54 protein-coding genes (1 of these 54 only partly in view) are annotated in these 56,292 nt (G+C 72.1%); 32 read left to right on the top strand and 22 right to left on the bottom strand.

All coding sequences use genetic code 11. From position 1 onward, the window contains the following. The 6 genes from pstA to LP52_RS07795 form a co-directional block, all read right to left on the bottom strand. Positions 1-811, bottom strand: the 5' portion of a protein-coding gene (gene pstA, locus LP52_RS07820) for a phosphate ABC transporter permease PstA (RefSeq protein WP_040272009.1). Its footprint begins 299 nt before the window's first position; only the first 811 of its 1,110 coding nucleotides appear in the window; its start codon is at positions 809-811; its stop codon lies off the left edge, out of view. After that, positions 808-1,779 carry a phosphate ABC transporter permease subunit PstC gene (gene pstC / locus LP52_RS07815; protein ID WP_040272007.1) on the bottom strand — a complete coding sequence of 324 codons (972 nt, stop codon included), beginning with the start codon at positions 1,777-1,779 and terminating at the stop codon, positions 808-810. Before pstC ends, pstA begins: the two co-directional genes overlap by 4 nt. A gap of 253 nt (positions 1,780-2,032) precedes the next feature. Continuing rightward, complete coding sequence (gene pstS / locus LP52_RS07810; protein WP_040272005.1) at positions 2,033-3,145, bottom strand: phosphate ABC transporter substrate-binding protein PstS; 1,113 nt, start codon at positions 3,143-3,145, stop codon at positions 2,033-2,035. 308 nt (positions 3,146-3,453) lie between these two features. After that, positions 3,454-4,428, bottom strand: a complete 975-nt coding sequence (gene mshD / locus LP52_RS07805; protein ID WP_040272003.1) for a mycothiol synthase — start codon at positions 4,426-4,428, stop codon at positions 3,454-3,456. A gap of 96 nt (positions 4,429-4,524) precedes the next feature. Continuing rightward, complete coding sequence (locus LP52_RS25710; RefSeq protein ID WP_157036257.1) at positions 4,525-5,775, bottom strand: hypothetical protein; 1,251 nt, start codon at positions 5,773-5,775, stop codon at positions 4,525-4,527. 276 nt (positions 5,776-6,051) lie between these two features. Further along, positions 6,052-6,822: a winged helix-turn-helix transcriptional regulator gene (locus LP52_RS07795; protein WP_040272001.1), complete on the bottom strand. Its 771-nt coding sequence runs from the start codon at positions 6,820-6,822 to the stop codon at positions 6,052-6,054. 106 nt (positions 6,823-6,928) lie between these two features. Between LP52_RS07795 and LP52_RS07790 the strand changes: the two genes are divergently transcribed. From LP52_RS07790 to LP52_RS07755, 8 genes are all read left to right on the top strand, one after another. Beyond that, positions 6,929-7,189, top strand: a complete 261-nt coding sequence (locus LP52_RS07790) for a MoaD/ThiS family protein (protein ID WP_040271999.1) — start codon at positions 6,929-6,931, stop codon at positions 7,187-7,189. Positions 7,190-7,265: 76 nt separating this feature from the next. Further along, positions 7,266-7,538, top strand: coding sequence for a glutaredoxin family protein (locus LP52_RS07785; protein WP_040271997.1), 273 nt, complete (start codon positions 7,266-7,268; stop codon positions 7,536-7,538). Between the two features lie 274 nt (positions 7,539-7,812). Further along, positions 7,813-8,505: a redox-sensing transcriptional repressor Rex gene (locus LP52_RS07780; protein ID WP_052809579.1), complete on the top strand. Its 693-nt coding sequence runs from the start codon at positions 7,813-7,815 to the stop codon at positions 8,503-8,505. A 106-nt stretch (positions 8,506-8,611) separates the two neighbouring features. Continuing rightward, entirely contained in the window at positions 8,612-10,090 is a 1,479-nt protein-coding gene (locus LP52_RS07775) for a glutamyl-tRNA reductase (protein WP_040271993.1), read from the top strand. A gap of 2 nt (positions 10,091-10,092) precedes the next feature. Next, a complete protein-coding gene (gene hemC / locus LP52_RS07770; protein ID WP_040271992.1) occupies positions 10,093-11,055 on the top strand; it encodes a hydroxymethylbilane synthase in 963 nt (320 codons plus the stop codon). 147 nt (positions 11,056-11,202) lie between these two features. Next, entirely contained in the window at positions 11,203-12,888 is a 1,686-nt protein-coding gene (locus LP52_RS07765) for a bifunctional uroporphyrinogen-III C-methyltransferase/uroporphyrinogen-III synthase (RefSeq protein WP_040271990.1), read from the top strand. Positions 12,889-12,902: 14 nt separating this feature from the next. Next, positions 12,903-13,886: a porphobilinogen synthase gene (gene hemB, locus LP52_RS07760; protein WP_040271989.1), complete on the top strand. Its 984-nt coding sequence runs from the start codon at positions 12,903-12,905 to the stop codon at positions 13,884-13,886. A 100-nt stretch (positions 13,887-13,986) separates the two neighbouring features. Next, entirely contained in the window at positions 13,987-14,640 is a 654-nt protein-coding gene (locus LP52_RS07755) for a bifunctional DNA primase/polymerase (protein WP_040271987.1), read from the top strand. Between the two features lie 305 nt (positions 14,641-14,945). Here the strand turns inward: LP52_RS07755 and LP52_RS07750 are convergent, their stop codons facing one another. The 3 genes from LP52_RS07750 to LP52_RS07740 form a co-directional block, all read right to left on the bottom strand. Continuing rightward, positions 14,946-15,503: a hypothetical protein gene (locus tag LP52_RS07750; protein ID WP_238580781.1), complete on the bottom strand. Its 558-nt coding sequence runs from the start codon at positions 15,501-15,503 to the stop codon at positions 14,946-14,948. A 44-nt stretch (positions 15,504-15,547) separates the two neighbouring features. After that, positions 15,548-16,042 (bottom strand): ribonuclease E activity regulator RraA, encoded by a 495-nt coding sequence (gene rraA / locus LP52_RS07745; protein ID WP_040271986.1) that lies wholly within the window; start codon positions 16,040-16,042, stop codon positions 15,548-15,550. Positions 16,043-16,501: 459 nt separating this feature from the next. Beyond that, the gene (locus LP52_RS07740; RefSeq protein ID WP_040271985.1) at positions 16,502-17,887 is read right to left on the bottom strand and encodes a glycoside hydrolase family 5 protein; all 1,386 of its coding nucleotides are present in this window, start codon (positions 17,885-17,887) and stop codon (positions 16,502-16,504) included. Positions 17,888-18,015: 128 nt separating this feature from the next. Here LP52_RS07740 and LP52_RS07735 point away from each other — a divergent pair, with 128 nt between their 5' ends. The 9 genes from LP52_RS07735 (at position 18,016) to LP52_RS07700 (ending at position 27,836) form a co-directional block, all read left to right on the top strand. Beyond that, on the top strand, positions 18,016-19,044 hold the full coding sequence (locus tag LP52_RS07735; protein ID WP_202966077.1) for a LacI family DNA-binding transcriptional regulator: 1,029 nt from the start codon (positions 18,016-18,018) through the stop codon (positions 19,042-19,044). A gap of 185 nt (positions 19,045-19,229) precedes the next feature. Then, on the top strand, positions 19,230-20,546 hold the full coding sequence (locus LP52_RS07730; protein ID WP_052809578.1) for an ABC transporter substrate-binding protein: 1,317 nt from the start codon (positions 19,230-19,232) through the stop codon (positions 20,544-20,546). A 139-nt stretch (positions 20,547-20,685) separates the two neighbouring features. Next, positions 20,686-22,092: a Gfo/Idh/MocA family protein gene (locus tag LP52_RS07725; protein WP_084723003.1), complete on the top strand. Its 1,407-nt coding sequence runs from the start codon at positions 20,686-20,688 to the stop codon at positions 22,090-22,092. Next, positions 22,076-23,017: a carbohydrate ABC transporter permease gene (locus LP52_RS07720; protein WP_040271982.1), complete on the top strand. Its 942-nt coding sequence runs from the start codon at positions 22,076-22,078 to the stop codon at positions 23,015-23,017. The genes LP52_RS07725 and LP52_RS07720 overlap by 17 nt, the downstream gene beginning before the upstream one ends. A 184-nt stretch (positions 23,018-23,201) precedes the next feature. Continuing rightward, complete coding sequence (locus LP52_RS07715) at positions 23,202-23,972, top strand: carbohydrate ABC transporter permease (protein ID WP_238580783.1); 771 nt, start codon at positions 23,202-23,204, stop codon at positions 23,970-23,972. 127 nt (positions 23,973-24,099) lie between these two features. Further along, a complete protein-coding gene (gene hemL, locus LP52_RS07710; RefSeq protein WP_084723002.1) occupies positions 24,100-25,389 on the top strand; it encodes a glutamate-1-semialdehyde 2,1-aminomutase in 1,290 nt (429 codons plus the stop codon). 260 nt (positions 25,390-25,649) lie between these two features. Beyond that, positions 25,650-26,288, top strand: a complete 639-nt coding sequence (locus LP52_RS07705) for a histidine phosphatase family protein (protein ID WP_040271977.1) — start codon at positions 25,650-25,652, stop codon at positions 26,286-26,288. 297 nt (positions 26,289-26,585) lie between these two features. Further along, a complete protein-coding gene (locus tag LP52_RS26355) occupies positions 26,586-26,684 on the top strand; it encodes a 30S ribosomal protein bS22 (protein ID WP_013155353.1) in 99 nt (32 codons plus the stop codon). 135 nt (positions 26,685-26,819) lie between these two features. Beyond that, the gene (locus tag LP52_RS07700) at positions 26,820-27,836 is read left to right on the top strand and encodes an NAD-dependent epimerase/dehydratase family protein (RefSeq protein ID WP_084723001.1); all 1,017 of its coding nucleotides are present in this window, start codon (positions 26,820-26,822) and stop codon (positions 27,834-27,836) included. A gap of 62 nt (positions 27,837-27,898) precedes the next feature. On the opposite strand, the gene LP52_RS07695 is transcribed toward LP52_RS07700, so the two are convergent. Continuing rightward, on the bottom strand, positions 27,899-28,813 hold the full coding sequence (locus LP52_RS07695; RefSeq protein WP_084723000.1) for an HAD family hydrolase: 915 nt from the start codon (positions 28,811-28,813) through the stop codon (positions 27,899-27,901). A 186-nt stretch (positions 28,814-28,999) separates the two neighbouring features. On the opposite strand from LP52_RS07695, the gene LP52_RS07690 reads away from it, so the two are divergent. The 9 genes from LP52_RS07690 to LP52_RS07650 all read left to right on the top strand — a co-directional run bounded on the left by LP52_RS07690 (position 29,000) and on the right by LP52_RS07650 (position 38,176). After that, positions 29,000-30,244 carry a putative quinol monooxygenase gene (locus LP52_RS07690; protein ID WP_040271975.1) on the top strand — a complete coding sequence of 415 codons (1,245 nt, stop codon included), beginning with the start codon at positions 29,000-29,002 and terminating at the stop codon, positions 30,242-30,244. Between the two features lie 250 nt (positions 30,245-30,494). Further along, positions 30,495-31,193 (top strand): LmeA family phospholipid-binding protein, encoded by a 699-nt coding sequence (locus LP52_RS07685; RefSeq protein WP_040271973.1) that lies wholly within the window; start codon positions 30,495-30,497, stop codon positions 31,191-31,193. Positions 31,194-31,386: 193 nt separating this feature from the next. After that, positions 31,387-31,746, top strand: a complete 360-nt coding sequence (locus tag LP52_RS07680) for a TlpA family protein disulfide reductase (protein WP_084723006.1) — start codon at positions 31,387-31,389, stop codon at positions 31,744-31,746. Between the two features lie 281 nt (positions 31,747-32,027). Then, the gene (locus LP52_RS07675; RefSeq protein ID WP_040271971.1) at positions 32,028-32,450 is read left to right on the top strand and encodes a DUF4395 domain-containing protein; all 423 of its coding nucleotides are present in this window, start codon (positions 32,028-32,030) and stop codon (positions 32,448-32,450) included. 72 nt (positions 32,451-32,522) lie between these two features. Further along, a complete protein-coding gene (locus LP52_RS07670; RefSeq protein ID WP_040271970.1) occupies positions 32,523-33,362 on the top strand; it encodes a sulfurtransferase in 840 nt (279 codons plus the stop codon). 60 nt (positions 33,363-33,422) lie between these two features. Then, positions 33,423-33,731, top strand: coding sequence for a DUF1416 domain-containing protein (locus LP52_RS07665; protein WP_040271968.1), 309 nt, complete (start codon positions 33,423-33,425; stop codon positions 33,729-33,731). A 261-nt stretch (positions 33,732-33,992) separates the two neighbouring features. After that, a complete protein-coding gene (locus tag LP52_RS07660; RefSeq protein WP_052809577.1) occupies positions 33,993-35,996 on the top strand; it encodes a hypothetical protein in 2,004 nt (667 codons plus the stop codon). 194 nt (positions 35,997-36,190) lie between these two features. Continuing rightward, entirely contained in the window at positions 36,191-37,447 is a 1,257-nt protein-coding gene (locus tag LP52_RS07655) for a MurT ligase domain-containing protein (RefSeq protein ID WP_040271965.1), read from the top strand. Positions 37,448-37,465: 18 nt separating this feature from the next. Then, positions 37,466-38,176 (top strand): type 1 glutamine amidotransferase, encoded by a 711-nt coding sequence (locus LP52_RS07650; RefSeq protein ID WP_040271963.1) that lies wholly within the window; start codon positions 37,466-37,468, stop codon positions 38,174-38,176. Positions 38,177-38,255: 79 nt separating this feature from the next. On the opposite strand, the gene LP52_RS07645 is transcribed toward LP52_RS07650, so the two are convergent. The 3 genes from LP52_RS07645 to LP52_RS07635 form a co-directional block, all read right to left on the bottom strand. Then, the gene (locus tag LP52_RS07645; RefSeq protein ID WP_169775353.1) at positions 38,256-39,023 is read right to left on the bottom strand and encodes a GIDE domain-containing protein; all 768 of its coding nucleotides are present in this window, start codon (positions 39,021-39,023) and stop codon (positions 38,256-38,258) included. A gap of 291 nt (positions 39,024-39,314) precedes the next feature. Continuing rightward, positions 39,315-40,343 carry a CAF17-like 4Fe-4S cluster assembly/insertion protein YgfZ gene (gene ygfZ, locus LP52_RS07640; protein ID WP_040271961.1) on the bottom strand — a complete coding sequence of 343 codons (1,029 nt, stop codon included), beginning with the start codon at positions 40,341-40,343 and terminating at the stop codon, positions 39,315-39,317. A gap of 445 nt (positions 40,344-40,788) precedes the next feature. Next, a complete protein-coding gene (locus LP52_RS07635; RefSeq protein ID WP_040271960.1) occupies positions 40,789-41,316 on the bottom strand; it encodes a nitrobindin family protein in 528 nt (175 codons plus the stop codon). Between the two features lie 279 nt (positions 41,317-41,595). On the opposite strand from LP52_RS07635, the gene LP52_RS07630 reads away from it, so the two are divergent. Together LP52_RS07630 and LP52_RS07625 are read left to right on the top strand one after the other, a co-directional pair. Then, positions 41,596-42,384 (top strand): GIDE domain-containing protein, encoded by a 789-nt coding sequence (locus LP52_RS07630; RefSeq protein WP_040271959.1) that lies wholly within the window; start codon positions 41,596-41,598, stop codon positions 42,382-42,384. A gap of 53 nt (positions 42,385-42,437) precedes the next feature. Continuing rightward, a complete protein-coding gene (locus LP52_RS07625) occupies positions 42,438-42,800 on the top strand; it encodes a DsrE family protein (RefSeq protein ID WP_040271958.1) in 363 nt (120 codons plus the stop codon). Positions 42,801-42,996: 196 nt separating this feature from the next. Here the strand turns inward: LP52_RS07625 and LP52_RS07620 are convergent, their stop codons facing one another. Continuing rightward, positions 42,997-43,608 (bottom strand): TetR family transcriptional regulator, encoded by a 612-nt coding sequence (locus LP52_RS07620; RefSeq protein ID WP_040271956.1) that lies wholly within the window; start codon positions 43,606-43,608, stop codon positions 42,997-42,999. Positions 43,609-43,708: 100 nt separating this feature from the next. Here LP52_RS07620 and LP52_RS07615 point away from each other — a divergent pair, with 100 nt between their 5' ends. Continuing rightward, complete coding sequence (locus LP52_RS07615) at positions 43,709-44,536, top strand: SDR family NAD(P)-dependent oxidoreductase (RefSeq protein WP_040271955.1); 828 nt, start codon at positions 43,709-43,711, stop codon at positions 44,534-44,536. Positions 44,537-44,711: 175 nt separating this feature from the next. Here LP52_RS07615 and LP52_RS07610 read toward each other — a convergent pair whose 3' ends face one another. The 5 genes from LP52_RS07610 to LP52_RS07590 form a co-directional block, all read right to left on the bottom strand. Then, positions 44,712-45,458 (bottom strand): phosphoglyceromutase, encoded by a 747-nt coding sequence (locus LP52_RS07610; protein WP_040271954.1) that lies wholly within the window; start codon positions 45,456-45,458, stop codon positions 44,712-44,714. A 93-nt stretch (positions 45,459-45,551) separates the two neighbouring features. Next, a complete protein-coding gene (locus tag LP52_RS07605; RefSeq protein ID WP_040271953.1) occupies positions 45,552-46,073 on the bottom strand; it encodes a YbjN domain-containing protein in 522 nt (173 codons plus the stop codon). A gap of 94 nt (positions 46,074-46,167) precedes the next feature. Continuing rightward, positions 46,168-47,451 carry a D-inositol-3-phosphate glycosyltransferase gene (gene mshA / locus LP52_RS07600; protein WP_040272026.1) on the bottom strand — a complete coding sequence of 428 codons (1,284 nt, stop codon included), beginning with the start codon at positions 47,449-47,451 and terminating at the stop codon, positions 46,168-46,170. Between the two features lie 384 nt (positions 47,452-47,835). Further along, positions 47,836-48,822 carry an alpha/beta hydrolase gene (locus tag LP52_RS07595; protein ID WP_040271951.1) on the bottom strand — a complete coding sequence of 329 codons (987 nt, stop codon included), beginning with the start codon at positions 48,820-48,822 and terminating at the stop codon, positions 47,836-47,838. A gap of 22 nt (positions 48,823-48,844) precedes the next feature. Continuing rightward, complete coding sequence (locus LP52_RS07590) at positions 48,845-49,372, bottom strand: O-acetyl-ADP-ribose deacetylase (protein WP_040271950.1); 528 nt, start codon at positions 49,370-49,372, stop codon at positions 48,845-48,847. Between the two features lie 339 nt (positions 49,373-49,711). Here LP52_RS07590 and LP52_RS07585 point away from each other — a divergent pair, with 339 nt between their 5' ends. From LP52_RS07585 to LP52_RS26350, 3 genes are all read left to right on the top strand, one after another. Next, entirely contained in the window at positions 49,712-50,074 is a 363-nt protein-coding gene (locus tag LP52_RS07585) for a BlaI/MecI/CopY family transcriptional regulator (protein ID WP_084722999.1), read from the top strand. A gap of 4 nt (positions 50,075-50,078) precedes the next feature. Next, positions 50,079-51,020 carry a M56 family metallopeptidase gene (locus tag LP52_RS07580; RefSeq protein ID WP_040271948.1) on the top strand — a complete coding sequence of 314 codons (942 nt, stop codon included), beginning with the start codon at positions 50,079-50,081 and terminating at the stop codon, positions 51,018-51,020. A gap of 292 nt (positions 51,021-51,312) precedes the next feature. Beyond that, positions 51,313-51,606 carry a DUF2516 family protein gene (locus tag LP52_RS26350; RefSeq protein WP_157036258.1) on the top strand — a complete coding sequence of 98 codons (294 nt, stop codon included), beginning with the start codon at positions 51,313-51,315 and terminating at the stop codon, positions 51,604-51,606. Here the strand turns inward: LP52_RS26350 and LP52_RS07575 are convergent. From LP52_RS07575 to LP52_RS07565, 3 genes are all read right to left on the bottom strand, one after another. After that, the gene (locus LP52_RS07575; protein ID WP_052809576.1) at positions 51,493-54,003 is read right to left on the bottom strand and encodes a hypothetical protein; all 2,511 of its coding nucleotides are present in this window, start codon (positions 54,001-54,003) and stop codon (positions 51,493-51,495) included. The genes LP52_RS26350 and LP52_RS07575 overlap by 114 nt on opposite strands. A gap of 120 nt (positions 54,004-54,123) precedes the next feature. After that, complete coding sequence (locus tag LP52_RS07570) at positions 54,124-55,077, bottom strand: neutral zinc metallopeptidase (RefSeq protein ID WP_052809575.1); 954 nt, start codon at positions 55,075-55,077, stop codon at positions 54,124-54,126. A 76-nt stretch (positions 55,078-55,153) separates the two neighbouring features. Beyond that, positions 55,154-56,143 (bottom strand): neutral zinc metallopeptidase, encoded by a 990-nt coding sequence (locus LP52_RS07565; RefSeq protein ID WP_052809582.1) that lies wholly within the window; start codon positions 56,141-56,143, stop codon positions 55,154-55,156. Positions 56,144-56,292: the final 149 nt, after the last annotated feature.

Below are 56,292 nucleotides of genomic sequence, written 5' to 3'. Positions count from 1 at the left end.
CCACGGCGGTGGGCAGCACCACCTTCACGATGGTCAGCCACTTGGGCACGCCCAGCGCGTAAGCGGCCTCGCGGAGCTCGTTGGGCACGAGCCGCAGCATCTCCTCGCTGGAGCGCACCACGACGGGGATCATCAGCACCGACAGCGCGATCGCCCCGGCCAGGCCGTTGGTCTGGCCGGGGCCGAAGACCATGATCCACAAGGCGACCACGAACAGGCCCGCGACGATCGAGGGGATGCCCGTCATGACGTCGACGAAGAAGGTGATGGCCTGCTTGAGGCGGCCGCGCCCGTACTCCACGACGTAGACGGCGGTCATCAGGCCGATGGGCACCGAGATCACCGTCGCCAGGCCGGTGATCACCAGGGTCCCCACGATGGCGTGGTAGACGCCGCCGGCGTCCATGCTCGGGATGACGCCGTTCATGGACACGCTCAGGAAGTACAGGTCGAACCGCTCGATGCCGAAGACCACCACTGTCGACAGCAGCGAGATCAGCGGCACGACGGCGATGGCGAAGCAGCAGTAGACGACGCCGGTGACCAGTCGGTCCTTGGCACGGCGGTTGTTCTCGACCACGGCCGAGGACGTCGTGACCGCCACCAGGTAGCCGATGGCGGTCACCGCCGCCACCGGTACCGGGTGGAAGGCGCCGAGCAGGAAGAAGGCGCCCGAGGCGACGGCCGCGCAGACCACAAGCAGCGCGGCCGGGAAGTATGTCGGAAGCTGGCGGGAGTAGAGCCCCGAGCTCTGGATGTCGGGCCCCTCGCCGGAGCTGCCCGTGGCGGTCGGCTGGGTTGCGGTGGTCATTCGGTGAACTCCTTGCGCCGCGAGACGACGAAGCGGGCGGCCATGTTCACGGCCAGGGTGATCCCGAACAGGACCAGGCCGGCGGCGATCAGGGCGGAGACGCCGGTGCCCGTCGCCTCCGGGTACTGCAGCGCGATGTGCGCGGCGATGGTCTGGTTTCCGCTCTGCAGCACGTTGGGGGAGATGACCAGCGAGGGGGAGAGGATCATCGCGACGGCCATCGTCTCGCCCAGCGCCCGGCCCATGCCGAGCATCGCGCCGCCGATGACGCCGGGCCGCCCGAACGGCAGCACCGCGGTGCGGATCATCTCCCAGCGGGTGGCGCCCAGCGCCAGCGCCGCCTCGCGGTGGGTCTGGGGCACCTGGGTGAACACGTCGCGCGCCATCGCGGTGATGATCGGCAGGATCATCACCGCGAGCACGATCCCGGCGCTGAGCATGGTCCTGCCGGTGGAGGAGACCGGGCCGGCGAACAGCGGAATCCATCCCAGGTACTCGGCCATGAACCGGTAGAGGGGCTGGAGCTGGTCGACGAGGTAGACCAGGCCCCACAGGCCGTAGACCACGCTGGGGATGGCGGCCAGCAGGTCCACGAGGTAACCGAGCAGCGCGGCGAGGCGCCGCGGGGCGTAGTAGACGATGAACAGCGCGATCCCGACGGCGACCGGGGTGGCCAGCACAAGGGCGATGGCGGCGCCGAGCACGGTTCCGAACGCAAGCGCGGCGACGCCGAACCGCACCTCCTCGCCCGGACCGGCCTCGGGGCTCCATTCACTGCTGGTGAAGAAGTTTCCCTCGTTGGCCGTCAGCGAGCTGAGGGACTGGACGATCAGGAAGAGGGCGACGCCCGCCAGGATCGCCAGGATCAGCAGGCCCGCTCCCCGAGCGGAGTTGGCGAAGACGAGATCGCCCAGCCGGCGTTTGCCCCTCGGGGCTACGGCCGTCTCAGACGAGTCCGTGGTTGTCATGTAAGGCTCCGGTCGAATTCGGTCGTGGATCGCCACCGGGCGGATGAAGCGGGCGGCGGGCGGCCGGCATGGGGTGCCGGCCGGTGCGCGCTGTCGGAAGACATTGTGCTGGTTGTCAGGTGGTGGTCCGGCACACGGTCGGGTGTACTCGGCCACCGGGCACGGTGCCTGGCGGACATGCCGAAACCGCCGACGGCGGGACCCGCACCGGGTGCGCGCCCCGCCTCGGCGGAGGAGGTCTGCGAAGGGGCGATCAGGCGCCCGCGGAGATCTGCTCGATGGTGTTCAGCAGCTTGTCCCGGGTCGCCTGGCTGATCGGAGCGGAGCCGGCCTCTTCAGCCGCGGCCTGCTGGCCCTCCTCACTGACCACGTAGTTCAGGAAGCTCTTGACCAGGTCGGCGTCCTGCTGGTCCTGGTACTGCATGCAGGCGATCTCGTAGGAGATCAGCACGATCGGGTAGACGCCGGCCTCGTCCGTCGTGTAGTTGAGGTCGATCGCGTGGTCGTTCTCGGTGTTGCTCTCGCGCGGGTCGGAGGCGTCGACGATCGCGGCGGCGGCCTCGGGGCTGTACTCCACGAATTCGTCGCCCCCGCCCACGGCGGCGGTGCCCAGTTCGCCCACGTGCGAGGCGTCGACGTAGGTGATCGTGCCCTGACCGCCCTCGACGGCCTGGACCACGCCGGAGGAGCCCTGCGCTGCCTCGACCGGCTCGATCGGCCAGTTGCCGCTGACCTCGTGCGGCCAGGCGTCGCCGGCGGCCTCGGAGAGGTAGGCGACGAAGTTCTCGGTCGTGCCGGACTCGTCGGCGCGGTTGACCGGAACGATCTCCTGGTCGGGCAGGTCGGCGTCGGGGTTGAGGTCGGCGATCGCCTCGTCGTTCCAGTTGGTGATCTCCTGGTTGAAGATCTGCCCGATGACCTCGGGGGTCAGGTCGAGGGAGTCGATGCCGTCGAGGTTGAAGGCCACCGCGATCGGGGAGATGTAGGCCGGCAGGTTGGCGACCTCCGAGCCGTTGCAGCGCTCGGTGGCGGACTCCGTCTCGGCCTCGCTGAGGGCGGCGTCGGAGCCGGCGAAGGCTACGCCGCCGCTGATGAACTGCTCGCGGCCGGCGCCGGAGCCGACCGAGTCGTACTGGACGACGGAACCCTCGCAGGCGCCTTCCCAGGAGGCCTTCCAGGCCGCCATGGCGTTCTCCTGCGAGCTGGCGCCGGCACCGTCGAGCGTGCCGCCGCCGTCGACGCAGTTCACGTCGCCGGCGGCCTGCTGGTTTTCGGGGTCGACCGCCTGGTCGCTGCCACAGGCGGTGAGGGCAAGAGTCCCGGCGAGGGCGATCCCCGCGAACTGGCTGTACTTAGAGAGCTTCACAGCCCCGACGTCCTTTCCCTGGACTTCGTCACCTTTGGGCGAGCCCGGTCGATGACCTCGCCGAATGCGAAGGTAGGCAGACGAAGTGACCAGATCTCCCAAGCAGGGTGAACGCAGGGTGAACCGGGGCGTGAAACTACGCGAAGACAGGTCGGCTCTTCGATGGATGTGCGGTTAACCACATCGAGGAGGCCCCCGTGTCACGCCGACACGCCGACCGCCACCAGGGGCCATGACCGCCGATGGGTGTCCGGTCACCGCGCGTGTGCGAACTCGCAGGTGGGCGCGGTGACGCGGCGGAAGGCGGACTACCGTGCGGCGTACATCACATCGGCGTCCCACACCGAGAATCCCAGCGACTCGTACAACCGCACCGCGGCCCGGTTCTCCTCGTCGACGTAGAGCAGCGCCCACGGGAGCCCGCGCTCGTGCAGATGACGCAGGCCCACCAGCGTGAGTGCGCGCCCCAACCCGGTGCGCCGCCACGCCGGGTCGACGCCGACCGCGTAGACCTCGCCCACCGGTTCGTCGGCCAGCCCCGCGCCGTCGGCGTGCACCTTGGTCCAGTGGAACCCGGCGATCGCGCCGGTCGCGGTGTCCTCGGCGACGAAGAAGCCGTCGGGGTCGAACCAGTCCTCGTTCTCGCGTTCGTGCAGGTCCTCAAGCGTCAGTCCGCCCTGCTCGGGGTGCTCGGCGAACGCGGCCGCGTTCGCCGCGACCCACGCCTGCTCGTCGGCGCCCGGGCGGAACGTGCGGATCACCGCCCGCTCGCCGGCGGCGTCGGACAGCACCGGTTCGGGCAGCGCGGCACCCGCGCCGGGCTGGTGCGCGTCGCCGCGCAGCCGCATCCGCATCTTCAGCAGCCCTCGCACCTGGGTCCAGCCCGCCGATCCGGCCAGCGCCACAGCGCCTTCGGTGCGGCCGTGCGCCCACACGCGCAGCCCGGCGCTCGGCGCGTCCTCGGTCAGCGAACGCAGCAGCGCGGCTCCGTGGCCCTTCCGGCGCCGACCGGGCGCGACCACGAGTTCGGCCGAGTCGGGCTCGTCGGGGGTACGCGCGGCGAAGGCGAAACCGACCAGTTCGCCGGAGTCCTCGCCGCCTGGTGGCTGCTCGGTGGCGAGATGGAAACGGGCGGCACCCGGGCGCACGCCGTGGCGGACGCGGAGCAGCGTCTGCTCCGACAGCGGTGGGAGGCCGTCATGGTCGCCGGCGGCCTCGGCCAGCGCGAGCACGGCCGCGGCCTCGTCGGATGTCAGGGTCTCGGTGGTGCGCACGTGGGTCATGGCACGAGCCTACGGCGCATGCGGCGAACCGGCCGATCGCTCGCCGCCCCGCGTGTGCCCGCCCACCCGGTGCGGGCGAGCGGGCGAGGAGCCGACTCAGTGCCTGCGGCGGCGGCCCTTGTAGGAGGTGGGGCCGATGCGCACCCGCCGCGAGGGGGCGAGCGGCATCGAGAACAGCAGCAGGAGCATCAGGAAGAGCACCAGCACGGCGGGCGTGACCATGGACGTGGGGGCGTCCTGGCGCGCCGCGACCTGGGTGGTGCGCGAGGCCTCGTCCTCGCCCGGCTCCACGGAGGGCAGATCGGCCAGCCCTCCGTCTTCGGAGGAGGGGGAGTCCGGTTCCAGCGCGTCCGGCTCGTCCCCTCCCGAGGGCAGGCCGGGGATGTCGGCGAGGCCGTCCGCCCCTAGGCCGGGGCCGTCGTCGGTGGTCACCGGGCTGTGCGGGGGCGCCGTGGCCCCGCGGGGACCGCCGCCGTCGCCCGATCCGCTTCCGTTGCCGGAGCCGCCTCCGGAGCCGCCTCCGGAGCCGCCGTCGGAACCGCCTCCGGAACCGCCGTCGCCACCGCCGCCGGACTTCTCGCCCCCGGATCCGCCGCCGTCGCCGGATCCGCCTTCAGAGCCGCCGCCGTCTCCGCCGTCGCCTTCGGACTCCTGGCCGCCCTCTTCGGGCGGACTCTTCGTGGCCGAGGGGTCGGTGCTCTGCGAGTCGGTGGGATCGGGCGTGGCGGTGGGCGAGGTGGTGGGGTCCGGGGAGGGATCAGGTGTCTCGCTGGGATCCGGAGACGGGGTGGGCGTCTCGCTCGGATCCGGGGAGGGGGTCGGGGTCTCGCTCGGATCCGGAGACGGGGTGGGCGTCTCGCTCGGATCCGGGGACGGCGACGGCTCGGGGTCGTGGACCTTCACCGTGAACGGGGTGGTGGTGCGGGCCGTGGTGAGTTCCTCGGTCGTCTCCGGGCACTCGTCCCCCTCGACCTCGGCGTAGGCGACCGAGGCGTGGATGTCGGCCGACACCTCCGGCTTCCAGCTGACCTCGACGGCCGTGGGCGGCGTGGCCCGGATCGCGCCCGGCTCGAACGGGCCGTCCACGCTCAGGTCGTACAGGCAGACCGTGCCCTCGGCCTGCCCCGAAGCGATGTTCAGTGTCGTCGTGACGGTCTCCCCCGGCTCGACCTCGCCGGCCGCCGGGGTGAAGGCGAGCACGGGCGCCGCCGGATCGGGCGAGGCCGCCGCCGGGGCGGGCAGGCCCACTAGGCCGGAGCCGGCGAAAAGGGTGCCAAGGGGGATCGCGGCGGCCAGACGCATCGGCAGGGGGAAGCGGGAGGGCGGGAGCCGCTTTCCACTGGACATGTACGTTGGCCTCCTTGTTCAGGGCGCCGCCGATCGGGCGGGCGCTACGGCGACCACGGGGAGCACGGGATCGGTCACAACACGCCGACTCGTCCTGCATCCTAAACAATCGAGCGCCTGCGGACGAGCCCCGGCATCGAGGCGTTTCCGTTCGCGTCCGCGGGCCTCCAGCGCAGCTTCGCGCACCCGCCGCGACGACGCCCCCTTCGCCGCGAGCGGTACCGCAGGCGGGGGCGGCCCCGTCCCGCGGACGGACGACGGCACGACCACCCGGGCTCAGCGCCGGTGCGACGCGGGCGCGGGGAGGTCCTCCTCGGCGTCCTGGGCGCGCGCGGCCGAGTCGCCGCCCGACTTGCTCGAGGTGTCGGGGACGAAGCGGTAGCCGACGTTGCGCACGGTGCCGATCATCGACTCGTGCTCGCTTCCGAGCTTGGCGCGCAGCCGTCGCACGTGCACGTCGATCGTGCGGGTGCCCCCGAAGTAGTCGTATCCCCACACCTCCTGGAGCAGTTGCGCGCGGGTGAAGACGCGGCCCGGATGCTGAGCGAGGAACTTCAGCAGCTCGAACTCCTTGAACGTGAGGTCGAGGATGCGGCCGCGCAGGCGGGCGATGTAGGTGGCCTCGTCGATGACCAGGTCGCCGCGGCGGATCTCGTCGGGATCGTCGGGGCCGGTGTCGGCCTGGCCGATGGCCAGCCGCAGCCGGGCCTCGACCTCGGCGGGGCCCGCCGAGGTCAGCAGGAAGTCGTCGGCCTGCCAGTCCGTAGTGAGGGCCGCCACGCCGCCCTCGGTGAGGAGCACGATGAGCGGGCAGTCCAGTCCCGTCGTGTCGAGCAGGCGGCAGAGGTTGCGCGCCGAGGCGAGGTCGCTGCGGGCGTCGACGAGAATGGCGTCGACGGGCGCGTTCGACGGGCGGTCCGGGCCGGTGGTCAGCAGCGCTCCGGCTTCGGCGGGGGAGACCCGCACCGAGTGCAGGAGGAGTCCGAGGGCGGGCAGAACATGGTCCGACGGTTCGTTGGAGTTCGTGAGTAGGAGCAGATGACTCATAGGTCTCTTCCCGTCAACCCGCGCGCGGCGGTGTCGAAGGCCTCATTGCCCCCGGCGGAGAATTGATGACGTGCTTGCCTCCGAGACCAACGAGGATAATCGACCGATGGTGAACGGAACCATCCGGTACTGGGCCGCGGCCAAAGAAGCCGCGGGAAAGTCCGAAGAGCCGGTGAGCGGTGCCACGCTGGCCGACGTGCTGGAGTCGGTACGCAGCGCCTACAGCGGCGACGACCGCATGCTGCGGGTGCTGGACCGCTCCTCGTTCGTCGTCGACGAGTACCCCGTGGGCGGTCGCCCGCACGCCGCCGTACGGCTGAACGAGGGATATGTCATCGAGGTGCTGCCGCCGTTCGCCGGCGGATGAGCGCCGTCCGGGCCGCGGAGCGCCGCGCTGTCGGCGGGGCGCTCCGCGGCCCGGTGCGAAGAAGGGGGAGCAAGCCATGGCCGAGGACGCCGGCGCCGCCGCGGGCCGCACCGTGACGCTGCTGAGCAGGTCCGGCTGCCACCTGTGCGAGGAGGCCCTGGAGGTCGTCCGGCGGGTCTGCGCCGATACGGGTGCGCGGGTGGAGGTGCGCGACCTCGACGCGGCTCCGCAGGCCGAGCGCGACGACTACTGGGACAAGATCCCTGTGACGTTCGTCGACGGTGTGCAACACGACTTCTGGCGGGTGGACGAGCGGCGGCTGCGGGCCGCGCTCGCCGACGGCGGCTGACCGACTCCGGCCGCACACCCGGGACGGGCGAGGCGGCGCTCGCAGCGGTGTGCGGACACGGGTCCTGATCCCGCCGATCGCGCACGCCGCAGGCGCTCGGGGCATCGGCACCGGCGCCTCCGGGAACGGGGCGACCCACTTTGTGCGCGTGTTCACAAGGGCGTAACCTGAGTGCGCAAATCCAGTCCGGCCGGGGGTGGAAACCGCGCTCGCGGGGGGCCACGGTCCGCGTCGGCACCGGTCAGTGACGATCGCCGTCCAGGAGCGCACGCTAGTGACCCCCCCTGAACCACGGCCCCGAGATCGGGGAATCCCGGAGGCGACCGTCGCCCGCCTCCCCGTGTATCTGCGTGCGCTGCAGGCGCTCGACGATCGCGGCATCCTCACGGTCTCCTCCGAGCACCTGGCGGAGACCACCGGCGTCAACTCGGCGAAGCTGCGCAAGGACCTCTCCCACCTGGGCTCCTACGGCACCCGCGGTGTCGGCTACGAGGTCGAGTACCTCATCTACCAGATCTCGCGTGAGCTTGGTCTCACGCAGGACTGGTCCGTGGCCATCGTCGGGGCCGGAAACCTGGGCCGCGCCTTGGCCAACTACGGCGGTTTCGGCACCCGCGGCTTCCGCATCGCGGCCCTGCTGGACGCCGACACCGCTGTACTCGGCGACACCGTGGCCGGGCTCTCGGTCGGGCATATCGACGCGCTGGAGGACGTTGTCGACAGGGAGAACGTGTCGATCGGCGTCATCGCCACGCCCGCGGTGGCTGCGCAGGAGGTCTGCGACCGGTTCGTCGAGGCCGGTGTCACCAGTGTGCTGAACTTCGCCCCGGTGGTGCTCAATGTGCCTCCGGGCGTCGATGTGCGTAAGGTCGACTTGTCCATCGAGCTGCAGATCCTGGCCTTCCACGAACAGCGCAAGGCCGACGGCTACGCCGGCCTGGACCCGTTCGGGAAGGGGCCGGTGTGAGAACGGCCGTGCCGGGGGCAGCACGGCCGCAGTAGGGGGCGCGCCCGCGGACGCGGGAGGCGCAGCAGGTACGGAGCAGCGCAATGCAGCCCGCATTGGAGTGCACATGAGTGTCCTCGCCGTAGGGGTGAGCCATCGCAGCTCGCCCGTGGCGCTACTGGAGCGCGTCGCCTTGGAGGGGCAGACGCGGCTGAAGGTCATGTCCGAGATCGCGGCCGCGCCTTCGGTCAACGAGGCGCTGATGGTCTCGACGTGCAACCGCACCGAGGTCTACGCCGACGTCGACAAGTTCCACCCCGCCGTCGCAGCCGTCACCGAGCTGCTGTCCTGGCACACCGGCGTCGCCCTCAGCGAGCTCTCCCAGCACGCCTATGTGCACTACGAGGAACGCGCGGTCCAGCACCTCTTCTCCGTCACCTGCGGACTGGACTCCATGGTCGTGGGCGAGGGCCAGATCCTCGGCCAGGTGCGCGACGCGATCAAGGACGCGCAGCAGGCCGGGACCCTGGGCCGGGTGCTCAACGACCTGGGTCAGCGGGCCCTGCGCGTGGGCAAGCGCGCCCACACCGACACCCACCTCGACCACGCCGGCGCCGACATGGTCGGCTTCGGGCTCGACGTCGCGCTGCGCCGGCTCGGCGCCGCCGCCCCCGTGGCGGGCGCGGCCGAGCTCTCCGCCGCCGACGCCGCGGGCTGCCCCGTGGCCGGTCCCGGCGAAGCCGGCATGGCCGCTGCCGCAGGCGCGGCCGAGGTCGCCGCCGCGCTGCCCGAACCCCAGCCGCTCACCGGTCTGCGGGTGCTCGTCCTGGGCGCCGGATCGATGAGCGCGCTCGCCGCCAACACCGTGGCTCGCCAAGGGGCCGGCCGGGTCACCGTGGCCAACCGCACCGACCAGCGTGCCGAGCGCCTGGCCGAGTGCCTCACCGAGGCCTACGAGCCCATCCGCAGCCGTGCTGTGCCCTTCGACGCCGCCGCCGAGGTGCTGCCCGAGGTCGACCTGGTCGTCTCCTGCACCGGCGCCCAGGGCCTGGTCCTCAGCAGGGACCAGGTCGAGCACGCGGCCCGCTCCGGCGGACGTCCGCTGGTGTTCCTGGACCTCGCGCTGCCCCACGACATCGACCCGGGCGTGCGCGAGCTGACCGGCGTCGAACTCGTCGACATCGAAGACCTGCGCCAGGCGGTCGCCGAGGGCGACGGCGAGTCCGCCGAGCGCTCCAGCGCGATCTCGCTCGTGCGCGGCATCGTCGACGAGGAGGTCGCCGAGTACCAGAGCGTGCGCCGCGCCCAGCTCGTCGCTCCCACCGTGGTCGCGCTGCGCGACAAGGCCCGCACCCTCGTCGAGTCCGAGCTGGACCGGTTGGAGGGGCGCCTGCCCGAGCTCGACGACAAGACCCGCGGCGAGGTCACATACGCCATGCGCCGCGTCGTGGACAAGCTGCTGCACCAGCCCACCGTGCGCGTCAAGGAACTCGCCGCCGAGCCCGACGGCCACTCCTACGAGGCCGCGCTGCGGGAACTGTTCGATCTCGACCCCGCCGCCGCGGACGCCGTCAGCCGCGTCGAGCGCACGCCAGAGGAGGGGTGAGCGTGACCGACCGCCCGGCCAGGCTCGGCACCCGCCGCAGCCCCATGGCCACCTCCCAGTCGCAGCATGTGGCCGACGCCGTCACCGCCCGCACCGGCACCAAGGTGGAGCTGGAGCTCATCACCAGCTACGGCGACGTCACCCAGGCCCAGCTGACCCAACTGGGCGGCACCGGGGTGTTCGTCAACAGCCTGCGCGAGCAACTGGCGTCGGGCGGAATCGACTTCGCGGTGCACTCGCTCAAGGACCTGCCCACCGCACCGGCCGAAGGGCTCACCGTCGTCGCCGTCTACGAGCGCGACGACCCCCGTGACGCCCTCTGCGCCCGCGACGGCCGCACGTTCGCCGACCTGCCCTCCGGCTCCGTCCTCGGCACCGGCTCTCCGCGCCGCGTCGCCCAGCTCGCCGCGCTGCGCCCCGATCTGCGCTTCGTGCCCATCCGCGGCAACGCGGGCACCCGCTTGGGCAAGGTCGCCCAGGGAGAGGTCGACGCCGTCGTGCTGGCCTATGCCGGCCTGGCGCGGGTGGGCCGCCTCGACGACGTGACCGAGGTCTTCGAGCCCGAGCGGATGCTGCCGGCGCCCGGCCAGGGAGCGCTGGCCGTGGAGTGCCTGACCTCCCGCGCCGAAGGCGACCTGGCTTACCTGTCCGCCGTCGACCACGCGGCCACCCGCGCTGAGGTCACGGCCGAACGCACGGTGCTGGCCGAACTGGAGGCCGGCTGCGCGGCACCGGTCGGCGCCTACGCCGAGGTCCTCGACGGCCGGCTGCGCCTGCGCGCCGCCGTCGTGGCACCCGACGGAACCCAGGCGGTGCGGCGCGAGCGCTCCGTTCCCATCGACGGAGGCGCGGCCGGGGCCGCGTCCTCGCTGGGACGCGAGCTCGCACGCGAGATGATCGGCGAAGGGGCCGACCGCATCGTCGCCGAGGCGGCGGAGGACTCCACAACGTCATCCGAAGACTGAAGGAGGCCGCAGACCATTGCGCGGGCCGTGCCGCCGCAGCGCGGCGGACGGCACCGCCCGGCCGCGCCGCCGGAACCGGGGCGTGCGCACTGCGGCCGCGGCGCTCCACGCGGGCGCCCGAGCGCAAGAGCAAGGAGCGATCGCACAGTGAATCCGCAGAGTGCCAACCAGGAGCCGCCGCCGAACGCAGCGGGCGCGTCCCAGCGCGGGCACGTGGCCCTCGTCGGAGCGGGCCCGGGCGATGCCGAGCTGCTGACTCTGCGGGGCGCAGCGGCGCTCGCCAAGGCCGACGTCGTCATCAACCTCCGCGAGCCCGGACCCGAGCTGGCCAAATACCGCGAGCCGCTGCTGCGGCACTGCCCCGAGGACGTCGCCGTCATCGACCCGGCCGAGTGCGGCGGCGAGATCGACGACGTGGCCGTGGGCCATGCCCGCGAGGGCAAGCGCGTCGTGCGCCTCTACAGCGGAGACCCGCTGCTGGGCTGCCGCGGCGCGGAGCTGGCCGCGGCCTGCCGCCAGTCGGGTATCGAGTACGAGATCGTGCCCGGGCTCTCCGCGGCGACCGCCGTGCCCGCCTTCGCCGGAGTCCCGCTGCTTCCCGAGGACGTCGGCGAAGCCCGCATCGTCGACGGATCCGACTCCGACCTGGACTGGGAGCGGCTGGCCCACGGAGACGCCAGCCTGGTCGTGATGTTCCCCGACTCCCCCGAAGGCGTCGACGCCCGCCACAGCGGTCCCGGCTTCGACCGCCTGTGCAAGACGCTCATCGCCGCAGGCAAGCCCGCGAGCACCCCGGTCGCCGTCGTGCGCATGGGATCCACCACCGAGCAGACCACGGTCGCCTCGACGCTGCAGCGGCTGCCCGCCGACCTCAAGGCCGCCGACGCCAAGGGGCACAACGTCACCACCCCCGCGCTGTTCCTCATGGGCAAGGGAGTGACCGGCGAGAAGGAGCCCTCGTGGTTCGAGGGCCGCCCCCTGTTCGGGTGGCGGGTGCTGGTGCCGCGCACCAAGGAGCAGGCGGCCGGGCTGTCGGATCAGCTGTACGGCTACGGCGCGGTGCCCGAGTCGGTGCCGACCATCTCGGTGGAGCCGCCGCGCACGCCCCAGCAGATGGAGCGAGCGGTGCGCGGCCTGGTCACCGGCCGCTACCAGTGGGTGGCCTTCACCTCCGTCAACGCCGTCAAGGCCATTCGGGAGCGCTTCGAGGAGTACGGCCTGGACGCCCGGGCCTTCGCCGGGGTCAAGGTCGCCGCCGTCGGCGACCAGACCGCGGCGGCACTGCGCGAGTTCGGTATCCAGCCCGACCTCACGCCGCCGCCGGAGCAGCAGTCCGGCGCCGGGCTGGTCGAGGTGTGGCCGCCCTACGACGCCGAGCTGGACCCGATCGAGCGGGTGCTGCTCCCGCGCGCCGACATCGCCACCGAAACGCTGTCAGCGGGTCTGAGCGGTCTCGGCTGGGAGGTCGACGACGTCACGGCCTACCGGACGGTGCGGGCCGCGCCCCCGCCCGCCCCGGTCCGCGAGGCGATCAAGGGCGGCGGCTTCGACGCGGTGCTGTTCACGTCCTCCTCCACGGTGCGCAATCTCGTGGGGATCGCCGGCAAGCCGCACAACACCACGGTGATCGGGGTCATCGGCCCCGAAACGGCCAAGACCGCCCAGGAGTTCGGGCTGCGCGTGGATGTCACGGCACCGAAAACCTCGGTTTCCGCGCTGGCGGAGGCCCTCGCGGAGTACGGTGCGGCACAGCGCGCCGAGGCGGTCGCCGCCGGCAAGCCGGCTCTCAAGCCCAGCCAGAAGCGCCGCGGGCGGCGCCGGAAGACCGTGTAACCAGGGAGCCTTGGATGAACGCTCGATACCCCGCGGCGCGACCGCGCCGCCTGCGCCGGACGCCGGCCCTGCGCCGACTGGTCGCCGAGACCCGGGTGCGGCCCGAGGAACTCATCCTGCCGGTGTTCGTCAAGGAGGGCATCAGCGAGCCCAACCCGGTCTCGTCCATGCCCGGCGTCGTCCAGCACACCCGTGACAGCGTCCGCAAGGCCGCCCAGGAAGCCGCCGAGGCCGGCGTCGGCGGCATCATGCTGTTCGGGATCCCCGAGTTCAAGGACGAGCGCGGCTCGTCCGCCGACGACCCCGGCGGCGTCGTGCAGCGCTCGCTGCGCGACCTCTCCGGCGACCTGGGCGGCGACGTCGTCGTCATGGCCGACCTGTGCCTGGACGAGTACACCTCCCACGGGCACTGCGGCCTGCTCACCCCCACCGGCGAGGTCGACAACGACGCCACCCTGGAGCGCTACGCCGCCGTGGCCGTCGCCCAGGCGGCCGCCGGCGTCGATGTCGTGGGCCCCAGCGGCATGATGGACGGCCAGGTCGGCGCCATCCGCGCGGCCCTGGACCAGGCCGGCTACACCGGCGTCGCGATCCTCGCCTACGCCGCCAAGTACGCCTCGGCCTTCTACGGCCCCTTCCGCGAGGCCGCCGAGGGCGCGCCGCAGTTCGGCGACCGCAACGGCTACCAGCAGGACCCCGCCAACGCCCTGGAGGCGCTGCGCGAGGTCGAACTGGACATCGCCGAGGGCGCCGACATGGTCATGGTCAAACCCGGCCTGGCCTACCTGGACATCGTCGCCCGGGTGGCCGACAGCGTGCAGGTGCCGGTGTCGGCGTACCAGGTCAGCGGCGAATACGCGATGATCGAAGCGGCCGTCGAGCGGGGCTGGCTGGAGCGGGAGCGGGTGATCCTGGAAACCCTGCTGTCCTACAGGCGGGCCGGAGCCGGGCAGATCTTGACCTACTGGGCGACCGAGGCGGCGCGATTGCTCCGCTGAGCGGGGGAGCCACCGTTTCCCCGCCGGATCGCGGTCGAGGTCGGGGGATGCGGAACCCACCACTGGCATCGACCGGCGACAGGCGAAGGGGGAAGCTGACGTGGCCCAGGTCCTGCAGCGGCGGAGACGCCGCCGTCCGGCGGAAGGCATGCTGAGCGCGGCACTGAGTTATGCGGAGCTGGGGTGGCCGGTGTGCCGCGGCGCGCCCCCTTCGGGAGCGGCCGGGCGGGCCTGCGGGTGCGACCGCGTGGGATGTCCCGATCCCGGCGCCCACCCGGTCTCGGCCGCCTGGGGCCGGGAGGCCACCACCGACCCCGCGACCATCGCCCGCTGGTGGGGCGCCACCCCCGACGCCAACGTCATCCTGCCCACCGGACGGGTCTTCGACGTGTTCGACGTGCCTGCGGGGGCGGGAGTCATGGCGCTGGCCCGGATGGGACGCTCCGGCGTGCAGGCCGGCCCCGTCGCCGCGGTCGAAGCCCAGCGCTACCTGTTCTTCGTGGCCACCCGATCGCCCGCCGACGAGGACGAGTGGTGGTCCTGCCACCTCGACTGCGTACCGGAGAGCGTCGAGGAGAGCCCCGGACTGCGCTGGCACTGCCGCGACAGCTACGTCCTGGCCGCCCCCTCGATGCTCCCCTCCGGAAACCCCGTCGCCTGGATCCGCTCTCCGGAGCAGCCGCCCCAGTCCCTGCCGGACCCCGTAACGGTCCTGGACATCGTCTCCGACGCCTGCGAGGAGTTCGCCCCGTAGGTCCTCCGGCCGTCCTCGTCGTCGGGCATCTCTCCCCCCCCCGCCGTTCGCCGACCGATCCCCACCCACGCGGGCGGTGGCATGCCGGGGTCGGACCACCGCCCCCGCGGCGGGGCGCTACGCGTTCTGCCGGCCCGCCTCGTCGGCGCAGGCGGACGTGGACGGGAACTCGGCGCCGTGGCTCCGCTCCTTCGACGGCTCGGGGCGGCGCCCCAGCCGTGGCGCCGGTCGATCCACGCCGACGCCGGCCCGCGTCGGCGGGCCGGCACGTGGTCGTGTACGAGGCCGCGCCGGGTCGCGCCGGCCTATCGGCCTTCCCTGGCCGCGGGAACCGAGCGGCGGATGACCTCGGCCAGTTCGGGCCAGGCGGTGGACGGCGTCGCCCAGTCGGGGAGCTCGTCCGGGGCGTCGTCGGCGCCGCCTCCGCCGGTGAAGAGGTAGCGGTGGGGGACCGTGCCCAGATGGCGCAGGACGTCGATCCTGTCGTCGACGAAGTGGGTGATCCCCAGGCGCTCGCAGATCGGAGCCTTGTCGGCGCGCTCGGGGACGAAGTGCAGGTGGTCGCCGGGGATGCCGGTGCGGCCGGCGAAGGCGTGCAGGGCCAGCCAGCGCCGCGTGCGGTCGGCCGTGGCCGGCTTGGCCTTGGAGACCAGGTACACCCGGCCCTGGAACGGGTGCTGTGCCAGCTCGGCGAGCGCCTCGAACGCTCCGTCGACGGCAGGGGTGCGCATGGGCGTATCGCCGAAGAACGAGGTGTCCCTGTCGTCCAGCCGGTGGATGATCACGCCGCCGATGTCGACGCCCAGCACCGGCGGCCGGGCGGCACCGCCCGCCCGGTCCGGCCGCTGTTCGTGCGTGGTCACCCGCTCCCCCCCGCTCGCCTGCGGTACCTGTCGCTCCCAGGGACCTACCCCGGCACGTCCAGCTTCTCCTCGCTGATGACGATGCCGTCGTCGTCGCTGTAGAGCCAGGTCTCGGGAGCGAAGACCACGTTGCCGAACGCGACGGGGGAGTCCAGCACCCCTGCGCCGGTCTTGGCCGACTTGCGCGGGTTGGACCCCAGCGCCTTGATGCCCAGGTCCAGTTCGGCCAGCTCGGCGACGTCGCGTACCGCGCCGTTGATCACGACGCCGGCCCAGCCGTTCTCCTGTGCGGACTTGGCGATCAGGTCGCCCATCAGCGCCGTCCGCAGCGATCCGCCGCCGTCGACCACCAGTACCCAGCCTTCGCCGGGCTGGCCGAGCTGCTCCTTGACCAGTGCGTTGTCCTCGTGGCACTTGATCGTGGCGATCGGTCCGTGAAAGGCCCGGCGTGCGCCGAACCGGACGAACTGCGTCTCGCAGCTGGCGAGCGCGTCGCCGTGCGCGTCGATCAGATCGGCTGTGGCGAAGACCTCGGTCATGGGGAGCTTCCTTCGCAGATTGTGTGCCGTGCCGTCATAACCTACTGACACATCTCCGGCCATCCGAACCCGGGGCTGACCGCAGCCGAATCGGCCGAGGGATCGAACGGCGGTCGGCGCGCGCCACCCCGTTGATCTTGTACCTACGGTCACTGTGAGCGATCACATGTGCCCGTAGGTACAAGATCAACGCTGATGCGGGCGAGGGAGCGGTGCGAACCGGGCGAATCGGCCCCGCCGGAGCCCGTATCTCGGAAGAAGGGCGGCGGGTTCCCCCGGCGCGCCCCGGCGCGGCATCGGGCGTGCACGGCCCGGCACCAGTACCGCTCCCAGCATCGGCCCCGAACCGCCCACCGCCCTCGCCGCCCCGTGAGGCGCCCGGCCATCCGCCCACCGCAACCGGCGGACGCCGACCCGAACCATCCACCGGCCGCGTTACCAACCCCCGGGACAGAACACCTAGAGGAGATGTGCGCGCAGTACTTCGGAGAGCGGGGTGCGTTCGACGCAGTGGGCGAACCGGAACGACGCCGCGAGCTGCTCGGCTTCCTCGGGCGAGACGCCGGCGAAGGCGTCGCCGAACCGCTCGACCAGCGGTTCCGCCAGCAGGATGTGGCGTACCAACCCGGCGACGAACTGCCTGCGTCCCCACGGGTAGGGATCGAATCCGGGGAACTCGCGGTCGAACACCGCGTCGATCGGATCCAGGATCGCGCGCACGCCCGCGTCGGAGCCGCCCCAGGAGTCGGTGCCGAGGCGGTGCTTGGCCTCCAGGACGGGGGCGATCCGCTGCAGGTACGGGCTCTCCGGGTGCGCGTGGACCAGGCCTTGCAGCCCGATGTCCTTGTAGGTCCACAGCGCCCAGCTCGCCCCGTGCTCACGGTAGATGTCGAGCTGGTCGGCCAGCAGCGCGAGCCGCCACTCCTCCAGCGGCCGGTCGGTGGGATAGACCGGGCCGAACTCCCCGATCCACACCGGGGTCCGGGTGCGCCGCATGTATTCGGTGCGCCGCAGGAAGGTCTCCTCCAGCACCGCGCGGTCGAAATACTCCCCGCGGGTGGTGCCCGGATAGCCGGTGCCGCCCGCGATGCCGGGCAGGGCGTAGTCGTGCGTGGAGTAGACCGTGTTGGGCAGCGGCTCGGCGAAGGCGCTGAAGTCGGTGGCGTAGCGGTTGCCGTCCAGGAACAGGATGTGCCTGGCGTCGACGGCGCGGATCGCGCGCTCCAGCCGGGCGTAGAACGGCCCGATGAGCTCGCCGGTGGGGTCGGCGGGCTCGTTCATCGGGTTGTAGCCGGCGACCTCCGGGCGGTCGCGGTAGCGGTCGGCGATCGCCTCCCACAGCCATACCGCGCGGTCCTGGAAGTGCCGGTGCTGCCAGAACGACGCGACGTGGGTCGGGTTGTCGCTGTGCCAGTGGTGGTTCTGGCAGCCGGGCAGCGCATGCAGGTCGATGATGGAGTAGATCCCGTGCCGCGCCAGTTCGCCGATCACCCGGTCCAGGTGAGTGAAACCGCTTTCCCGAAGTTCGAACGGACGCTGGTCGTCCTCGAAGTGCCGGTAGTTCACCGGGATGCGCACAGAGTCGATCCCGAGTGAGGCCAGGTGGGCGGCGTCGGCCTCGGCGAAGAATCCGCTGAGGAACGCGTCGAAGAAGCGGGCGTAGCCTTCCTCGCCCAGCGCCGAGCGCAGCGCGGCGCGCAGTTGCTGCTCGGCGCCCGGATAGCCGGCGATGAAGTTCTCCATGTTCAACCAGCCGCCGAGACCCACACCGTGCAGTGTCACCGCCGTTCCGTGCTCGTCGACGATGCGGGGGCCGTCGACCCGCAGCCAGGGCAGTGCCGCCATAACACCCTCCTCTTCGGTAACCGGTTACCCTAACCTAGGCCGGGACGGGGTCCGGCGTCCACGGCCGCGGGAGGGGGAGGCACTGTGGGAATCCGATTGGGACCTGCCGACTCCGGAGGTGGCGTGCGGTGCCTGTGACGATGCGCGACGTGGCGCGGCGCGCAGGGGTGTCGGTCAAGACCGTGTCCAACGTGGTCAACGACTTCCCGCACGTCAGCACCGCTACCAAGTCGCGGGTGCTCGCGGCGATCTCCGAGCTGGGCTATCGGATGAACTTCTCGGCGCGGAACCTGAGCCTGGGCCGGACCGGGATGATCACGCTCGCGGTGCCGGAGATGCGGCTGCCCTACTTCGCCGAGCTCTCCGACGAGGTCATCGTCGCCGCGGCCGAACGCGGCTACACCGTGCTCGTCGAACGGACCGGCGGGCTGCGCGAGCGCGAGCTGGAGGTGCTGACCAGCGACCGCCGCCGGATGACCGACGGGCTGATCTTCTCCCCGCTGGGGCTGCGCCCTGCCGACGCGCACCGGCTGGAGGTGGACTATCCGCTGGTGCTGCTGGGGGAGCGCTCCCTGCACGGCAGCGTCCACCACGTGGCGATGGGCAACGTGGCGGGTGCGCGGGCGGTGACCGAGCACCTGCTGGAGCGCGGACGGCGGCGCGTCGCGGTGATCGGCTCCTACGACGCGCGCGGCGCCGGTGCCGGTTCGCTGCGCACGCAGGGCTTCACCGAGGCGCTCGCCGAGGCCGGAATCGAGCACGACCCCCGGCGCACCGGCGAGGCGATCGAGTGGACGCGCGCCACGGGTGCCGAGGCCATGCGCCGGGTGCTCGACCGCGGGATCGGCGTCGACGCCGTCTACGGGCTCAACGACGTGCTCGCGCTCGGCGCGATGCGGGTGCTGTTCGAGCGGGGCCTGCGGGTGCCCGAGGACGTCGCGGTGGCCGGCTTCGACGACATCGAGGAAGGCCGCTTCTCCTGCCCGAGCCTGACGACGGTGCAGCCCGGCCGGACCGAGATCGCGCGCACCGCCGTGTGGCTGCTGGTGGACCGGATCGCCCGGGGCGAGCCCGCCGTGGCGGGCGGCCGCGAGCTTGTCGTGGGACCTCAGATCATCACGCGTGAGTCGACGGGCGGAGCCGTGGAGAGCGCCTGAAGCGCCCGAATCCGACGGATGAAGGGGGGATTGACCGCGGGCGGACGCCGTGCTCAAATTTCACCGGTGTAAATGTGTGTTTCACGCCACAGCGCTCGGGTCCGGCACAGGCGCCGCGAGCGGCCGGGGTGCGGCACACGTGGCACTCGCGGCGACCGCGACGGCGTGACGAGGGAGTACAGCTCATGCGGCAACTACCACCCACCGGCCGGGGACCTGCCCGCGGCCGGACGACCTTCCGCCTGGCGGCGGTCCTGACCGGCACCGCGCTGCTCGCTACGGCGTGCGGCGGCGGCTCGGGCGACGAGCAGACCACGATCCGGTTCTCCTGGTGGGGCAACGAGGAGCGCGCGCAGATCACCAACCAGGCGGTCGCGGCTTTCGAAGAGGCCAACCCGCAGATCACCGTCGAGACGGAGTCGATCGACTTCGAGTCCTACTTCGACCGGCTGTCCACCTCGGTCGCGGCAGGCGACGAGCCCGACGTGATCACCATGGGCGGCGCCTACCCCCGCGAGTACGCCGACCGCGGCGTGCTGCTCGACCTCGCCGAAGTCTCCGACCACCTGGATATCGGCGCACTCGACGAGAAAGCGCTATCCAACGGCCGGTTCGACGGCAGCGACTACGGGGTGCCGACCGGCGTGAACACCTTCTCGGTCATCGCCAACCCCGCCGTTTTCGAGGACGCCGGTGTGGAGCCGCCCGACGACGACTCCTGGAGCTGGCAGGACTACGCCGACATAGCCGAGGAGATCTCGGCCGGCACCCCCGACGACACGTTCGGCTCGGAGGACCCCACCCAGCCCGACACGCTCGACCTCTACGCCAACCAGCGCACCGGCCAGGGCCTCTACTCCCCGCAGGGCGGCATCGCGATCGAGCAGGAGACCGTGAGCGAGTGGTTCGAGATGACCACCGCCCTGGAGGAGGCGGGGGCGACCCCCTCGGCGAGCATGACCGCCGAACTGGCCGCCCAGGCGGCACCCGAGCAGACGCTGCTCGGCCAGGGCCGAGCCGGGATGAAGCTCGCCTGGTCCAACCAGCTCGCCGCGTTCCGCGAGGGATCCGGCGACGACCTGATCATGCTGCGCGCACCCGGCGAGACCACGGCCCAAGGCACCGGCATGTGGCTGCAGGCCTCGCAGCTCTACACCATCAGCCAGCGCAGCGAGCACCCCGAAGCCGCAGCCAAGCTCGTCGACTTCCTCGTCAACGATCCGCGTGCGGCCGACTTCATCAAGTCCGACCGGGGCATCCCGGCCAACCCCGACATCCGCGCCCACCTGGAGGGCGACCTCACCGAAAGCCAGGAGGCCGAGTTCGCCTTCGTCGACAGCATGAGCGGTCTCGTCGACGGCGATTTCGTCATCGGCCCGACCGGCTCCACCGAGTCCGTCGACCTGCTGCAGCGGACCAACGAGGCGGTGCTCTTCGGCCGGAAGTCCTCGGAGCAGGGCGCCGAGCAGTTCGTCACCGACCTCACCGAAGCCGTCTCCTGACCCGGTCGCGGACGGGGCCGGCGACCGGCTCGGGGCGGGCTCCGGCCCGAGCCGGGCCGGCACCCGCCCCGCCGCACCGCGCCCATGTGCGCGGCCTTCGACGACAGGACTCCCAGTACCCCAGGACGCGAGGAGAGGCATGACCCGGACCCGCCGGTACGCCGTGGTCGGCACGGGCGCGCGTGCGCAGTTCTACATCGCCGCGCTGGTCGGCGAGCACGCCGACACCGCCGAGTTGGCCGCCTGGTGCGAGCCCAACCCGGCGCGGATGGACCACGCGGACCGTATCGTCGCCGAGCACCTGCCCGGCGCCCCGCCGCCCGCCCGCTACACCCCCGGCGACCTGGAGCGCATGGTCGCCGGCGAGCGGGTGGACACCGTCGTGGTGACCACCCCGGACGGAACCCACGCCGAGGTCGTCGATCGCGCCATGCGGGCCGGCGCCGACGTCGTGCTGGAGAAGCCGCTGACCACCTCGGCCGAGGGCTGCCGGGCGATCGCCGCGGCGATCGAGGAGACCGGCCGGTCCCTGGTGCTGACGTTCAACTACCGGTACTCGCCGCGCAACGCGGCGCTCAAGGAGGCGGTCGGCTCGGGCCGCATCGGTGAGGTCACCTCCGTCCATTTCGAATGGGCCCTGGACACCATGCACGGCGCCGACTACTTCCGCCGCTGGCACCGGGAGAAGGGCAACTCCGGCGGGCTCGCCGTGCACAAGGCCGGTCACCACTTCGACCTGGTGAACTGGTGGCTGGCCGACACTCCGGCATGGGTGTTCGCCAGCGGCGGCCTGCGGTTCTACGGCGACGCCAACGCCCGCTCCCGCGGGCTGGGAGAGCGCCCCGAGCGCGGAACAACCGACCCGCCCAGCACCGACCCCTTCGCCCTCGACCTGCGCGCCGACCCGGCGCTGCGCTCCCTCTACCTCGACGCCGAGGTCCACGACGGCTACCTGCGCGACCGCGACGTCTTCGCCCCGGGCATCACCATCGAGGACAACGTGTCCGCCATGGTCTGTTACGGCCGCGGTGCGGTGCTGACCTACTCGCTCAACGCCCACAGCCCTTGGGAGGGCTACCGCGTCACCGTCAACGGCACCGCCGGTCGGGCCGAGCTCGAGGTCGTGGAGCGCAGCGCGGTCCTGCCCGGCCCCGACGGGCGGTTCGTGCTGGACGCCAGCTCGGTGGCCGACACCGCCGACGGCGAGGCCCGCCGCCGGGGGGCGCGGCTCACGGTGCAGCGGCACTGGGAGAAGGCGGAGTCGGTGCCCATCGCCGAGGACCGCGGCGGCCACGGCGGCGGCGACGCCCTCCTGCTGCAGGACGTCTTCGGTCGGCCGCAGCCCGATCCCCTCGGCCGGCGGGCCGGGTTCCGCGACGGCCTCGCCTCGGTCTCCGTGGGCCTGGCCGCCAACGCCTCGATGGACTCCGGCATGCCGGTCGCCGTCGGCGACCTCGGTCTGCCCGAGCCGGCCGCGGGCGCCGGCGACCCGGACACCGCCACGCACGCCGGCGGCGCGGGGAGGCACCATGTCCGCGATCGGTGAGCTCGCCGCCCTGCGGCGGACGAAGGCGGAACGTCCCAAGCCCAGCCCGGCCGAGCAGGGGGACAACAAGGCCGCGCTGGTGTTCCTCGCACCGTGGTTCGCGGGCCTGGCGCTGATCACCGTCGGGCCGATCACGGCCTCGCTCTACCTCTCGTTCACCGACTACAGCCTGCTGGACGCACCCGAGTGGACCGGGCTGGACAACTACATCGCGATGGCCGGCGACCCGCGCCTGTTCACGTCGCTGCGGGTGACCTTCACCTATGTGTTCGTCTCGGTACCGCTGCAGCTGGCCGCGGCGCTGGGCCTGGCACTGTTCCTCGACCGCGGCCTGCGAGGGCTGCCGATCTACCGCTCGGTGTTCTACCTGCCCTCACTCATGGGCGCCAGCGTGGCGGTCGCGATCCTGTGGCGGCGGATCTTCGGCAACGCGGGACTGATCAACCAGATCCTGGCGCTGTTCGGCGTCGAGGGGCCGGGGTGGATCGCCCACCCCGACTACGCGCTGGGCACGCTCATCGTGTTCAACGTGTGGACCTTCGGCTCGCCGATGGTGATCTTCCTGGCGGGGCTGCGGCAGATCCCGCGGCACCTCTACGAGGCCTCCGCCATCGACGGCGCCGGGAAGGCGCGGCAGTTCCGCAGCGTCACGATCCCGCTGCTGACCCCCATCATCTTCTTCAACCTGGTCCTGCAGACCATCTTCGCCTTCCAGGCGTTCACGCAGGCCTTCGTCGTGAGCGGAGGCACCGGCGGGCCGATCGACTCGACGCTGTTCTACACGCTCTACCTCTACGAGGAAGGCTTCGCGAACCTGCACATGGGCTACGCCTCGGCGATGGCCTGGCTGCTACTGGTGATCATCGCGGCGCTCACCGCGGTCAACTTCTTCGCCTCGAAGTACTGGGTCTTCTACGATGACTGAACACGACCTGCCGGGAGCGGACGACCGGGCCACGCGCCGCGGGCGGGAACACGATCCGGCCGCACACCGCGGCCCGGCCGGGACCGCGGCAGGCGCGCCGGCCGCCGCCCGGCTCCGCGCCGACTGGCCCCATCTGCTTCGGCGCCTCGGCAAGCACGCCTTGCTGATCACCGCCGGGCTCGTCATGATCTACCCGCTGCTGTGGATGGTCGCGAGCTCCTTCAAGCCCACCGCCCTCATCTTCCGCGATCCCTCGCTGATCCCCAGTCAGCTCGACCTCGGCAACTACACGGCCGGGTGGAACGCGCTGGCGCACCCGTTTACCCACTACCTGATGAACTCGCTGGTGGTCGTGGCCGGCGCCGTGCTGGGCAACCTCGTGTCGTGCTCGATGGCCGCCTACGCGTTCGCCCGGCTGAACTTCCGCGGCCGCAAGCTGTGGTTCGCCGTCATGCTGATGTCGATCATGCTGCCGATCCACGTGGTGATCGTGCCGCAGTACGTCCTGTTCTCGCAGCTGGACTGGATCAACACCTATCTGCCGCTGGTGGTGCCCAAGCTGCTGGCCACCGACGCGTTCTTCATCTTCCTGATGGTGCAGTTCTTCCGGGGCGTCCCGCGCGATCTCACCGAGGCGGCCCACATCGACGGCGCCGGGCACGCGCGGATCTTCCTGCAGGTCATGCTGCCGCTGTCCATGCCGGCGCTGGCCACCACGGCGATCTTCACGTTCATCTGGACCTGGAACGACTTCTTCAGCCAGCTCATCTTCCTCACCGACCCGAACATGTACACGGTTCCCGTCGCCCTGCGGACCTTCGTCGACTCCACCTCCGACAGCTCATGGGGCTCGCTGATGGCGATGTCGGTGGTCTCGCTGATACCGATCTTCCTGATCTTCCTGTTCGGCCAGCGGTACCTGGTGCGGGGTATCGCCACGACCGGCCTGAAGTAGTGCGCGGGCCGCGGAGCCCGGCGCTCCGCGGCCCGCGCACACGGCGCCGGGCGGGACGCGGAGCGCCGTGCCGGGCGCCGTCCGGGCGAGGGCGCAACGGCGGGCGCCTCCTGCCACACTTGGGGACGTGGGTAATCGAGAGACTTCCGCCGAGCTGTTCCAGCGAGCAAGCGCCGTCGTCCCCGGTGCGGTGAACTCCCCTGTCCGGGCGTTCGGAGCGGTCGGGGGCACCCCGCCGTTCATGGCCTCGGGCAAGGGCCCCTACCTCACCGACGTCGACGGCAACACCTACGTCGACCTGATCTGCTCGTGGGGGCCGATGATCCTCGGCCACGCCCACCCCGCGGTGGTCGAGGCGCTGACCGAGGCCGCCGCCAAGGGCACCTCGTACGGCACCGCCACCGCCGGCGAGGTCGAGCTGGCCGAGGAGATCGTCGCCCGCACCCCGGTCGAGCAGGTCCGCCTCGTCAACTCCGGCACCGAGGCGACCATGTCGGCGATCCGCCTGGCCCGCGCCGCGACCGGCCGCGGCAAGGTGGTCAAGTTCGCCGGCAACTACCACGGCCACGTCGACGCCCTGCTGGCGTCGGCGGGATCGGGCGTGGCCACCTTCGCGCTGCCGGACTCCCCGGGGGTGACCGGGGCCGGCGCGGCCGACACCATCGTGCTCCCCTACAACGACGTCGAGGCCGTCCAGCGCGTGTTCGCCGAGCAGGGCGAGGACATCGCCTGCGTGATCGCCGAGGCGTGCCCGGCCAACATGGGCGTGGTGCCGCCCGAGGAAGGCTTCAACGCGCGGCTGAAGGAGATCGCCGCGGCCAACGGCTCCCTGCTGGTGCTGGACGAGGTGCTGACCGGCTTCCGCGTCAGCCGCTCGGGCTGGTACGGCCTGGAGGGCGTGGCGCCCGACCTGGTGACCTACGGTAAGGTCATGGGCGGCGGACTGCCCGCGGCGGCCTTCGGCGGCCGCGCGGAGCTGATGGAGCTGCTCGCGCCGGCCGGGCCCGTGTACCAGGCCGGCACCCTGTCGGGGAACCCCCTGGCCACTGCGGCCGGGTTGGCGACGCTGCGCAACGCCACCGACGACGTCTATGCGCGCATCGACGCGGCCGCCGACCACGTCGCCTCGGCCGCGGAACGCGAGCTGACCGCCGCCGGAGTCGAGCACCGCGTCCAACGGGGCGGCAGCCTGTTCACCGTGTTCTTCACCGGCGCGGAGGTCACCGACTTCGAGGGCGCACGCGCTCAGCACCTCGACCGGTTCGCCGCCTTCTTCCACGCGATGCTCGACCAGGGCGTCTTCCTGCCGCCGGCCGCCTTCGAGGCGTGGTTCCTCTCGGCCGCCCACGACGACGCCGCGATCGACCGCATCGTCAGCGCGCTGCCCCGCGCCGCCCGCGCCGCCGCCGAGGTCTGAGCGGCCCGGTGCGGCACAGGGCCGGGCCGGGACGGCGGCCGCCCGCCTCCCGGCCCGGCCCTGCAACCGCGGAGCGGTGCGATCCGGCAGGCGACTGTCGATAGATTGGGTATCGAAACGCGCAGCAGCTCACACCCGCACGGCGGCGTCGGCGTGCGTTCCCGGTCGGCGGGCTCCACCGCGCTCCCGCCCGACCGGGCCGAGTGCCGACCGCTGCGACTCCGCCCCGCAACCGACGGAAGGGAACCGGTCGCCCGCACATGAGTACGACCACCGTTGTCCATCTCCTCAGGCACGGCGAAGTCCACAACCCGGACGGGATCCTCTACGGCCGGCTGCCGGAGTTCCACCTGAGCGACAACGGATCGGAGATGGCCGGCCTCGCCGCCGAGTGGTTCTCCGGACGCGACATCGCCGCGTTGTACTCGTCGCCGCTGGACCGTGCCGAGGAGACCGCCCAGGCGGTCGCCGACGAGTTCGGTGTGGCCATACGGCTGGACGACCGGCTCATCGAGGCGGGCAACACCTTCCAGGGCATGACCCTGTCCCGGCGCTCCGTGCGCGACCCGCGTGTGCTGCGTCGGGTCTACAACCCCTTCCGCCCCTCGTGGGGCGAGCCCTACTCGCAGGTCGTCGCCCGCATGGTCGACATCATCAAGGTGGTGCGCAAGGAGGCGTGGGGGCGCGAGGCGGTGTGCGTCAGCCACCAGTTGCCGATCTGGATGGCGCGCCGCGTGGCCGAGAAGAAGCGGCTGTGGCACCGCCCCGACCGGCGGCAGTGCAACCTCGCCAGCGTGACGTCGCTGACCTTCGAGGACCAGAAGCTGGTCAGCGTGGGCTATGCGGAGCCGGCGGCCGTTCTCTACCGCAAGCAGGGCCCGCTGGTTCCCGGTGCCTGAGACCGCATCGCCTGCGGGCTGCACGGCCTGACCGAGGGCGGGGAATTCCCTCCGCCGGTTCCCGTGTTGGCGGGGGCGGACGACGGACGAAGGCGGCCGCTGCGCCGAACGCGGTGAGTCACGCGGTAGGCTGGGTGTTCGGGTGCGGCGTATTTCATCGGCGCGCGATCTCGCGCGCCCGTCCGAGTGACGGATCCCGCCGCATTCTTCCGCCGGTACCGCACGCGCGCTGCCAGTTCGGGCAGCGGGCGAGGCGGGCCGTCGTGTCATCAGGTCCGCTGGCGAGAGGTGATCCCTATGGGTTCCGTCATCAAGAAGCGCCGTAAGCGCATGGCGAAGAAGAAGCACCGCAAGCTGCTGAAGAGGACCCGGGTCGCGCGCCGCAACAAGAAGTAGCCGGCACCCCCGGCAGAGGTCGGCCTCTCCGCGGGCACCGGACGCCGCGGCGGCCGCCACGGCCCCGCTGCGGCGCGGTAGCCGCGGAGGCCTCCCTCTAGCAGGTTTCACCCCCCGATTCGTGGAGGCGTGTTGATGGGCCGCGTTGTACTCGTAACCGGAGTCTCCCGCGATCTGGGGGGCCGCGTAGCCGAGGCCGTGGCGGCCGAGCCCGGCGTCGACCGGGTGGTCGGCGTCGACGCCGCACCCCCGCGCCACCCGCTCGGCGGGGCCGAGTACGTGTCCGCGGACCTGCACGGCGGCAGTCTGGCGCAGACCGTCGCCGATTCCGGTGCCGACACCGTGCTGCACCTGGGCCTGACCCCGTCCGGAGGCTCCTCCGGCGGGCGGGCCGCGGCGGACAACGGCAACATCCTGGGCACCATGCAGCTGCTGGACGGATGCCAGCGCTCCGCCGCCGTATCGCGCCTGGTGGTGCGCTCCAGCGCCGCTGTCTACGGCGAGTCGGGCCGCGAGCAGGCGCTGTGCACCGAAGAGCGCGAGGCGCGCAGCCTGCCGCGCTCGGCCTATGCGCACAACGCCGCCGAGGTCGAGGAGCACACCGGGGCCCTGGCGCGTCGCCGCCCCGAGGTCTCGGTGGCCGTTCTGCGCTTCGCCAGCTTCATCGGTCCGTCGATCGATACCCCGCTGACCCGCTACTTCGGGCTGCGTCTGGTGCCGACGGTGCGCGGCTACGACCCGAACATGCAGTTCATCCACGAGGACGACGGCGTGGAGGCGGTGCGCCGGATGGCCCTGAGCGGCAGCGACGGCGTGTTCAACGTGGCCGGATCGGGCTCTCTGCCGCTGTCGCAGTGCCTGCGGCGCGTGGGCCGCCGACGTTTCGCGATGCCCGAGCGAGGGCTGCGCATGCTCGGCGGGATCGCCCGGCGCGGCAAGCTCGACTACTCGCCCGACCAGTTGCGGCTGCTCTGCTCGGACCGTGTCGTGGACTTCAGCAAGCTGGAGCGCGAACTGGGCTGGTCGCCCGCCTACAGTTCGCAGGAGGCGTTCGAGGCCTACCTGAACGAGCGCTTCGACGGGCACCGCGAGCACCGCGCGGCACCGCCGCGCGGCCGTCCGCACCGGCCCCGGGCGGCGCTGGGCGCCTGAGCGCAGCCGGTTTCCGCCGCCCGCACGGCCCGTCGCACCGATCCACGCGGCTCACGACCGACTCAGCGGTGTGTGCGGCGGCGCAGCACGCCTACCGTCACACCGCCCGCGACAGCCCCTGCCACGGCCGCGGGTACGCCGACCCGGAGCGCGGTGCGGTGGGTGCGGAACTCGTGCAGCGGCCAGCCGCGGGCGAGGGCGTGATCGCGCAGCGCGTCGTCGGGGTTGACGGCGTTGGGACGCCCTACGGCGTGCAGCAGCGGAAGGTCGTTGCTGGAGTCGCTGTAGGCGGTGCAGTCGGCCAGGTCCACACCTTCGCGGCGGGTCAGCGCCTCCACGGCCGCGGCCTTGGCCGGGCCGTGCAGCAGGTCGCCGACCAGGCGGCCGGTGTAGACGCCGTCGACGGTCTCGGCCACCGTGCCCAGGGCGCCGTCGAGCCCGAGCCGGCGCTTGATGATGTCGGCCAGTTCCACGGGCGTGGCGGTGACGAGCCAGACGCGTTCACCCGCCATGAGGTGGCGTTCGACGAGCCGCCGGGCGCCTTCCCAGATGCGGTCGGACATCGTGTCGTCGTAGATCCCCTCGCACAGGTCGACGAGGTCGTCGACGCCGTGACCGGCGACGAAGGCGAGCGCGGCCTCGCGTGCGGCGTTGATCTGCTGGGGCTGCTCGGTTCCGCTGACGCGGAAGAGCATCTGTCCCCAGGCGAAGCGGAGCAGGTCGCGGGTGGTGAACAGGTCGCGCGAGGCCAGGCCGCGCGCGAAGTGGTAGATGGACGCGCCGCGCATGAGGGTGTTGTCGACGTCGAAGAACGCGATGGGAGCGCCGGTGCGTTCGGCGTCGGTGGGTGCGCCCGCCGGTAGCGGCACGCTCGGCGCGCCGTCGCCGGCGTCGCGTCGCGATTCGGCACTGGCCGCCGACGCTTCCCCTGCCAGGGCGGCGCGGCCGCGGTCGGATCGACGGAGATTGCGCCACATGTCTTCGAGCCTACGGCTTCCGCACGCACCGCCGGGCGACGTGGCGGGGACCGCGCTCTGTCCGGTGAGGTAACTCACAAGTCAAACGACTGATTCCGTTCAAATACTGGTGAGTAGGGCAAAACGGGCAGAGAATCGCTCATCCGGATTCACCACCGGCCCCGTGCGTGCACCATGATTGGCGGGATGGTCGAGGTTGGACTGGCATTCGTCTGCGCCTTGGTGGCATGGAGCGCCACCGCGGCGCTGATCGCTCGCGGTATCAGGAGCCCGGGCCTCCACAGTGCTGCCTGGGGCGCTTCGGTGATGGTGGTCGCGATCGCGCTCAGCGCAGCCTTCCCCGGAGCGCTGCTCGGCTTCTCCGGGGCGACGTTCCGCACGCTGCAGATCGGGCTCGGGCTTCTGGGGCCGCTGCTGGCCGCCTGGGGCGCCGTGGAGTACGCGATCGAGTCGCCGCGCGCACGCTTCGGCGTCCGCCTGGTGGTGACCACCCTGGGCGTCGTGCCGTTCGTCGTACTCACGATGGACCGGCTGCGCGGCAGTTTCGACAACACCTACCCCGTCATGCGCGAGCACTACGACACCATCCCCGCGATCGCTCTGGCGATGGTGCACATCTTCGCTGCGGCGGCCCTCATCGCTTGCGCGGTCGCCGTGGCGCGTCGGACGGGTGCTCGCCCCCGGATCTCCCGGCACGAGTTGTCGGTCCTGGGGCTGATCGCGCTCGCGGTGCTGCTGGAGATCCTCGTAAGCCGCTTCGGGCTGGGTATTCTCGGCCAGCTGCTGATGCCGGGCGCGATCGCGGCTCTGTGGGTGGGTTTCCTACGGGCCGACGACCCCCCGCGCGAGCGCCCGAACCGCCGTGCCCGCGGCCGCTCCCGGGCGGCCCGCACCGACCGCGGCGACGAGAGCGGCGAGAGCGGCGACTTCGCCGACGACGATGAGGAGGACGCTGTGTGGGGCAGGCGCCGACGGCGCGACCGCGACCTCGACCGCGGCGACTACGACGATTACGGCGATTACGACGACTACGGCTACGACGAGGCCGGCCCCGGTGGCGGCGCTGCGGCGACGGGGCCGTCGGCGGCGCGCCAGCAGCCCTTGCTGGGCGTCATCACCATCTACACGCTCGCCGAAGGGCGCGCCGACGCCTTCGACGACGCCGCCGACGACGTCGTCGACGAGGTGGCCCGCAACGAGCCCGACACACTGCTCTTCGCCTGCCACACTGTGTCCAGCGCACCCCTGCAGCGCATCGTCTACGCCATCTACCGCGACGAGCTGGCGATGGAGGAGCACGAGCAGCAGCCGCATGTGCTGGAGTTCGGCAGGCGCAGCTCCGCGGCGGTCGTCGCCACCAACGTGATCGAGCTTTCCCTCTCGGGGGCGTCGGCCACCGACAACCTAGCCAGCATGCTCATGTCGCGCTAACCTCGTCGTCGGTGCGCGCCGGTTCCGCCGATCGCTCCCCCCCGCGAGGGTCCGGTCCGCGCCCCTGGGTGCTTTGTCAGAGTTCGCTGGGAGATCCCCCTGGACCCCGAAGTGACGGAACGTGTGAAGTACCCTTCGTGCAAGTACTGAGCTTTGGGCGCCCTCCGACGCCGCCGCCGTGGCGTGCCCGCCGGCCGGAAGTCGGAGCCGGGCGGGGCGCCGGACCCAACAGGAGCGTGCTGGTAGCCCGATGCGTAAGTTCCTCGTTTTTGTGATCTTCGTGCTGATCGTGGTCGCCGTGGCGGACCGCGGACTGCACTATGCGGCCGAGAGCGAGATCGCCTCGCGTGTCGAGCAGCAGTACGAGATGACGTCCGAACCGGAGGTCACCATCGGCGGCTTCCCCTTCCTCAACCAGGCCATCAGCGGTGAGTACGGCCAGATCCGGATCGTCACCGGCGCCGTCGTCGTCGACGACGTCCAGCTCGACCGCGTCGACGTCACCGCGCGCGACGTCCAGGCGCCCCTGTCGGATCTGATGACCCAGCCCAGCGTGGTCGCGGACACGGCCGAGGCCAAGGTCCTGCTGCCGTACAGCGAGCTGCAGAAGCGCCTGCCCGAGGGCATCGTGATCGAGAACGAGGACGGCCAGCCGCGCATGTCGGGGGACCTGGCCCTGGGCCAGTACAGCACGCCGGTCACGGCCGATCTCAAGGTCGCGGTCGACGAGGGTTCGATCGTGGTCACCCCCGCCGACATCGAGGTCGGCCAGAGCCAGCTCGGCGGCGCGGATCTGGCCGAGGGCCTGCTGACCCTGCAGGTGCCCGTTCCCGAGATGCCCTTCGGCCTGGAGGTCCAGGGCATCGAGGCGCTGCCCAACGGGGTCGAGGTCAACGCCGAGGCGAGCGACGTCCAGCTCGTCGGCGGCTCCTCCCCGGCACAGGGGTAGCCTCGTGGACGCGGGCGCAGTGGGCACCGAGACGCTCGCCGGCGTCGCCGCCCTGGTGGCGGTGCTGGTCGCGGGAACGGTGTTCGGACTCCTGCGGCGCCGCCTCGACGGCCGTTTCCGCGCGGTCGGCGGTGCCCGCCGCAGGCGCCCGCTGCCGACGGCGCAGCAGTCGCCAGGGGAGGAGGCAGCCGGCATGGACGCACAGCACGACGGCGCCGCCGCGGCCGCCGCACACGGGCGCCCGCAGGAGATCACAGGCCAGGACCTGGGCACCGGACTGGGCGAGCGCGCGACGCTGGTGCAGTTCTCCACCGCCTTCTGCCAGCCCTGCCGCGCGACCCGGCGCATCCTCGCCGAGGTGAGCGGCATGGTCGACGGTGTGAACCATGTCGAGATCGACGCGGAGTCGCATCTGGAACTGGTGCGCCGACTCGATGTCATGCGTACGCCCACCGTCCTGGTGCTCGACTCCGCCGGGCGCATCACCCGGCGGGCAGCGGGCCAGCCCCGCAAGGCCGACGTCATCGCCGCCCTGGGCGCGGCCGTCGCCTAGCCGGGCACGTCCCGTTCCTCCTGGGCGGCCCTGTGAACGGGCCCACCGTGACATCGGCCTGCGCACCCCGTATCATCGAAGGCGTGAGTTCTCCGACAGAGCCGTTTCTGACCAAGCGCCGCGCCGTGGACTTCTGCCACGTCGCCACCGCGCTCTGTCGTGCTGTCAGCTAGAGCCGACCGCCCCGGGGACTGATCCCGGCCCGCCGTTCGGCTGCGCGATCCGGCCCTCGGCCGCCCCTCGTCTCCGCAAGCAGCACTCACCCGGGTGGGAACTCCACGATGCAGGTCGACCCGCGAGGTCAACGCTTCGCCGCCGTCATCACCACCGCGGTCCTCGCGATCGTGCTGGTCACCGGCAGCGCATGGCTCCTCGCCTTCCAGGCGCTGGTCTTCGCCGTCGCTGTCGCCGCCGGTGTGCGGCGCTCGCCCTACGGCCTGCTCTTCGCCTGGTTGATCCGCCCTCGCCTGGGACCGCCGCAGGAGACCGAGGAATCCGCCCCGCCGCGCTTCGCTCAGGCGGTCGGGCTGGCGTTCGCCCTGCTCGGCCTGGTCGGCTACCTCGCGGTAGGCACCTGGCTGGGAGTCGCCGCCACCGCGTTCGCGCTTCTGGCCGCTTTCCTCAACGCCGCCTTCGGCTTGTGCCTGGGCTGTGAGATGTATCTGATGATGCGCCGGCTGACCCCGGTGGGCCGCACCCCGTGAGGGCGCTCGGCACCCCGCCGACCGCCTTCGCGGCGACATGCACGATCGACCGATGAATCAAGGAGGTTCCCCATGAGCCGCTCCGACGTCCTCGTGGACGCCGACTGGGTGGAGGCTCACCTCGACGACCCGAACGTCGTCCTCGTCGAAGTGGACGAGGACACGTCGGCCTACGACAAGGGCCACATCCGCAACGCCGTCAAGCTCGACTGGAAGACCGAACTGCAGGACCCGGTCCGCCGGGACTTCGTGGACCGCACCGGCTTCGAGAAGCTCCTCTCGGAGAAGGGCATCTCCAACGACGACACCGTCATCCTCTACGGCGGCAACAACAACTGGTTCGCGGCCTACGCCTACTGGTACTTCCGCCTCTACGGTCACCAGAGCGTCAAGCTGCTCGACGGCGGCCGCAAGAAGTGGGAGCTGGACTCCCGCGAGCTGGTCGAGGAGGTGCCCGAGCGCGCCAAGACCTCCTACAGCGCCAAGGAGCAGGACACCTCGATCCGCGCCTTCCGCGAGGAGGTCGTCGACTCCATCGGCAAGAAGGACCTGGTCGACGTGCGCTCGCCCGACGAGTTCGTCGGCAAGCTGCTGGCGCCGGCGCACCTGCCGCAGGAGACCGCGCAGCGGGCCGGGCACATTCCCACCGCGCGCAACATTCCCTGGTCCAAGACCGCCAACGACGACGGCACCTTCAAGAGCGACGAGGAGCTGCGCCGGCTCTACACCGAGGCCGGCGTGGACCTGGACAAGGACATCATCGCCTACTGCCGAATCGGCGAGCGTTCGTCGCACACCTGGTTCGCGCTGCACGAGCTGCTGGGCCTGGAGAACGTGAAGAACTACGACGGCTCCTGGACCGAGTACGGCTCGCTGGTCGGCGTTCCGGTGGAGCTGGGCGAGGCCAAGTGACCGACGTCCCGTCCGCGGCCGTGCGGCGGCCCGAAGGGCACTGAGCGAGGAGGACACGCAGTGAGCGACAACGGATGCGGCGCGCCGGTCGGGGGCGTCGCCCTGGCCGATGCCGACGCCGGTGACCAGGCGGTGATCCAGGGCGTCGTGCGGCGCGACGGCGTGCCGCTCAGCGGCGCCTACGCACGCCTGCTGAACAGCTCCGACGACTTCGTCGGCGAGGTGGCGACCGGCGAGGAGGGCACGTTCCGCTTCTTCGCCGCGGACGGCGCCTGGAAGGTCAAGGTGCTGGCCTCCAAGGGCTTCAGCGCCGAGTACGCGGTCGACGCCGAGACGGGCAAGGTGATCGACCTCCAGGTCGACGCCTGAGCACGGTCGCGACAGGACAGCCGCGCGGACGCCGGTGCGGGCGGGGGCACACCCCGCCGGCACCGGCGTCCGGCTTTTGCGTTCGGGGCCTTTCCGTGCCGGCGCCGGCGCAGTACTGCCGTGCACCGCCGTCGCGTTTCGCGGCCGGGTCGTGACAACACGGAGACCTGCTGCCAACATCTGCGGTATTCTCCGCACGATCTCCGCATACCGCGCGATGCCGACCCGGCCGCCCCGACGCCGGGCAGGAGGTGCTTCGAGGTGGCCGATCCCCCATCGGGAGTCCATCCGAGTCCGACGTATCTCGGGTGGCGCTACGAGGTGCCGGCTCCCGATCCCGGGCCGCCGCCGCAGCGCCCCTCGCCCGGCGACCGGATCGCCCTCAGCCCCGAGTGGATCTCTGCGCAGCGGGAGAACGAAGCCCGCACCCACCGTCCGCTCTATGTCGCATTGGCGGTCCTGGGCGCCCTCGCGCTGCTGTGCGTGCCGCTGTGGCCGCTGCGTGTGCTGCCCGGACCCGTCGTCTTCGGTTCCTGGATGGCGTGCGCGGCCGTGGCCCTGCCCATAGCCGTCGCCCTGCTCCAGGGCCGCCGCGTCACGCGCGAGCGGCTGCGCGCCGAGGAACGCCGCCTGGAGTCCGAGCGGTCCGCCCGCGAACGCGACCTCCGCGAGCGTCAGGAGGAGCACGCCCGCGCTTACGACGAGTGGCAGACCCGCAAACGCGCCTACGAGGCCCAGCCACGCTGGTACGGCGTGCGCCCGCCCGAGGGCGCACAGGCCGTCGCCGTGGTCGGCGGCGAGGACGCCGGGTGGTCGGCGCTGGTGACCACCGTGGGGGCCTCGGTGCTGCGCGTCGGCGGAGACCTCACCGTCCTCGACCTGTCCGGCCGCGGCACCGCCGCCGAGCTGTGCGCGCTGGTCAAGCGTTCGGCCGTGGTCCCCCGCGTATGGGTGCTGCCGGCCGACCTGCAGCGGATGAACCTGGGCACCAACCTCGGCGCCGACCAGCGCGCCCGCATCCTCGCCTCGCTGGCCTCCGCAGCCGACGCCGACGCCGACATCGACGCAGACGAGACCCTGCTTCTGCGGCTGCTGGAGGTGCTGGGGCCGCAGAGCGGCGTCGCCACGCTGCTCGGCGGGCTGCGGGTGCTGAGCACGCCGCCCGACGACCCCGGAGGCGACGCCGATCCCGCGCTGGGCCTGGTTCCGGCCGACCGGCGGGCCGAGCTGCGCGCCCGCTGCGGGAGCGATCGGGGTGTGCGCGAGCGCGCGTGGGAGCTGGAGCGGCACCTGGCCCCCTTCGAGGGCGTCGGCCGCCGCGCCGGGGAGGAGCCCTACGCCCAGGTCAAGGTCATCGCCACCGACCGCACGCTGGGCGAGGTTTCCGCACGGGCCTACGGCACCTACACCGTGGCGGCGCTGAGTGAGCTGCTGGAGCTGCGCGCCGCCCGCGCGCAGGCGCCCGCACGCCCCTGGCAGCACACGATCGTGGTGGCGGGCGCCGAGGCGCTGCCCCCACACGATCTGGACCGCCTCGGCGAGACGGCCTCGGCCGCCGGCGCAGGGATGGTGCTGCTGTTCCGCGAGGTCCCCGAGGACGCCGAACACTGGCTGCGCGGCGCGGGGCGCCTTCCCGTGATCATGCGCCAGCCCACCGCGGCGGCGGCGGCGCGGATGCTGCCGGTGCTGCTGGGGCCCGGCGGCGCGCAGGAGGCGCAGGCCGGTCCGCGGGGAGCGCCGGTGTTGCGGATGCACCGGCTGACCGAGGTCATCGGCGAAGCGCTGCGCGAATCCGTGGCCGACGGCTACGTCGGCGACACCGCCGAGGACGTCACTGCGCCGGTGTCCATGCGCAACGCGGCGGCGTCCCTGGCCCCGCTGGATCTGGCCCGCCACATCCGCACCGCCACCACATGGGGGCGCACCACCGCTCAGGCGGCGGGGATCGGCGGCGAGGCGTCCGGCGAGCAGGAGCGTGCCGAGGACGTGCTCAGCGACCACCGCGCCGACGTGCACGGGCTGCGCACGCTGCCGCCGACCGCCATGGTGCTGCCCGGCGCCGAAGGTCCCGTGCTCGCCGACGCCAACCCCGGCATCCTTACCCTGCCCACGGCCACGCTCAGCACCGTCGACGACGTCCCCGAGGCGGCGTCCGCCGCCGAGGCGCCCGCCCAACCGCGCGGCGCGGCGGCGCAGGAGGAGCCTCCGCCCAACCTGGGCCCGCCTCCCGAACGGCTCGACTGGCGCACGGCCGACAAGGGGTAGCGCGCGTCCGACGGGCCGCCGGACGCGCGCGCTGCGGTCGCGGCGCGGGGGAGCCGCTCCGGTAGCCTGGCCGCCTCACCCCCGTCCGGCGCGCTCCGGCGGATCCGCGCGGTCCGGACAGGGCAATAGTCTGGGTTGCACCGCCTGGCGCCCAGGCGCATCGCACTCTCTCTCATTCGAACGTTGTGGGGATCATGAGCGAACTTCCCTTGCGTGCCCAACTGGCCGCGGTCGTGGGTAAGGGCGCGGCCTCGCTCTCCCGGGCGACCGGGCGCGGCGACGGCTCCGTCATCGGCGGAAAGGTCGCGCTCAAGGTCGAACCCGACCTGCTCGCCCAGCTGTCACGCGGCCGACGGATCGCCCTGGTCAGCGCGACCAACGGCAAAACCACGACGACGCGCCTGATCGCGTCGGCGCTGCAGGAGCTCGGCCCCGTCGCCACCAACGAGCACGGCGCCAACATGCCCACCGGCCACATCACCGCCCTGGCCAACCAGCCCGACGCCCGCGAGGCCGTGCTGGAGGTCGACGAGAAGTACCTGCCGCGGGTGCTGGAGGCCACGAACGCGGCGGTGGTCGTGCTGATGAACCTGAGTCGCGACCAGATGGACCGCGCCTCGGAGATCAACCTGCTGGCGAAGAAGTGGCGCGATGCGCTGGGCCGCACCCAGGCCCACGTCGTCGCCAACGCCGACGACCCCCTGGTGGCCTGGGCCGGGCTGGGCGCCAACTACGCCACATGGGTCTCGGCCGGCCAGCGCTGGAAGGAGGACTCCTGGTGCTGCCCGGAGTGCGGAGGCCACCTCAAGCGCGATCCCGACCCGCACTGGGAGTGCCCGGAGTGCGGCATGCGCCGCCCCGACGCCACCTGGTCGGTCGACAACGAGAACGACAGCGTGGTCGACCCCGGCGAGCAGCGCTGGCCACTGCGGATGAGCCTGCCCGGTGACGCCAACCGCGCCAACGCGGCGATCGCGATGGCCACCGCGGCGGCCTACGGGATCCCGGCCGCCCAGTCCCTGCCGCGCCTGCAGGAGATCCGCTCGGTCGCCGGGCGCTACACCTCGGTCGTCACCGACGGCGTCGAGGTCCGCCTGCTGCTGGCCAAGAACCCCGCCGGCTGGCTGGAGTCCTTCTCCGTGCTGGACCCGCCGCGGGTGCCGGTGATCCTCTCGGTCAACGCGCAGATCCCCGACGGCAAGGACACCTCCTGGCTGTGGGACGTCGACTACTCGGTGCTGCGCGGCCGGCGGGTGTTCGTGATGGGCGAGCGGCGCACCGACCTGGCACTGCGGCTGGAGACCGACGAAGTCCCCTTCGAGGTCGCCGACCGCGTCAGCGATGTGGTCGCCAAGGTCAAGGCCGAGAGCCCCGACATCACCAAGCTGGACGTCATCGCCAACTACACGGCCTTCCAGCAGATCCGCGCCGACTACGGCCGCGTCGAGTAGGACACAGAAGGGCATCTGATGAGCGACACAAGCAGCGTTCTGCGCATCGTGTGGATCTACCCTGACCTGCTCAGCACCTACGGCGACCAGGGCAACGCGCTGATCCTGCGCCGCCGTGCCGAGCAGCGCGGCATCAGGACCGAGATCCTGCACGTCCACTCCAGCGACCCGGTTCCGGCCGAGGGCGACGTCTACCTGCTCGGCGGCGGCGAGGACCGGCCGCAGATTCTCGCGGCCAACCGGCTGCGCGCCGACGGCGGGCTCAAGCGCGCCGCCGAGCGCGGCGCGGCGGTGCTGGCGGTCTGCGCGGGCTACCAGATCGTCGGCCAGAGCTACGGCGACGACGACGACAATCCGCTGCCCGGTGTGGGGATCCTGGACATCCACAGCGGGCGCGGCGAGACCCGCGCGGTCGGCGAGATCGTCGCCGACGTCGCTCCCGAGCTGGGCGGGGGCCGCATCACCGGCTTCGAGAACCACCAGGGCCGCACCACCCTGGGGCCGACCGCCACACCGCTTTCCCGCACCGTGGCCGGCATCGGCAACGACGGGAGCACCGAGGGCGCCTACCAGGGCCAGGTGCTGGGCACCTACCTGCACGGCCCCGCCCTGCCGCGCAATCCGCAGCTGGCCGACCTGCTGCTGCGCATGCGCGTGGGCGAACTGCCCCCGCTGCCCCCGTCCTGGGGCGAGGCCCTCCACGAGGAGCGGCTGGCGGCCGCGCTGTAGTGCGGCCCACGGTGCCGGCGCCGAAGGGCGCCGTACCGGCCGACCGGCGGGCTTCCCGGGGCCGCGGCTCCGGGAAGCCTTACCCCAGCAGGAGCGCGAACACCAGCAGGACCAGCGTCACCGGCAGCGCCGTGAAGCCCAGGACCTCCTTGCCGCGGTCCTCGCGGATCAGCTCCTGCTCGGTGTGGGTGGAGATCGTCATCGGCTCGTCCTCGCCGCCCATGAGCACGACGCCGCCGTCGTCATCGCGGTGCGGGAAGGCGCGCAGGAAGATGCGCTCGCCGGGAGGGATCACCCATTCGCGGAAGGAGCAACCGGGCGTCAGCGCCGCCGGGCCGGCCACCTTCGTGCTGGCGGTGACCACGCCCCGTTCGGCGTCCTCCAAGTGGGGCGGGGAAAGCGCGTCGGTGGGCGGCACCACGCCCTCGTCGAAGCGGTCGTGCACCAGGTCGGCGTGCTCCACCTCGACCCAGTGCGGTCGGCACAGGGCGGAGCCGGTGACGTCGGTGAGCGTGAACGGCTGGTGGGAGTGCAGATCGAAGACCGGGCTCAGCTCCAGCCGATCGCCGGTCTCGTCCGAGTAGTGGTGGTGCACCACCTCGACTCGGAACCACACGCACTCGGTCTGGGAGTAAGGGGAGGTCAGCAGCCCCTCCGGGCCGGCGGCGGCCTCGGCCAGCACCTCGGCCCTGGCCGGGAGCTCCTCCATATCGGCCAGCCTGCCCAGCGGGTAGTTCGGCGTCGTCTGCAGCTTGAGCCGGTGGGAGCGCGCCTGCATGGCGCGCCACCACAGGAAGGCGCCGACGCCGACCAGGATCAGCGTGATGAGTTGGAGAGTCTCTGCCACTTCGTCCATTGAAGGTGTCCGATACGCGTCGGTGGTGAGGGAGCGGCCGGATCACCGACGGCCGAGGGCGCCGCACATCGGATCGGCGCCCGCGGCGCTCGGTGGGCCTCCCGATGGGACCATGCTCGTCCTCGAATCCGCCCACGGGGGGTGCACCGCGGGGCTCCGCTGATGGATCCGCAGCAGCAGACTAATGGATCGGGTGCCGCGTGATCACCTCGGCGCCGCAGGAGGCCGGCCGGGAGCGTATCCGCAGGCGATGCGGCCCCGGCCGCATCGGTCGGCCCCGGCCTAAGCCGGGCGGCGGCGCAGCTGGATGTTGGCGTTCGCGCCGGTGTCGGGCGACACGATGACCTCCTGGCCGGCGGCGATGCCGTCGACGGTGAACTGAGTCTCGACGGGGACGTTCCGCTTGACCAGGCCGAGCGCGATGGGGCCCAGTTCGTGGTGGCGGGCCGAGGATCCCACCGTCCCCACGGACCGGCCTTCCAGCTCGATCGCGGCGCCCCGCTCGGGGAGGCGCTCGACGCTGCCGTCGAGGTGCAGCATCACCAGGCGGCGCGGCGGGCGGCCCAGGTTGTGGACCCGCGCGACGGTCTCCTGGCCGGGGTAGCAGCCCTTCTCCAGATGGACCGCCGGACCCACCCAGCCCATCTCGTGCGGGATGGCGCGGTGGTCGGTGTCGAGGCCCAGACGGGGGCGGTGGTCGGCGATGCGCGCGGCCTCGTGCGCCTGCATGCCCGCTGCCCGGATGCCGGCGTCGGCGAGCGCGGAGGCGGCCTCGGCCAGGGATTCGGCGGGCAGGAAGAGGTCGGCTCCGGAGTCGGTGCGCCGCACCGGGATCTCGGCACCGAGATCGGGCACCAGGGACAGCGCGGCCTCGCGGTCGGGGCCGGCCAGAGTCAGCACGGCGCGCGCATCGCTGAGGTCCTCGATCTCCACCCGGAGCATGAACCGCATCGAGTCGAGGAAGGCGGCGAGATCGGCGCCGGCGCCCGGCTCGGTGTGGATCCACACGGCCTCGCCGTCCTCCAGCAGGGACAGGTGGAAGCGGATGTGGCCCTTGGTGTCGAGGATCAGCGCCTCGGTGGCGGTGCCGGGCTCGGCAGCGGCGACGTCCTGGCTGGTGAGGTCGTTCAGCCAACCGAGCCGGTCGGGCCCGCTCACCCGTACGACACTGCGGTTCCAGCGGTCGATCCAGGCGGCGCTGCGGTCCATCGCACGGCCCTCCTGCACCGGTTCGCCGTAGTGGGCGGCGACATCGGAGTCGGGCGGGGCGGCGGCGACGGCACCGGGACGCGTCAGCAACGGCGAAGTCATGCCTCCGATGGTATGCGCCCCGGCGGCCCGGTGGCCGTGTGGCACCGGCCGGAGTCGCCGCGCCCGCCGGACGTTCCGTGCCGCGCGTCACCGGAAACACGGCAAAGGGGGCAGACGGCGCAGAAAAAACGTTTGCCCCGCACTTCGCGGGCGCCGTAGTGTCGAAGTCACGCAGGAAAGGAGGTGGTCCGAACAGTGAAGACGTTTGGGACTTGCGAGGTGTCCGTCCGCTAGGGCGACACGCTGATAGCGGTTCGCTCTGGCGAATCCACTTCGGACACCCGGATCCCCGGGTCGCCGGGACTTGTCCACCCGGCGCGATTGCGCCGCACGCGGCGGAGCCACCCCGGGGATCTGTCCTTTTTCCGGGCGCCGATCGCGCCCTACTCCCCCCGCGCGCCCGCCGCCGGACGCTGCACGTCCGCGGCGCGCCCCGCTCGGCGGCTCAGTCGACTTGTTTGAGCTGTGCCGACATGAACGACCGCAGGTCGTGGCCGCGCGCCGCCATGTCCCAGGCATAGCCCAGAGTCTCGCGCTCCTCGCCGAAGAGGCCGTAGAGGCGCTTTCCGGCCGTCACCTGCTGGCCGCTCTCGGTACGCACCACCGCGTCGGTGGTCAGCTCCACGCGGCTGGCGAATACGGTGCCGAGGTAGATCTCGCTGTAGCCCTCGGGATGGCTGATCAGCGCCTCGACGTGGACCGGAGGCGTGTCCTCGGCGGACTCCCCGGCCGACGCAGGAAGGCAGCGCCAGTAACCGGACTCCGACGTCCACAGCTCGTCCAACGAACCGTCGGCGGTGAGCTTCCACACTCGGCTGCGGTAACCGAGGTAGGGTCCGCCCTCGTTGCTGAACTCGACCTCCTGGCCGAACTGGAACTCGTCCAGCTCGGCGTATCCGGCGACGCCTACCCCCTCCCAGCGGCCTATCAGGAAGGACAGCTTCTCAAGATCGCGGTGCACCTCTGACTGCATGGTCTCCGAGCGTAGCCGCTCACGGACGCCGGAGTGACACCGTGTATTCGCTCCGGATGCCGCCGGATCCAGCCGCCGTTAACGGCCCGGCCTCCCCCGTCAGGTATTACGGTGTTCACCCGCACGAGTCGCGGGGACGCGTGCGGTCGTGTGCGGCGGTCGAGAGTGCCCGCCCTCCCCTCCGAACCTGGTAAAGAAGATGCCAGTGCCGCGGCGCCGTAAGGCGACGGCAGCCGACGCGGCCTGCAACACCGACGAAGCGAAGAGAGGCGGCCTGGCATGCTGGTCATCGGGGTGGCCCTCCTGCTCGCTGCGGCGATCCTCGCGCCGCTGGCCGTCCGCTCCCTGCGCCGCTGGCGGGGCCGGCGCGCCGCCGACGAGGTGCGCCCCCGTTCCCTGGCCGAACAGGCCGGCGGCGAGGTCGCGGTCTCCGGGGTCGCGGTGGCGGGCCCCCAAGGCGCCGTCGAGTCGCGGCTGGCCCGCAGCGAGTGTGTCTGGCACGGCCACGAGGTGCTGCGCCACTACTGGTCGCTGACCGAGGACTCCGGCAGCGGCGAGCGCGTGCGGGTGCGCGCCTGCGACTCCATCGCCGACTACGGGGCCGCCGACGCCTTCGGTATCGCCGGCAGCGCCGGCGCGGCCCAGCGCACCCGGAGTCCCGTACTGGTCGATCCCGCGGACGCGGCGCTCTCCGGCGCCGATCTGTGCCTGCAGCGGGTCGTGGGTCGGCCCCAGCGCGGCGTACCGGCACCCGCCGACGACCTGCTGCCGCGGGTCAAGGGGCGGATTTCCGGCCTGTTCCGCGGGGAGACCATCGAATTCGAGTACCGCGAGTGGGTGCTCCGGCCGGGCGACCCGATCACCGTGCACGGCCGCGTGGAGCTGCGCGACGGCCACCCCGTCCTCACCGCGCCGCCGGACGGGCGGCTGCGCATCGAGCGCCGCCGCGACGGCGTCGAGCAGGAGGGAGGGGGCTCCCGCGGCGCCGTCGACGCGCTGCTCCTGAGCGGATCGACCGTGGTCTCGGCGTGCACCGGGGTCCTTCTGGTCGTCGCCGGGGCCGTCTGAGCCGCACGGGCGGCCCGACCGTCCCGCTGCGCGAGACCGCTACGCTGGCCCGCATGAACCGCACACTGGTGATCAAGGCCACTGCCGGCGAGGAGGACCCCGAGCGCTGCAACCAGGCGTTCACCGTAGCCGCGGCCGCGGCGGCCAGCGGAGTCGAGGTCTCGCTGTGGCTCACCGGCGAGGCGGCCTGGTACGCCGTCCCCGGACGGGCCGAGGCCTTCAGCCTCCCCCACGCGGCTCCGCTCTCGGACCTGCTGGAAGGCGTACTGGCCGTCGGCCGGGTAACGGTCTGCACCCAATGCGCCGCCCGGCGGGACCTCGCAGGCGACGACCTGATCACCGGAGTCCGCATCGCCGGCGCCCCCGTCTTCGTCGAGGAGACCCTTCAAGACGGCGCCCAGGCGCTGGTCTACTAGAACCTGTTCGAAGCGGCCGCTGCGGCCCTCGGTGAACAGCTCTGTGTGTCGATCACCGGCCGGCGGAGCGACCGGTACGCCGCCGCCGCGGCTCCGCGGGCGGAGGACCGCCTCGGGGGCGGCGGTTGCACGCGGCAACCGGCTGGCAGCGCGATCGAGCGGTAGGGACGTGCCTGGAGTAATCCGGGTTTCGCTGTCAGGGACGGGGGCCGACCGTGGCCATGGCGCGGTCGACGGCGTCGGCGAAGGACCCCTTCGCGCCGGAGGCGAGCCAGGAGTGCTGCGCGGCCACGAGGCATCCGAACGCCGCAGCGGTCAGCGCGCGGGGCGTCGGATCGTCGACCGCGTAGGGGGTGCCGGCGGCATCGGCGCGGTCGCGCAGTTCGGTGACGACGGCGTCCTGCATGTGCTGCAGCTTCTGCAGGTAGCCGGCGAGCAGCGCGGGAGTCTCGAAGACCACCCGATGGATCGGCTCCACCATCTCCTCGTGGCCCGGCTTCTCCGCAAGGGATACCAGCACGTCGAACACGCGGTGCAGTGACGTCCAGACCGCCTCGTCGGCCGGGCGCGCGCGCAGGGCGGCGAGCATGTCGTCCACGACGAGGTCGAACTTGCCGAGAACGATCTCCTCTTTCGTGGCGAAGTAGCGGAAGACGCTGCGCTGGGACATGCCTACGGCCGCCGCGATGTCGTCGACGGTCGTGGCTTCGAAGCCGCGCTCGACGAACAGCGCATCGGCGGCCTCGGCGATCTCCTTCTGCACCGCCAGGCGGGTGCGCTCCCGCAGACCGGGCGTTCTCTCGCTCATGGTGCACCGATCCTAGCAGGAAACGCCTATATTGACAGTAGCTGACAGATTGGGCGTACGCTGACATCGTTCAGGGTCGCTTCGGTACCGGGGGAAGAACATGAATCAGGGCAAGACCATCGTCATCACCGGCGCCAGCGACGGCATCGGCGCTGCGGCGGCCCGCCGACTCCATCGGGACGGCCACCGCGTCGTCATCGTCGGTCGCTCTCCGCAGAAGACCCGGGCCGTCGCCCGCGAGATCGGCGCCGATCACCACCTCGCCGACTTCGCGAGCCTCGACGAGGTCCGCGGGCTCGCCGCCGAACTGAACACCGCGTACCCACGCATCGACGTACTCGCCAACAACGCCGGCGGCGTCTTCGGCGACCGCACCAAGACGGTCGACGGCTTCGAGAAGACCTTCCAGATCAACCACCTGGCGCCGTTCCTGCTCACTCGGCTGCTGATGGACACGCTCATCGCCGGCAAGGCGACGGTGGTCCAGACCTCGAGTGTCGGCGCGCGCATGAGCGGTCCCGTCGACCTCGACGACCTCGACCAGGACAGGAGATTCGGCGCGGTGCGGGCCTACAACGCCGCCAAACTGGAGAACATCCTCTTCACCAGGGAACTGCACCGCCGCTACCACGCGCAGGGCGTCTCCACCGCCGCCTTCCATCCGGGCAACGTCGCGACGAGCTTCGCCACCGAGTCCGACAGCATCCTGAAGTACATCACCGGCAACCGCATCGGCCGGTCCCTCCTGATCACCCCGGAGAAGGGCGCCGACCAGCTCGTCTGGCTCGCTCAGGGCCGGCCCGGCATCGACTGGTCCTCCGGCGCCTACTACGAGAGGCGCAAGCCGGCGAAGCGCGTCAACCCCCAGGCCCTCGACGCCGACCTGGCCCGCCGGCTCTGGGACCGCTCCGAAGAACTGCTGGGATGAGCGTCGGCCCATCGTCTGAGAACGTTCTCGCGCCTGACCCGCGCCCCGGGAGCGTGTACTCGCTTGCCTCTCGGCACCGTAGACGCCTGCGCCTGCAAGGACACGCCCCCAAAGGCAAAGGCCCCCGCCGCGGGTGCGGGCAGGGGCCGTGTGCCGGGGGCCGGAGCCGGTGGGGCTACTTCTTGCCCTGGTTCTTCACGGCCTCGATGGCCTCCTTGGCGGCCTCGGGGTCGAGGTACTCGCCGCCCGTCTTGCGCGGCGCGAAGTCGTCGTCGAGGTCGTAGACGAGCGGGATGCCGGTCGGGATGTTCAGCCCGGCGATGGTCTCGGCGTCGACGCCGTCGAGGTGCTTGACCAGCGCGCGCAGCGAGTTGCCGTGGGCGGCGACCAGCACGGTGCGGTCCTCGGCCAGGTCGGGCACGATCGTGTCGTACCAGTAGGGCAGCATCCGGTCCACGACGTCGGCGAGGCACTCGGTACGCGGCATCAATTCGGACGGGAGCCGGCTGTAGCGGCGGTCGCCCACCTGCGAGTACGGGTCGTCGTCGTCGATCGGCGGCGGCGGGGTGTCATAGGAGCGCCGCCAGAGCATGAACTGCTCTTCGCCGTACTTCTCGCGGGTCTGGGCCTTGTCCTTGCCCTGCAGCGCGCCGTAGTGGCGCTCGTTGAGCCGCCAGGAGCGCCGTACCGGCAGCCAGGTGAGGTCGGCCTCGTCCAGCGCGAGGTTGGCCGTGCGGGTCGCGCGCTTGAGGACCGACGTGTGCACGATGGTGGGGGACAGGCCGGCTTCACGCAGCAGTCGACCGCCCCTGCGCGCCTCCTCCTCGCCGGCAGCCGAAAGGTCGACGTCCACCCAGCCGGTGAACAGCCCTTCGGCGTTCCAGACGCTTTCGCCGTGTCGCAGTAGAACAAGAGTCGCCATGGCAGCCAGCCTAGCGACTCCGCCCCCGCGGGTCCGCCACAGGCCGCGGAGTGGTCCAGACCAATCCGCGGGAAGGGGAGGCGGCGGGGCGGTTCAGGCGTCGGCCGTGCTGCCGTCCCCCTCCTCGACCAGATGGCGGAACGCCTGCAGGTTGCGCATGCTGTACCCCCGCCGATGACGCCACTCCCACTCCTTGCGGATGGAGGAGGCGAAGCCGCGCTCCAAGGCGGCGTTGAAGTTCTCGTCCGAGTAGGTCAGTACGCACCCCAGCAGGCGGTCCACCTCCTCGGGCGTGATCCCGGGCAGCGGCAGCCTGCCCACGATGTATACGTCGCCCACCTCGTCGGTGGAGAAGGCCATGCCGTACATGCCGTCGTTCTTCTGCAGCAGCCAGCGGTAGAACCCGCCCTCGTTCTCGTCGGGGTGGCGGCAGAAGAACGTCTTCACCAGCAGGCTGTGTTCGCCCACGCTCAGCCACACCATCGTGTTGAGCTTGCGCTGCCCGGGCAGCGCGACGACGAAGGACTCGGGATCGGGGCGCTCGACCTCAAGGCCGGCCTCCTCGACCGCGGTCTCCACGGCCTGGACGGCGTCGGCTCTGGCTCCGGTTGACATGTGCGGGTGACCTTCCCTCCTCAGACTGCCGGGCGGTATTCGGCGCGCGGCGCCGGGCCCGCCGTCCGGCCGACGGGACTCCGGCCCCTCGGGGTTACTGGCCCGAGGCCATCGGCAGCCGCTCGCCGACCAGGGTTCCACGGTAGACCTCCAGCAGTCCGTCGACCGTCGCCTCCCAGCCCAGCCGTGCCGCGTGGGCGACGGCGGCCGAGCCGAGCGCGTCGCGCCGGGCCGGCTCCCGGATGAGCCGGTGCAGCACACGCGCGTAGTCGTCGGGGTCGTGGCCGTCGACGAGCACGCCGGAGACGTTGTCGCGTACCGCCGTGGGCAGTCCGCCCACACGCGCGGCGACGACGGGGGTGCCGCAGGCCTCGGACTCCACGGCCACCAGTCCGAAGGACTCGGAGTAGGAAGGCACCACCGTGGCCGTGGCCGCGCGGTAGAACGACACGAGTTCGGCGCGCGAGCGCGGCGGCTCCCAGCGCACGACGTCGGCGACACCCAGCGACCGCGCCAGCTCGGCCAGACGGCGCGGCTGGGCCAGGTCGCCGCCCGACAGTCCTCCGACGATGGCCACCACCAGCCGCTCGCGCAGCGACGGGTCGCGCTCCAGCAGCGCCGCGGCCGAGCGCAGCAGCACGTCGGGCGCCTTGAGCCGCTGTACGCGGCCGACGAACAGCAGCAGTTCGGTGTCCTCGGCCAAGCCGATCCGGCGCAGGGCCTCGTGCCGCGACCCGGGGCTGAAGACGTCCAGGTCGACCCCCGGCGGCACGGTGCTGACCCGGAAGGGGTCGGCGCCGTAGTGCTCGACGAGCTGGCTCGACTCGACGGGGGTGTTGGCGACCAGGTGGTCGGCGTGGCGCACCAGATGGTCCTCGCCGCGCACCCGGTAGTCGGGCTCGGCGGAGTCGCCCTGGGCCAGGGCCAGGTTCTTCACCTTGGCCAGAGTGTGCATCGACTGCACCAGCGGCACGCCCCAGCGCTGAGCGGCGGCCAGGCCGGCGCGGCCGGAAAGCCAGTAGTGGCCGTGCACGAGGTCGTAATGGCCGGGGTCGTTGAGAGCCTCGGCCTGCAGGACGCCGAAGATGAACGGGCACAGGTAGTGCGCCAGGGCGGATTTGTCCAGGGAGCCGTAGGGGCCGGCAGGGACGTGGCGCACTGTGACGCCGGGCGCCATCTCCACGAGCGGCGGCTGTTCCGGGTGGGTGGCACGGGTGAAGACGTCGGTGGCGATGCCGCGGGCGGCGAGGCGCTTGGCCACCTCCACCGTGTAGACGTTCAGCCCGCCGGCGTCGCCGCTGCCGGGCTGTTCCAGGGGAGACGTGTGCAGGCTGACCGAGGCGACCCGGCGCGGAAGCGCGCCGCCGGATGCGCGGATCCCGCCGCCCCGGCCGAGTTCGGTCGGATCGGCGGCCGGGATGTGCTGTGCGGGTCCTGCCTCCGGCGCGTCAGGGGTGTCCGCCACTGCTCGAGTCCCTTCCGGTCCTGTCCGTTGGTGCGCCCCGGGCCCGGCGGAACCGATCGGCCCGGTCGGCTCCGCACCGGATACGGGGCCCAGGCGTGGGCACCGTGCCCGGCGCCCGCCCAGCACGGCCGTACGCCTCCTCCGCTCAACAGGGGGCGGGCGCGCAGTGTTCCATCATGGCCGCGCAGGGTCCGCGCCCCGGCAACCGGGGTCGGGTTCGGGGAACAGCGCCGGTCTTCAGGTGCCGCATGCGCCGCGGCCGGGCCGCCGCCGGGACAGCGGATCGGCGGGGCCGGCTCAGCCGTCCCGGTCGGCGGCGGATCCGCCGGGCGAGGTCCAGCCCTCGACCAGGAAGTCGACGGACTCGGGGAAGGTGGGCACCCAGGTGTCCCACTTGTGGCCGCCCTCGGGGTGCATGGTCTCGACCGTCATGTCGCGCTTGCGCAGCAGCTTCTCGAAGCGCTCCGCCTCGCCGTTGATGCTGCCGGTCTGCAGCGGCGTGTGGTCGTCCTCGCCCTCGACCAGCATGAACCGGATGTCGCGGACGCTCTTGTCGCCGAGGAGCTGGTCGGGCGCGTGGGCGTCGGGGTTGTCACCGAAGGTGTCGCTGGGGTCGTCGACCTTGAAGTAGCCGGCCCAGCTGACGGCCTGGGAGTAGGTGCCGGGGTGGCGCAGCGACAGCGCGGCCGCGCCGTAGCCGCCCATGGAGAACCCGCCGATTGCGCGCAGCTCGCGCGGACGGGTGTGCTCGCCCTCCACGGCGTCGACGGCCTTGTCTGTGACGAACGTCTCGATCTCGAAGTCGCCGTCGGCGGCGTCGCCCCACTCGGTGTCGCTGCCTCCGACTTCCTGGCCGAAGGGGGCGGCGACGACGAACTCCACGCCGGTGCGGCACATCTGCTCGTCGAGGGCCTCGCCCACACCGGCGTCTCGGACGTCGAGGTGGGTGGTGGTCGAGCCGTGGAGCAGGTAGAGCACCGGCATGTCGGCGCTGTCGGGGCCGGGCGGCCGGCGCACCCAGATGGGGCGCTTGCCGTCGGGGGCTCCCTTGTCGGGCACCTCGACGATCTCGTTGGAGCCCGACTCGTCGCACGAGGCGACTTTGCCGGGGCGCGGGTGTACCGGGGACTCGCCTCCGGGGAGCATCGCGGCGCCGGCGGCCTGTGCGGAGGCGCCGCCGGGGGCGGGGACATCCTCCTGCATCGCTGCGAGCGTGCCCGCTGTAGCTACGACGAGTGAGGATGCCACGAGGACCGCGGTTTTGCGGGAGAGTGTCGTGAACACACAGAGATCCTAAAGGCCAAGGTCAAGGAATCGGTCCGGTGTTGTGTCCGAGCGCGCGGGCGAAGGCCTCGTACGCGTCTGGACTGAAAAGCACGAACCGGACTTCACCCACTGTAGTGGAGGATTCCTGGACCGACCGCACGGCGATCCGGGCCGCATCGTCCATCGGCCAGCCGTAGACGCCGGTCGAAACGGCGGGAAACGCGACGCCGGCGGCGTTCAGCCCGTCGGCGACCTCCAGGCTGCGCCGATAGCACGAGGCGAGGGTGGCGGAGCGGTCCTCGGAGGTGCTGTAGACCGGCCCGACCGTGTGGATCACCCATGCAGCGGGCATTCTGCCCGCCGTCGTGGCCACCGCGTCGCCGGCCGGCAAACCGTCGGGATGAGACGTGTCACGCAGCCGTCGGCACTCCTGGAGGATCTCGGCCCCTCCGGCCCGGTGAATGGCCCCGTCGACTCCGCCGCCGCCCATCAGCGAGGAGTTCGCGGCGTTGACGACGGCGTCCACCGGCTGCTCGGTGATGTCGCCCTGCACCAGAGTGATGTCCATCCTGGTCCCTTCAGCGGAGGTACGGCCCACGCCTATCCCACTTCCCCGCCGTGCTGCCGGATATCGGGTTGCGGCCGAGCTCGTCTTCATGGGGGCCGACGCAGACGATGCCGGGCGCCCGGTCGACGTAGCGGCGGCCTCCGTGGGTTCCCGTTCGCTGATAGCCCCGGGTCGATCAAGTTCCTGCTCGCCCATCACCAAGGAGAGATCGTGATCGTCCATGTGACCGGATTGAGCTGAGACGGTATCCACAGCTCGAATCCGGGTAAAACGTGGCGCAGCGGGCCGGGAGGCCGGGTCGCGACGGCGTGTAGTACTACCGGGAGTAGACTCGGAGTCATGAATCGGCTCGGTGACCTCGAACGCGCGGTGATGGATGTACTGTGGCAGCGCAATGAGCCATTGACGGTCCGCGATGTGGGCCGTGCACTGGCTGACCGCGACCTCGCCCACACCACCGTGATGACCGTGCTGGACCGCCTCGCCAAGAAGGGGGTCGTGGCACGTGACCGTGAAGGGCGCGCATGGCGCTACCGCCCGGCTGCGAGTCGTGAGAACTACGTCTCGGAGCTCATGATCGACGCCCTCGGCGAGACCGGCGACCGCGACGCCGCGCTGGCGGCCTTCGTCCGTTCCATGAACGGCAACGAGGCCGAGGCGCTCCGGCGCGCGCTAGAGGACACCGACGAGCCGAGGACATAGCCGAATGGTCAGTGCCGCACTGCTCAGCGCCATCGCAGTCAGCTGCTGCGTGGCAGCGGCACGGTTCCGCCAAGCCTCGTGGCCCCGCAGGGGCCCCTACGTGGCTGTCATCGTCTGGCAGGTGCTCGGCCTGGCCTGGGGCTTCTCCACCATCGGAGCCCTGCTCGCCTTCGGGCTCGCCCCCTACGGGCGCGGCGTCGTGGGCGGGCTGATCGCACTCGTCGACGACGCGAGGTCCCACGACCTCTACCTCTCCACGATCGCCGGGACCACACTGGGCGCGACGCAGGTCGGGGCGGTGATCCTCGCCTTCAGCCTCACCCTGCTGCTGTTCAGCGGGCTGGTGGCGTCCTTCGTTCAGGTGCTGCGCGTGCGGCGCCGCCACCACGACCTGCTCGGACTGGTCGCCCACGACGACCCCGAGGTTCCCGGCGCGCGCATCCTCGACCACCCCGCGGCCGCCGCCTACTGCCTGCCCGGCGTGCTGCGCTCGGAGGTGGTCGTCAGCGCCGGCGCCCTCGAGGTGCTCGACCGCAGCGAGCTCGCCGCCGTCATCGCCCACGAGCACGCCCACCTGCGCCAGCGCCACGACCTGGTGCTGCTGCCGTTCTCCTCGCTCAAGCGGGCGTTTCCGCACGTGCGCATGATCGAGGTCTACTACCGCGCCGTCGCCCTGCTGATCGAGATGTGCGCCGACGACCAGGCGCGCCGCGAGCGCTCCCCCAAGGAGCTGGCGATGGCGCTGCTGCGCTTCGGCGCCTCGGGCACCTCGCAGGTCCCGGCCGGAGCCCTGGCCGTGACCACCGACGAACCCGAGGTGCTCACCCGCGTCTCGCGGCTGCTCTACCCGGTCCAGCAGCTGAGCCGCCGCCAGACCACCGCCGTGCTCTCCGCCGCGGTGGCCTTGCTGGGCACCATCATGGTGCTGTGGAGCATGCCGCTCTAGGCGTGGTGTCTCGGGAGGTCGGTAACGCGGCCGGCGGGCGGCCCGGCCGGGCTTTCCCCCGTTGATCTTGTACCTACGGTCACATGTGATCGCACACAATGACCGTAGGTACAAGATCAACGCTGATGCGTAGAGCCGGGACCGGATCGGCCGCCCCAGGTGTGTGGTGGTGCGCGGCCGCGTTCCCGTCCGGGCACGATCGTCGGCGTTCGCGCGTTTAGTCTGGGAAAGGCCGGAGGCAGCGCCACCGGCAGACCATCCGCCACGAGGTTCGGAGCGTTCTGTGCTCGGCATCCTGGACATGCTTTGGTGGCTCATCTACGTCGCGATCTTCGTCGCCAGCCTGTACGCCCTGGTCGACGCGGTCCGCACGCCTGCCCAGGCATTTCCCGTCATGGACAAGCAGACCAAGAAGCTGTGGGTGGGGCTGCTGGCTGTGGGGACGTTCGTCTCCTTCAGCGCGGTGTTCACCTCAATGCGCTTCTTCGTCTTCATCGCGCTGATCGCCGCCCTCATCTACCTCCTCGACGTCCGACCCGCTGTGCGGGGCGTCGGACGGAACGACGGCCCCTACGGCCCCTGGTAGCCCCGGCCCCTCCGGGGACGCGGTGCGGCGGCGGGCCTCGCCGACTGTGAGCCGCTGCTTCGGCTCGCCCGGGGCGGTGCCGCCGCTGCGTGCGGCCGGAACGGCGGAGCCGCGCGCCTCCTGCGCGGCCTCGATCCCTTCGGTGAGCAGCGTCGCGGCGTGGAGCACGGACTCCGCGTACAGAGGATCGCGCGTGTAGTAGGAGTGGCCGAGAATCGGCGGATACAGCGCCTCGCCGGGGCGCACCCCGTAGTGGCGCGGGTCGGGCAGCGGCTCGGCATGGCCCGCGGCCCGCACCCTGCCGTCCTCGTCGGCCAGCACCGGGCCCCCGATCGGGTCGGTGGCGCGCCACAGGTTTCGCCAGTGGGCCGCGCGACCGCGCAGGTCGCTCAGCGCCAGCGGACCGAGGTAGGCGGGGAAGTAGCGCGCGTACAGCCGCGAGAGCGGGGAGCCGTGGGTGATCAGCACCACCCGCTCACGCACCCGCGTCGGCGCCTGCCACAGCGTCGCCGCCGCAAGCACCGACCCCTGCGAGTGCCCGGAGAGCACCACGCCCGTTCCGCGGTCGGCCATGTCGGTCACGCGCGCCACGAGCTGAGGGACCGCCCGTTCTCCGTAGGAGGGCGGGGCCAGCGGGTGCGCCAGGCGCGGCCAGAACGTGCCGACGTCCCACAGCACCCCCACGGCCTGGCGCGTGGGCTCGTCGCGGTAGGCGCTGCCTCCCAGCAGCATCAGCGCCGCCAGGAAGCCGCCGCCCAGGAACGAACCGACCGCCACCAGCACCGTCAGCACCGCCTGCGGCCATCCCTCGGCGGCTCCGGTCGGCGGCTCCGGGCCGCCGTCGCCTCCGGGCACCGCGGTCAGTTGCCCGGTCAGCGCCGAGTACAGCACCAGTGCCACCAGGGCCGCGACCGGCAGCAGCAGCGCGGCCACCGACGGCGGCAGGTACTCGGCGACACCGCCGAAGGCCCGGGCCCGGGCGATGCCACCGGTGCGGCCCGCATCGGCCGGCGTGCCGTACACAGCCGCCACCTCCTCGGTCTGGCGGCGTGCCCGGTGCCGCAGCGTCGCCGCCCCAGCGCCCGCACACAGCAGCGCGATCGCGGCCTCCAGGGTGAAGGCGAGCTGCAGCCAGGAGTAGGCGGCGGCGGGCCGCAGCACGATGCAGCCGCCGGCCTCGGCGCCCGGAAAGTAGCAGCCGCCCAGCCATCCCGCCGCCTGGTAGACCACCGCCGCCGAAAGCGCACCGCCGAGAAGGGTGCCCAGGATCGCGGTCGCCGGCCCTGCCGCCCCCGCCAGCGGCACCCGCTGCGGTGAGCCGGCCCCGCGATGCAGGGCGAAGGCGGTGGCCAACAGCAGCGCCCCCAGCACACACTGGACGGCGAGCAGCACGTTCAGCACCGTCGAGTACAACGGCAGCTGTCCCTCCGCGCTCCAGCCCGGACGCGGCCACAGGGCGTAGACCAGCGCGGCGCCGAGCAGCACCAGCGCCGTGTTTCGCAGCAGTCGGCATGCGGTGTCGGCCCGGCGGTGCCACCGGGACGGGGAGCCCGGCAGCACCGCGCCCGCGGCGCTCAGCACGGCGACGCCACCGAGCAGCCCGGCGATCGGCAGCCCCGCCGCGGTTCCGCGCAGCGATCCCACGTCGTGGTGCAGCGCCGGAGCGGTCAGCAGGAAGGCGACCACCGACACCGCCACCGCGACGTGCGCCGAGCGCAACCGCGCCGTTGTGGCGCCGTCCTGCCAGAATCCCGCCGTGCTCAGCGGCGCATGCGGTCCCGGTGCAGGCTCGGGCAGGGCCGAGGCCACGGCCGTGGCCTCGCTGCGCCGTGACAGCACCCACAGCAGCCCGATGACCAGCAGCGGAAGCAGCGCACCCGCAGCCAGCGCTCGGGCCGGCTCTGCCAGGGGCGCTCCGGGCGCGGCGAGCATGCCCAGCAGCGGGCGCAGCTCGGCGCACGAGCGGCCGTAGCCGGCGCACTGCCAGCCGACCAGATCCATGCCCACTCCGGCCGCCGCCAGTACCAGCAGCGCGGTCAGGCTCAAGGCGAGCAGGCGGGCGGCGGCACCGTAGAGGCGCTCGGCCGCGGCCATGCCCCGTGAGGGCGCCTCGGCGCTGCGGGCGGGCCGCATCCAGTAGGCGATGTTGGCCAGCATGAACGGCAGGAGCAGCAGCCACAGCGCACGTGAGGAGCGCCCCGACGTCAGCTTGCCCCAGGCGAATATCTCGCGGGGGACGCCGGGCACGGTTTCGGTGTCGCGCTTGCGCCGCCACCGGAAGAACCCGGCGAGCGGATCGCCGGACACCCGCACCGCGGGTTCGACGTCCAGCAGCTCCTCGGCCTGCCCACCGCTGACCCCGTGCACCCGCAGCTCGACCGCCCGCATCTCCGGCATGCCGCCGATTCTCCCAGCCCCTCATGGGGGCGCGAGAGCGGTCTCACAGAACCGGGACCGGGCGCAGAGTACGGCAGGGGCCGTCGCTCCTGTCAGAGCAGCGGAGCAGCGGAGCAGGGGCTACTGGACCAGCGACTCGTCCTCGACCGACCAGGTGTTGCAGGCGCCGGGGGACTGCTGCTCCAAGCCGTGTTCCAGCCATAGGACGCTGTTCTCGGCGGTGCCGTGGGTGCGGTCCTCGTCGGGGGCGTCGGCACGGTCGGCGGTGGCCGCCGCGTCGTCGAGGACGGCGTCGACGTCCTCCTCCTCCAGCGGGTAGCTGACCTCGATCGCGCCCAGGAAGACTCCGGCCAGGCAGTTGGCCTGCAGCTCGGACTTGCGGGTCCATTCGTTGCTCTCGGGGCGGGAGGACTCCTCGGCGCGCTTGTCGTGGTAGTACTCCAGCAGTCCGGCCTCCCCCTGCACGTGGTGGCCGTACTCGTGGGCCAGCAGCGAGGCGTAGACCGCGCCCTCCTCGTTGCCGCCCCACTTCTCGACCACGTCGCTGGTACCGATGTAGACGCTCTTGACCGCTCGGCAGTAGAACGCGCCGGCGGCCGAGGGGTAGTCGCGGCACGGACTGGAGCCGCCTTCGCTCCAGTAGACGCGCTTCGGCGTTTCGAAGGGGATCCCCGCCTCGTCGAACTGGCGCTTCCAGGCGTCGTCCAGGCAGTCGGTGATCGTGTCGAGGAACCGCTCGACGGACGCGGGGTCGTGCACGTCCAGCTGCGGCGCCGGGCACGGCAGCGGCATCAGCCGGCCCGTCTCGTAGAGGGGGTTGTCGACCAGGGCCGGCCGCCCGGAGGGGCGGCGGGTGTCGGCCGGCGGATCGGGAGTGCCCGCGAGGTCGGGGTCGGAACGGCCGGAGGTCGATGCGGGCTCGGCGCCGAACCTGTCGGTGCCCTCGGTCGCGACCACGGTGATCAGCGTCAGCCCCAGCAGCAGCGCGGCCAGGGCGGAGTACAGCGCTGTACGGCGGCCGGCGGTGCCGCCGCCGCTCTGGCCGGCCGGGGGCCGTCCGGTGAACGCCCGCATGCGCTACCCGCCGGACCCGATCAGTCCGGTCGCGGCGCGGTCGAACCGGGCGCCGCGCCGGAGCTCGTCGTGATGCTCACTCGACCAGGTCCTTTCGCGCTTCCCAGGTGTTGCACGCCGCCGGATCGCTCCGATCCATCCCGTGGTCCGTCCACAACCGCCCGTTGTCCGGCGAGCCGTGTGTGCGGTCGCCGGGCGCGAAGTCGCCGCGCCGCTCGGCGTCGGCGAGGATGTTGGCGTGCTCCTGCGAACCGATCGGATAGCTGCCGGCCACGGAGCCCAGGAAGAGTCCGCCCAGGCAGTTGGCTTGCAGCTCGTTGCGCCGGGTGAGTTCGTCCTTGGCCGCGCCGTCGCCCTTCGCCGCCCGCACGGCGTGGAAGCGGCCCAGGACGCCCGCCTCGCCCTGCACGTGGTGGGCGTATTCATGGCTGAGTAGGAACGTGTACGCCTCGGGATGTTCGTTCTCGGCCGAGTTCTCCACAATGTCCTGGATACCCAGATACAGCCCTTCATTAGCCTGACAGTAGAACGCGGCTGTACCGGCCGCGGGATAGCTCCCGCACGGGCTCTGGCCCGCGGTGTACCAATAGACCCGCGTGGGCGGCTCGAACTCGACGCCGGACTCCGTCAACTGCTTGCGCCAGGCGGTGTCCAGACAGTCGGTGATCTCGTGCAGGAAGTCCTCCATCGACGCCGGATCGCCGGGGTCGAGCCCGGGGGCGGGGCAGGTGACGCGGGCCATCTCGCCGCTGTCGTAGAGGGGGTTTCCGGCGAGGGCGCCGGCGCCGGAGTCCTGCGGCGCCGGGGCCCCGGCCGACACCGGAGCCGCCCGCGGCCCGTCCGGCACCGGTCCGGCGTGGGCGGGGCCGGAAAGCGCGGAGACGCTGACGAAGGCGGCGAAGCCCATCGCGGTCAGGCCGGTGAGCAGGACCAGCGTGACGCCCAGGCCCAGCCGCTGGCGCGGTCGGTGGGCGTAGGGCGGAAGCGGGTAGGAGCCGGTCCCGGGCCGCCTGCGGGAGCCGCGCGCGTCCGTGGCCGTGCCTGTGCTTACAGTACGTTGGGCCACCCGCCGTGCCACCTCCACCTCGATGCTGTGCTTGCCTCGGCCGCGGCTCCACCGAGCCCACCACAATTATGACGGTCCGTGGTGAGATGGGGAGGTCCAGGCCGGATTCGGACGTTCGGCCCTCCCGTCGCCCACCACCACCCACTCGT

The organism is Streptomonospora alba (assembly GCF_000826685.1).
GTDB lineage: Bacteria > Actinomycetota > Actinomycetes > Streptosporangiales > Streptosporangiaceae > Streptomonospora > Streptomonospora alba.
Note: the sequence above shows the minus strand (reverse complement) of the source record. Positions and strands in the feature narration are given on the sequence as shown.

Excerpts from the sequence above, each read along its gene's own strand:
- pstC (WP_040272007.1), bottom strand. The coding sequence starts at position 1,779 with ATGACAACCACGGACTCGTCTGAGACGGCCGTAGCCCCGAGGGGCAAA.
- mshD (WP_040272003.1), bottom strand. The coding sequence starts at position 4,428 with ATGACCCACGTGCGCACCACCGAGACCCTGACATCCGACGAGGCCGCG.
- LP52_RS25710 (WP_157036257.1), bottom strand. The coding sequence starts at position 5,775 with ATGTCCAGTGGAAAGCGGCTCCCGCCCTCCCGCTTCCCCCTGCCGATG.
- LP52_RS07795 (WP_040272001.1), bottom strand. The coding sequence starts at position 6,822 with ATGAGTCATCTGCTCCTACTCACGAACTCCAACGAACCGTCGGACCAT.
- LP52_RS07790 (WP_040271999.1), top strand. The coding sequence starts at position 6,929 with ATGGTGAACGGAACCATCCGGTACTGGGCCGCGGCCAAAGAAGCCGCG.
- LP52_RS07785 (WP_040271997.1), top strand. The coding sequence starts at position 7,266 with ATGGCCGAGGACGCCGGCGCCGCCGCGGGCCGCACCGTGACGCTGCTG.
- LP52_RS07775 (WP_040271993.1), top strand. The coding sequence starts at position 8,612 with ATGAGTGTCCTCGCCGTAGGGGTGAGCCATCGCAGCTCGCCCGTGGCG.
- hemB (WP_040271989.1), top strand. The coding sequence starts at position 12,903 with ATGAACGCTCGATACCCCGCGGCGCGACCGCGCCGCCTGCGCCGGACG.
- rraA (WP_040271986.1), bottom strand. The coding sequence starts at position 16,042 with ATGACCGAGGTCTTCGCCACAGCCGATCTGATCGACGCGCACGGCGAC.
- LP52_RS07740 (WP_040271985.1), bottom strand. The coding sequence starts at position 17,887 with ATGGCGGCACTGCCCTGGCTGCGGGTCGACGGCCCCCGCATCGTCGAC.
- LP52_RS07730 (WP_052809578.1), top strand. The coding sequence starts at position 19,230 with ATGCGGCAACTACCACCCACCGGCCGGGGACCTGCCCGCGGCCGGACG.
- LP52_RS07725 (WP_084723003.1), top strand. The coding sequence starts at position 20,686 with ATGACCCGGACCCGCCGGTACGCCGTGGTCGGCACGGGCGCGCGTGCG.
- LP52_RS07720 (WP_040271982.1), top strand. The coding sequence starts at position 22,076 with ATGTCCGCGATCGGTGAGCTCGCCGCCCTGCGGCGGACGAAGGCGGAA.
- LP52_RS07715 (WP_238580783.1), top strand. The coding sequence starts at position 23,202 with ATGATCTACCCGCTGCTGTGGATGGTCGCGAGCTCCTTCAAGCCCACC.
- LP52_RS07705 (WP_040271977.1), top strand. The coding sequence starts at position 25,650 with ATGAGTACGACCACCGTTGTCCATCTCCTCAGGCACGGCGAAGTCCAC.
- LP52_RS26355 (WP_013155353.1), top strand. The coding sequence starts at position 26,586 with ATGGGTTCCGTCATCAAGAAGCGCCGTAAGCGCATGGCGAAGAAGAAG.
- LP52_RS07700 (WP_084723001.1), top strand. The coding sequence starts at position 26,820 with ATGGGCCGCGTTGTACTCGTAACCGGAGTCTCCCGCGATCTGGGGGGC.
- LP52_RS07695 (WP_084723000.1), bottom strand. The coding sequence starts at position 28,813 with ATGTGGCGCAATCTCCGTCGATCCGACCGCGGCCGCGCCGCCCTGGCA.
- LP52_RS07690 (WP_040271975.1), top strand. The coding sequence starts at position 29,000 with ATGGTCGAGGTTGGACTGGCATTCGTCTGCGCCTTGGTGGCATGGAGC.
- LP52_RS07685 (WP_040271973.1), top strand. The coding sequence starts at position 30,495 with ATGCGTAAGTTCCTCGTTTTTGTGATCTTCGTGCTGATCGTGGTCGCC.
- LP52_RS07680 (WP_084723006.1), top strand. The coding sequence starts at position 31,387 with ATGGACGCACAGCACGACGGCGCCGCCGCGGCCGCCGCACACGGGCGC.
- LP52_RS07675 (WP_040271971.1), top strand. The coding sequence starts at position 32,028 with ATGCAGGTCGACCCGCGAGGTCAACGCTTCGCCGCCGTCATCACCACC.
- LP52_RS07670 (WP_040271970.1), top strand. The coding sequence starts at position 32,523 with ATGAGCCGCTCCGACGTCCTCGTGGACGCCGACTGGGTGGAGGCTCAC.
- LP52_RS07655 (WP_040271965.1), top strand. The coding sequence starts at position 36,191 with ATGAGCGAACTTCCCTTGCGTGCCCAACTGGCCGCGGTCGTGGGTAAG.
- LP52_RS07650 (WP_040271963.1), top strand. The coding sequence starts at position 37,466 with ATGAGCGACACAAGCAGCGTTCTGCGCATCGTGTGGATCTACCCTGAC.
- ygfZ (WP_040271961.1), bottom strand. The coding sequence starts at position 40,343 with ATGACTTCGCCGTTGCTGACGCGTCCCGGTGCCGTCGCCGCCGCCCCG.
- LP52_RS07635 (WP_040271960.1), bottom strand. The coding sequence starts at position 41,316 with ATGCAGTCAGAGGTGCACCGCGATCTTGAGAAGCTGTCCTTCCTGATA.
- LP52_RS07630 (WP_040271959.1), top strand. The coding sequence starts at position 41,596 with ATGCTGGTCATCGGGGTGGCCCTCCTGCTCGCTGCGGCGATCCTCGCG.
- LP52_RS07625 (WP_040271958.1), top strand. The coding sequence starts at position 42,438 with ATGAACCGCACACTGGTGATCAAGGCCACTGCCGGCGAGGAGGACCCC.
- LP52_RS07620 (WP_040271956.1), bottom strand. The coding sequence starts at position 43,608 with ATGAGCGAGAGAACGCCCGGTCTGCGGGAGCGCACCCGCCTGGCGGTG.
- LP52_RS07615 (WP_040271955.1), top strand. The coding sequence starts at position 43,709 with ATGAATCAGGGCAAGACCATCGTCATCACCGGCGCCAGCGACGGCATC.
- LP52_RS07610 (WP_040271954.1), bottom strand. The coding sequence starts at position 45,458 with ATGGCGACTCTTGTTCTACTGCGACACGGCGAAAGCGTCTGGAACGCC.
- LP52_RS07605 (WP_040271953.1), bottom strand. The coding sequence starts at position 46,073 with ATGTCAACCGGAGCCAGAGCCGACGCCGTCCAGGCCGTGGAGACCGCG.
- LP52_RS07590 (WP_040271950.1), bottom strand. The coding sequence starts at position 49,372 with ATGGACATCACTCTGGTGCAGGGCGACATCACCGAGCAGCCGGTGGAC.
- LP52_RS07585 (WP_084722999.1), top strand. The coding sequence starts at position 49,712 with ATGAATCGGCTCGGTGACCTCGAACGCGCGGTGATGGATGTACTGTGG.
- LP52_RS07580 (WP_040271948.1), top strand. The coding sequence starts at position 50,079 with ATGGTCAGTGCCGCACTGCTCAGCGCCATCGCAGTCAGCTGCTGCGTG.
- LP52_RS07575 (WP_052809576.1), bottom strand. The coding sequence starts at position 54,003 with ATGCCGGAGATGCGGGCGGTCGAGCTGCGGGTGCACGGGGTCAGCGGT.
- LP52_RS07570 (WP_052809575.1), bottom strand. The coding sequence starts at position 55,077 with ATGCGGGCGTTCACCGGACGGCCCCCGGCCGGCCAGAGCGGCGGCGGC.